58 protein-coding genes and 1 pseudogene (1 of these 59 cut by a window edge) are annotated in these 54,562 nt (G+C 71.2%); 34 read left to right on the top strand and 25 right to left on the bottom strand.

The genetic code is table 11. From position 1 onward, the window contains the following. Together ACFW9D_RS05235 and ACFW9D_RS05230 are read right to left on the bottom strand one after the other, a co-directional pair. Nucleotides 1-371, bottom strand: partial view of a hypothetical protein gene (locus ACFW9D_RS05235; protein WP_384617969.1) — the 5' portion only. Its footprint begins 1,153 nt before the window's first position; 371 of the gene's 1,524 nt are visible here — the first part of the coding sequence; it begins with the start codon at nt 369-371; its stop codon lies off the left edge, out of view. 127 nt (nt 372-498) lie between these two features. Then, nucleotides 499-1,476 carry an ArsR family transcriptional regulator gene (locus ACFW9D_RS05230; RefSeq protein ID WP_384617967.1) on the bottom strand — a complete coding sequence of 326 codons (978 nt, stop codon included), beginning with the start codon at nt 1,474-1,476 and terminating at the stop codon, nt 499-501. Between the two features lie 219 nt (nt 1,477-1,695). Here ACFW9D_RS05230 and ACFW9D_RS05225 point away from each other — a divergent pair, with 219 nt between their 5' ends. From ACFW9D_RS05225 to ACFW9D_RS05205, 5 genes are all read left to right on the top strand, one after another. After that, entirely contained in the window at nt 1,696-2,640 is a 945-nt protein-coding gene (locus ACFW9D_RS05225; protein ID WP_384617964.1) for an acetylhydrolase, read from the top strand. Between the two features lie 68 nt (nt 2,641-2,708). Further along, nucleotides 2,709-3,335 (top strand): ATP-binding protein, encoded by a 627-nt coding sequence (locus ACFW9D_RS05220; RefSeq protein WP_384617962.1) that lies wholly within the window; start codon nt 2,709-2,711, stop codon nt 3,333-3,335. A 159-nt stretch (nt 3,336-3,494) separates the two neighbouring features. Then, a complete protein-coding gene (locus ACFW9D_RS05215; protein ID WP_384617959.1) occupies nt 3,495-4,187 on the top strand; it encodes a DUF6445 family protein in 693 nt (230 codons plus the stop codon). Nucleotides 4,188-4,268: 81 nt separating this feature from the next. Next, nucleotides 4,269-4,685 (top strand): hypothetical protein, encoded by a 417-nt coding sequence (locus ACFW9D_RS05210; RefSeq protein ID WP_384617956.1) that lies wholly within the window; start codon nt 4,269-4,271, stop codon nt 4,683-4,685. Nucleotides 4,686-4,888: 203 nt separating this feature from the next. Continuing rightward, entirely contained in the window at nt 4,889-5,494 is a 606-nt protein-coding gene (locus tag ACFW9D_RS05205; protein WP_384617953.1) for a dihydrofolate reductase family protein, read from the top strand. Between the two features lie 9 nt (nt 5,495-5,503). Here ACFW9D_RS05205 and ACFW9D_RS05200 read toward each other — a convergent pair whose 3' ends face one another. Together ACFW9D_RS05200 and ACFW9D_RS05195 are read right to left on the bottom strand one after the other, a co-directional pair. Next, nucleotides 5,504-5,842: a thioredoxin family protein gene (locus ACFW9D_RS05200; RefSeq protein ID WP_384617951.1), complete on the bottom strand. Its 339-nt coding sequence runs from the start codon at nt 5,840-5,842 to the stop codon at nt 5,504-5,506. An 87-nt stretch (nt 5,843-5,929) separates the two neighbouring features. After that, the gene (locus ACFW9D_RS05195) at nt 5,930-7,069 is read right to left on the bottom strand and encodes a PucR family transcriptional regulator (protein WP_384617948.1); all 1,140 of its coding nucleotides are present in this window, start codon (nt 7,067-7,069) and stop codon (nt 5,930-5,932) included. Between the two features lie 87 nt (nt 7,070-7,156). Here ACFW9D_RS05195 and ACFW9D_RS05190 point away from each other — a divergent pair, with 87 nt between their 5' ends. Both ACFW9D_RS05190 and ACFW9D_RS05185 read left to right on the top strand, forming a co-directional pair. After that, nucleotides 7,157-8,212, top strand: a complete 1,056-nt coding sequence (locus ACFW9D_RS05190) for a ferredoxin reductase (RefSeq protein WP_384617945.1) — start codon at nt 7,157-7,159, stop codon at nt 8,210-8,212. Nucleotides 8,213-8,219: 7 nt separating this feature from the next. Next, nucleotides 8,220-9,338: a fatty acid desaturase family protein gene (locus tag ACFW9D_RS05185; protein ID WP_384617942.1), complete on the top strand. Its 1,119-nt coding sequence runs from the start codon at nt 8,220-8,222 to the stop codon at nt 9,336-9,338. Between the two features lie 37 nt (nt 9,339-9,375). On the opposite strand, the gene ACFW9D_RS05180 is transcribed toward ACFW9D_RS05185, so the two are convergent. Both ACFW9D_RS05180 and ACFW9D_RS05175 read right to left on the bottom strand, forming a co-directional pair. Continuing rightward, nucleotides 9,376-10,392, bottom strand: coding sequence for an HNH endonuclease (locus ACFW9D_RS05180; protein WP_384617939.1), 1,017 nt, complete (start codon nt 10,390-10,392; stop codon nt 9,376-9,378). Nucleotides 10,393-10,500: 108 nt separating this feature from the next. Beyond that, the gene (locus ACFW9D_RS05175; RefSeq protein ID WP_384617937.1) at nt 10,501-11,076 is read right to left on the bottom strand and encodes a TetR/AcrR family transcriptional regulator; all 576 of its coding nucleotides are present in this window, start codon (nt 11,074-11,076) and stop codon (nt 10,501-10,503) included. A 122-nt stretch (nt 11,077-11,198) separates the two neighbouring features. On the opposite strand from ACFW9D_RS05175, the gene ACFW9D_RS05170 reads away from it, so the two are divergent. From ACFW9D_RS05170 to ACFW9D_RS05155, 4 genes are all read left to right on the top strand, one after another. After that, nucleotides 11,199-11,717 (top strand): cupin domain-containing protein, encoded by a 519-nt coding sequence (locus ACFW9D_RS05170; RefSeq protein ID WP_384617935.1) that lies wholly within the window; start codon nt 11,199-11,201, stop codon nt 11,715-11,717. Between the two features lie 94 nt (nt 11,718-11,811). After that, nucleotides 11,812-12,255 (top strand): hypothetical protein, encoded by a 444-nt coding sequence (locus ACFW9D_RS05165; protein WP_384617932.1) that lies wholly within the window; start codon nt 11,812-11,814, stop codon nt 12,253-12,255. 83 nt (nt 12,256-12,338) lie between these two features. Beyond that, nucleotides 12,339-12,977, top strand: coding sequence for a nucleotidyltransferase domain-containing protein (locus tag ACFW9D_RS05160; RefSeq protein ID WP_384617929.1), 639 nt, complete (start codon nt 12,339-12,341; stop codon nt 12,975-12,977). Between the two features lie 172 nt (nt 12,978-13,149). Next, nucleotides 13,150-13,449: a hypothetical protein gene (locus ACFW9D_RS05155; protein ID WP_384617926.1), complete on the top strand. Its 300-nt coding sequence runs from the start codon at nt 13,150-13,152 to the stop codon at nt 13,447-13,449. Nucleotides 13,450-13,743: 294 nt separating this feature from the next. Here ACFW9D_RS05155 and ACFW9D_RS05150 read toward each other — a convergent pair whose 3' ends face one another. Both ACFW9D_RS05150 and ACFW9D_RS05145 read right to left on the bottom strand, forming a co-directional pair. Continuing rightward, entirely contained in the window at nt 13,744-14,034 is a 291-nt protein-coding gene (locus ACFW9D_RS05150) for a hypothetical protein (protein ID WP_384617923.1), read from the bottom strand. Nucleotides 14,035-14,076: 42 nt separating this feature from the next. Continuing rightward, nucleotides 14,077-14,526, bottom strand: a complete 450-nt coding sequence (locus ACFW9D_RS05145; protein ID WP_384617920.1) for a MarR family winged helix-turn-helix transcriptional regulator — start codon at nt 14,524-14,526, stop codon at nt 14,077-14,079. Nucleotides 14,527-14,647: 121 nt separating this feature from the next. Here ACFW9D_RS05145 and ACFW9D_RS05140 point away from each other — a divergent pair, with 121 nt between their 5' ends. After that, a complete protein-coding gene (locus ACFW9D_RS05140; RefSeq protein ID WP_384617918.1) occupies nt 14,648-15,208 on the top strand; it encodes a quercetin 2,3-dioxygenase in 561 nt (186 codons plus the stop codon). Beyond that, entirely contained in the window at nt 15,205-16,098 is an 894-nt protein-coding gene (locus ACFW9D_RS05135) for an alpha/beta fold hydrolase (protein ID WP_384617915.1), read from the top strand. The genes ACFW9D_RS05140 and ACFW9D_RS05135 overlap by 4 nt, the downstream gene beginning before the upstream one ends. Before the next feature lie 148 nt (nt 16,099-16,246). Here ACFW9D_RS05135 and ACFW9D_RS05130 read toward each other — a convergent pair whose 3' ends face one another. The 8 genes from ACFW9D_RS05130 to ACFW9D_RS05095 all read right to left on the bottom strand — a co-directional run bounded on the left by ACFW9D_RS05130 (nt 16,247) and on the right by ACFW9D_RS05095 (nt 22,360). Then, complete coding sequence (locus ACFW9D_RS05130) at nt 16,247-17,077, bottom strand: pectate lyase (protein ID WP_384617912.1); 831 nt, start codon at nt 17,075-17,077, stop codon at nt 16,247-16,249. A gap of 74 nt (nt 17,078-17,151) precedes the next feature. Beyond that, a complete protein-coding gene (locus ACFW9D_RS05125) occupies nt 17,152-17,994 on the bottom strand; it encodes a hypothetical protein (protein ID WP_384617909.1) in 843 nt (280 codons plus the stop codon). Continuing rightward, entirely contained in the window at nt 17,991-18,560 is a 570-nt protein-coding gene (locus ACFW9D_RS05120) for a SigE family RNA polymerase sigma factor (protein WP_384617906.1), read from the bottom strand. Before ACFW9D_RS05120 ends, ACFW9D_RS05125 begins: the two co-directional genes overlap by 4 nt. Nucleotides 18,561-18,695: 135 nt before the next feature. Beyond that, complete coding sequence (locus ACFW9D_RS05115; protein WP_384617903.1) at nt 18,696-19,760, bottom strand: YihY/virulence factor BrkB family protein; 1,065 nt, start codon at nt 19,758-19,760, stop codon at nt 18,696-18,698. Between the two features lie 102 nt (nt 19,761-19,862). Beyond that, a complete protein-coding gene (locus ACFW9D_RS05110) occupies nt 19,863-20,135 on the bottom strand; it encodes a hypothetical protein (protein ID WP_384617901.1) in 273 nt (90 codons plus the stop codon). 34 nt (nt 20,136-20,169) lie between these two features. Next, complete coding sequence (locus ACFW9D_RS05105; RefSeq protein ID WP_384617898.1) at nt 20,170-20,439, bottom strand: hypothetical protein; 270 nt, start codon at nt 20,437-20,439, stop codon at nt 20,170-20,172. Between the two features lie 372 nt (nt 20,440-20,811). After that, the gene (locus ACFW9D_RS05100; protein ID WP_384617895.1) at nt 20,812-21,078 is read right to left on the bottom strand and encodes a hypothetical protein; all 267 of its coding nucleotides are present in this window, start codon (nt 21,076-21,078) and stop codon (nt 20,812-20,814) included. Between the two features lie 316 nt (nt 21,079-21,394). After that, nucleotides 21,395-22,360, bottom strand: coding sequence for an ArsR/SmtB family transcription factor (locus tag ACFW9D_RS05095; RefSeq protein WP_384617893.1), 966 nt, complete (start codon nt 22,358-22,360; stop codon nt 21,395-21,397). A gap of 86 nt (nt 22,361-22,446) precedes the next feature. Between ACFW9D_RS05095 and ACFW9D_RS05090 the strand changes: the two genes are divergently transcribed. The 3 genes and pseudogenes from ACFW9D_RS05090 to ACFW9D_RS05080 form a co-directional block, all read left to right on the top strand. Further along, entirely contained in the window at nt 22,447-23,211 is a 765-nt protein-coding gene (locus ACFW9D_RS05090; protein WP_384617890.1) for an MBL fold metallo-hydrolase, read from the top strand. 24 nt (nt 23,212-23,235) lie between these two features. Further along, a complete protein-coding gene (locus ACFW9D_RS05085; RefSeq protein ID WP_384617887.1) occupies nt 23,236-23,901 on the top strand; it encodes a nitroreductase in 666 nt (221 codons plus the stop codon). 117 nt (nt 23,902-24,018) lie between these two features. Beyond that, nucleotides 24,019-25,044 (top strand): annotated as a pseudogene (locus ACFW9D_RS05080) (MFS transporter); the annotation flags it as partial. A gap of 80 nt (nt 25,045-25,124) precedes the next feature. Here the strand turns inward: ACFW9D_RS05080 and ACFW9D_RS05075 are convergent. The 3 genes from ACFW9D_RS05075 to ACFW9D_RS05065 all read right to left on the bottom strand — a co-directional run bounded on the left by ACFW9D_RS05075 (nt 25,125) and on the right by ACFW9D_RS05065 (nt 28,302). Continuing rightward, nucleotides 25,125-26,195: a helix-turn-helix transcriptional regulator gene (locus ACFW9D_RS05075; protein WP_384617884.1), complete on the bottom strand. Its 1,071-nt coding sequence runs from the start codon at nt 26,193-26,195 to the stop codon at nt 25,125-25,127. An 89-nt stretch (nt 26,196-26,284) separates the two neighbouring features. Continuing rightward, on the bottom strand, nt 26,285-27,271 hold the full coding sequence (locus tag ACFW9D_RS05070; protein WP_384617882.1) for an alpha/beta fold hydrolase: 987 nt from the start codon (nt 27,269-27,271) through the stop codon (nt 26,285-26,287). A 128-nt stretch (nt 27,272-27,399) separates the two neighbouring features. Further along, the gene (locus tag ACFW9D_RS05065; RefSeq protein ID WP_384617879.1) at nt 27,400-28,302 is read right to left on the bottom strand and encodes a LysR substrate-binding domain-containing protein; all 903 of its coding nucleotides are present in this window, start codon (nt 28,300-28,302) and stop codon (nt 27,400-27,402) included. Between the two features lie 112 nt (nt 28,303-28,414). Here ACFW9D_RS05065 and ACFW9D_RS05060 point away from each other — a divergent pair, with 112 nt between their 5' ends. The 5 genes from ACFW9D_RS05060 to ACFW9D_RS05040 all read left to right on the top strand — a co-directional run bounded on the left by ACFW9D_RS05060 (nt 28,415) and on the right by ACFW9D_RS05040 (nt 32,288). Next, nucleotides 28,415-29,611: a four-carbon acid sugar kinase family protein gene (locus ACFW9D_RS05060; protein ID WP_384617877.1), complete on the top strand. Its 1,197-nt coding sequence runs from the start codon at nt 28,415-28,417 to the stop codon at nt 29,609-29,611. Next, nucleotides 29,608-30,597 carry a 4-hydroxythreonine-4-phosphate dehydrogenase PdxA gene (gene pdxA, locus ACFW9D_RS05055; RefSeq protein ID WP_384617873.1) on the top strand — a complete coding sequence of 330 codons (990 nt, stop codon included), beginning with the start codon at nt 29,608-29,610 and terminating at the stop codon, nt 30,595-30,597. Before ACFW9D_RS05060 ends, pdxA begins: the two co-directional genes overlap by 4 nt. A 44-nt stretch (nt 30,598-30,641) precedes the next feature. Continuing rightward, a complete protein-coding gene (locus ACFW9D_RS05050) occupies nt 30,642-31,301 on the top strand; it encodes a HisA/HisF-related TIM barrel protein (protein WP_384617871.1) in 660 nt (219 codons plus the stop codon). A gap of 67 nt (nt 31,302-31,368) precedes the next feature. Continuing rightward, nucleotides 31,369-31,677 (top strand): hypothetical protein, encoded by a 309-nt coding sequence (locus ACFW9D_RS05045; protein ID WP_384617868.1) that lies wholly within the window; start codon nt 31,369-31,371, stop codon nt 31,675-31,677. Nucleotides 31,678-31,709: 32 nt separating this feature from the next. Beyond that, the gene (locus tag ACFW9D_RS05040; RefSeq protein ID WP_384617865.1) at nt 31,710-32,288 is read left to right on the top strand and encodes a DUF5655 domain-containing protein; all 579 of its coding nucleotides are present in this window, start codon (nt 31,710-31,712) and stop codon (nt 32,286-32,288) included. Nucleotides 32,289-32,341: 53 nt separating this feature from the next. Here the strand turns inward: ACFW9D_RS05040 and ACFW9D_RS05035 are convergent, their stop codons facing one another. Beyond that, nucleotides 32,342-33,172 carry a transporter substrate-binding domain-containing protein gene (locus tag ACFW9D_RS05035; RefSeq protein ID WP_384617862.1) on the bottom strand — a complete coding sequence of 277 codons (831 nt, stop codon included), beginning with the start codon at nt 33,170-33,172 and terminating at the stop codon, nt 32,342-32,344. Between the two features lie 135 nt (nt 33,173-33,307). Further along, nucleotides 33,308-33,913, bottom strand: a complete 606-nt coding sequence (locus ACFW9D_RS05030; RefSeq protein ID WP_384617859.1) for a TetR/AcrR family transcriptional regulator — start codon at nt 33,911-33,913, stop codon at nt 33,308-33,310. A 45-nt stretch (nt 33,914-33,958) separates the two neighbouring features. Here ACFW9D_RS05030 and ACFW9D_RS05025 point away from each other — a divergent pair, with 45 nt between their 5' ends. Next, nucleotides 33,959-34,873, top strand: a complete 915-nt coding sequence (locus tag ACFW9D_RS05025) for a DUF2867 domain-containing protein (RefSeq protein ID WP_384617857.1) — start codon at nt 33,959-33,961, stop codon at nt 34,871-34,873. Nucleotides 34,874-34,934: 61 nt separating this feature from the next. On the opposite strand, the gene ACFW9D_RS05020 is transcribed toward ACFW9D_RS05025, so the two are convergent. Further along, complete coding sequence (locus tag ACFW9D_RS05020; protein WP_384617854.1) at nt 34,935-36,722, bottom strand: RICIN domain-containing protein; 1,788 nt, start codon at nt 36,720-36,722, stop codon at nt 34,935-34,937. Between the two features lie 168 nt (nt 36,723-36,890). Continuing rightward, nucleotides 36,891-38,090: a PucR family transcriptional regulator gene (locus ACFW9D_RS05015; RefSeq protein WP_384617851.1), complete on the bottom strand. Its 1,200-nt coding sequence runs from the start codon at nt 38,088-38,090 to the stop codon at nt 36,891-36,893. A gap of 145 nt (nt 38,091-38,235) precedes the next feature. Here ACFW9D_RS05015 and ACFW9D_RS05010 point away from each other — a divergent pair, with 145 nt between their 5' ends. Then, nucleotides 38,236-39,723 (top strand): long-chain fatty acid--CoA ligase, encoded by a 1,488-nt coding sequence (locus ACFW9D_RS05010; RefSeq protein WP_384617848.1) that lies wholly within the window; start codon nt 38,236-38,238, stop codon nt 39,721-39,723. Nucleotides 39,724-39,777: 54 nt separating this feature from the next. On the opposite strand, the gene ACFW9D_RS05005 is transcribed toward ACFW9D_RS05010, so the two are convergent. Further along, nucleotides 39,778-41,316: an alpha/beta fold hydrolase gene (locus ACFW9D_RS05005; RefSeq protein WP_384617846.1), complete on the bottom strand. Its 1,539-nt coding sequence runs from the start codon at nt 41,314-41,316 to the stop codon at nt 39,778-39,780. 164 nt (nt 41,317-41,480) lie between these two features. Between ACFW9D_RS05005 and ACFW9D_RS05000 the strand changes: the two genes are divergently transcribed. The 10 genes from ACFW9D_RS05000 to ACFW9D_RS04955 all read left to right on the top strand — a co-directional run bounded on the left by ACFW9D_RS05000 (nt 41,481) and on the right by ACFW9D_RS04955 (nt 52,961). Next, nucleotides 41,481-42,740: an ATP-grasp domain-containing protein gene (locus ACFW9D_RS05000; protein WP_384617843.1), complete on the top strand. Its 1,260-nt coding sequence runs from the start codon at nt 41,481-41,483 to the stop codon at nt 42,738-42,740. Between the two features lie 14 nt (nt 42,741-42,754). Further along, nucleotides 42,755-43,585, top strand: a complete 831-nt coding sequence (locus ACFW9D_RS04995) for a Rossmann-like domain-containing protein (protein WP_384618069.1) — start codon at nt 42,755-42,757, stop codon at nt 43,583-43,585. 2 nt (nt 43,586-43,587) lie between these two features. Further along, nucleotides 43,588-44,694 carry a PLP-dependent cysteine synthase family protein gene (locus tag ACFW9D_RS04990; RefSeq protein ID WP_384618066.1) on the top strand — a complete coding sequence of 369 codons (1,107 nt, stop codon included), beginning with the start codon at nt 43,588-43,590 and terminating at the stop codon, nt 44,692-44,694. Next, nucleotides 44,691-45,764: a dipeptide epimerase gene (locus tag ACFW9D_RS04985; RefSeq protein ID WP_384617840.1), complete on the top strand. Its 1,074-nt coding sequence runs from the start codon at nt 44,691-44,693 to the stop codon at nt 45,762-45,764. The genes ACFW9D_RS04990 and ACFW9D_RS04985 overlap by 4 nt, the downstream gene beginning before the upstream one ends. Continuing rightward, a complete protein-coding gene (locus ACFW9D_RS04980; RefSeq protein WP_384618064.1) occupies nt 45,761-47,020 on the top strand; it encodes an MFS transporter in 1,260 nt (419 codons plus the stop codon). The genes ACFW9D_RS04985 and ACFW9D_RS04980 overlap by 4 nt, the downstream gene beginning before the upstream one ends. 83 nt (nt 47,021-47,103) lie before the next feature. Continuing rightward, nucleotides 47,104-47,946, top strand: a complete 843-nt coding sequence (locus ACFW9D_RS04975) for a class I SAM-dependent methyltransferase (protein ID WP_384618062.1) — start codon at nt 47,104-47,106, stop codon at nt 47,944-47,946. A 68-nt stretch (nt 47,947-48,014) separates the two neighbouring features. Next, nucleotides 48,015-49,622 (top strand): ABC transporter substrate-binding protein, encoded by a 1,608-nt coding sequence (locus ACFW9D_RS04970; protein ID WP_384617837.1) that lies wholly within the window; start codon nt 48,015-48,017, stop codon nt 49,620-49,622. Next, nucleotides 49,619-50,572: an ABC transporter permease gene (locus ACFW9D_RS04965; protein WP_384617834.1), complete on the top strand. Its 954-nt coding sequence runs from the start codon at nt 49,619-49,621 to the stop codon at nt 50,570-50,572. The genes ACFW9D_RS04970 and ACFW9D_RS04965 overlap by 4 nt, the downstream gene beginning before the upstream one ends. A gap of 56 nt (nt 50,573-50,628) precedes the next feature. Beyond that, nucleotides 50,629-51,444, top strand: coding sequence for an ABC transporter permease (locus ACFW9D_RS04960; protein WP_384618060.1), 816 nt, complete (start codon nt 50,629-50,631; stop codon nt 51,442-51,444). Further along, the gene (locus tag ACFW9D_RS04955) at nt 51,441-52,961 is read left to right on the top strand and encodes an ABC transporter ATP-binding protein (RefSeq protein ID WP_384617831.1); all 1,521 of its coding nucleotides are present in this window, start codon (nt 51,441-51,443) and stop codon (nt 52,959-52,961) included. Before ACFW9D_RS04960 ends, ACFW9D_RS04955 begins: the two co-directional genes overlap by 4 nt. On the opposite strand, the gene ACFW9D_RS04950 is transcribed toward ACFW9D_RS04955, so the two are convergent. After that, a complete protein-coding gene (locus ACFW9D_RS04950; protein WP_384617828.1) occupies nt 52,951-53,352 on the bottom strand; it encodes a hypothetical protein in 402 nt (133 codons plus the stop codon). The genes ACFW9D_RS04955 and ACFW9D_RS04950 overlap by 11 nt on opposite strands. A gap of 150 nt (nt 53,353-53,502) precedes the next feature. Between ACFW9D_RS04950 and ACFW9D_RS04945 the strand changes: the two genes are divergently transcribed. Further along, on the top strand, nt 53,503-54,450 hold the full coding sequence (locus tag ACFW9D_RS04945; protein ID WP_384617825.1) for an esterase/lipase family protein: 948 nt from the start codon (nt 53,503-53,505) through the stop codon (nt 54,448-54,450). The last annotated feature ends 112 nt before the right edge of the window (nt 54,451-54,562 follow it).

Genomic DNA, 54,562 nt, shown 5'->3' with positions numbered 1-54,562 from the left:
TTGCCGTCCTCGCCCGCCTCTCGTGCGGTCAGGAGGGCCAGAAGGATGGCGTCCGGCAGTGGTCGGACCCGCCGGGGGTAGCCACGGGGTCCGCCGGCGAGCCACGCGCGGACGATTCCCGACGGGTCGGTCGCCAACGGGGTGAGCCGGGCCGGGTCGACGTACGGGTTGCGGGCGAACGCGCGGCGGACGACCGGGTCCGGATGGCGCAGCGCGGCGTCGACGACGGCGTCAGGGAGGGCACGCCCTTCGCACATCCGCAGGCCGGACTCACCCGCCGCGCGATCCAGGAGGCGTATCAGTACGTCGGAGGGCGCCGCCGGATTGAAGGCGATGCCGCGCAGCCACGGCGCACGCGGAGAGTCGGACACCGCGTCATCCTGCCATCCCGGGCTCCTGAGCCGTGCCGCCGTGCGTTCGTCACGTCTTGGCGCCCGCGCGGCAGCCCACCCCGGAGCCGTGCGGGCATGGGCAGGACGACGGCTTGAGCCTGCCCGGTCAGACGCCCGCGACGAGCGTGCCGAGTGCCGTACGTCTGTGGGTGACCGAGCGGCCGGTACGGGTCGTCGTCGTCATGCCCGCCGATCGGAGTGCCGCGGCGTGCGCCGAGGCTGTCGCGTTGCTGACATCGAGGGCGCGGGCCAGGGACGTGGTGGTGTGGGGCTCGGCGAGGAGACGCAGGGCGTCGAGCCGCGTGCGGCCCAGAACGGCGGCGAGCGCCTCGGCGTCGACGTCCGGGCGCCCGGCAGTGGGCGGGAGCGCGGACGGCCCGGCGGCCGGATACGTCAGGACCACCGGACGGCCGGGGGAGTCCTGGAGCAACGGGCCCGCCGGGTGATGGAAGGTGGGCAGCAGCACGAGGCCGCGCCCCGCGAGCCGGACGTCCCGGATCTCCGTCGCCCCTGCCGCCGCCGCGCCCGGCCACACCCACACCCCGTCGTCGAGGCGACTGCCCGGAGCCAGACGGGCCAGCGCGCCGGCCACCCCGTGCTCGGCGACCGTGAGGGCGTAGCGCGTGAACTGCTCACGGTGCCGCTGCTGCACGACGGACCAGACCGGGGCGAGCACCGCCTCGTACGCGGCCTGTTGCGCGCGGTACAGCGTGCGCCAGCCCGAGCCGTCGCTCGCGTGCAGCCCGCGGATCCAGGCGGGAGCGGGCAGGCCCCCGTACACACGCTCCAGTTCGGAGCGGACGAAGCCCGAGCCGGTGGCGCGGATCTGCTCGAAACTGTCGCTCAGGCTCTCGCCGAGAACATCGAGGAAGAGGGGCGGCCGGCCTGCCGGCACCAGGTCCGCGAGCGGAGCCGCCGCGGCAGGAAGCGAGCGAAGGACCCGACCACGCCACGGCGCGAGCAACGGCCCGCCCTGCCGGTTCACGGCCGCTGCCAGGGCCGCGTGCAACTCCTGAAGCGGCGCGGGACGCGGAGCGAAGCGGATCCGTGCGATGTCCTGTGCCGTGAAGTGGATGCGCAGCACTCCACAACTCCTCGCCCCCGGCCGGCCTTTCGGCCAGAACCTGAACCTTCGCGCCCTGACGATCCCGCGTCGACGATGGCTCGCATGACGTCCCGACGCACCCTTCTGCAAGGCACCCTATTCGGGAGCGCCGCCGCCCTGCTGCCCACGGCCGCGTCCGCCACCCGTCGACCCGGGCACCCCCGCCTCCGGCTGCCCGCGCCGACAGGCCCCCACCCCGTGGGCAGGTGCACGGTCCATCTGACCGACCCCACCCGCACGGACCCATGGGTCGGCGGCGTGCGCGAGCTGATGCTGACCGTGCTGTACCCGGCCCGCTCGGTGCGCGGCTTCCCGCGCGCGCCCCAACTCACCCCGAACGAAGCCACAGTGTTCGCCGAGTACGCACCACTCGTCCATCCCGGTCTGCCGCAACAGGGAGCGGTGGACTGGGGCGCGGTCCTCACCCACAGCCACGAGGGGGCGCCACCCCTGCCCGGCAGACACCCCGCGCTGGTGTACTCACCGGGCGGCGGCGACTCCCGCACCCTGGGCACGAGCCTCGCCGAGGACCTCGCCGGCCACGGCCGCGTCGTCGTCCTGGTCGACCACCCCGGCGACGCGTCCCAGGTGGAACTGCCCACCGGAATGCGCAGGACCGTCCTCGTCGGCCCGCCGGACCCGGCCACGTTCCGCACGATGATCGACACGCGCATCGCCGACCTCCGCCTGGTCCTCGACCGGCTCCGCTTCCTGCCACTGGCCCCGGTCATCGACCACCGCCGGATCGGCATGTACGGCCACTCGGCCGGCGGTACGGCAGTGGTGTACGCGGCCCGCCCCGACGGCCGCGTCAACGCCGTCGCGAACCTCGAGGGCTACCTCGACCTGTACGGCACACCGAAGGACTTCGGCCGCCCCCTCCTGCTCTTCCGCACCGACGGCTTCGAAGGCGCCGACCGGATCGAATCCTCCTGGAAGAACCTGCCCGCCCACCGCGCCCACCTCACCGACACCAACCACTGGGCGTTCACCGACTACGGCTCGCTCGTCCCACAACTCCAGACCGCCGGGCTCGTGACAGCGGCGACACGCAAGGCACTCGTAGGCACCGCGGCCGCCGCCCCGACACTGGCTGAACTACGCCACGAGGTGGGGGCCTTCTTCGCCCGTGAACTGAGGTAGTCGGCCACCGGCCCGACCGGCTCGGGGCGCCCGTTCCCGGCCTCGGGCCGTCCCCGCATACTGCGGGGATGGACACACCAAGGGCCTCCTGGCGCAACACCACGCACGACTGGGCAAGCACCGTCGACCTCGACCATCTCGCGCACATCCGCCGGAGCCCCGCCGCCTTCGCGCCCGGCGGCACCGTGCACCTGATCCTGGAAGTCGTCGCCTACGCGGCGGACGAGGCCGAATCCGGCAAAGGCGGGCACTGCCGGATCACCCTCCTCCCCGACGGTTCCGTGGCCGTCGCCGACGACGGACGGGGCACCGACACACGCCGCGACGAGGACGGGAACCTCGTGAAGAAGCCGGTCATGGCCACGAAGGACCTCCGGTTCTTCGACCACCCCCACGCGCCGCCCCTGCCCGACACCCACGCGCGCCGGGGCATGTCCGTCGTCGCGGCACTCAGCACCTGGCTCGTCCACACCAACCGCCGCCTCGACGGCTCCTGGACCCAGCGCTACGAACACGGCGTGCCCACCACCGGCCTGCAACCGGTCCCGGACGACTCCACGACCGGGACCACCGTTCACTTCCTCCCTGACGAGCGCCTGCCCCAAGTCCATGGCCCCTTGCTCGACGAACTGGCGCGACACCTCCAGTCATGGCAACACCTCTCCCTCCAGATCGAGGACCGCCGAGGAACGTAGAAGTGCCTGGTCGGTGTTCACCGCCGACCGAAGCCTCACATCAGCTGCCCGTTTCACGGACCCGGTCTTTTCCTCCTGCTTGCCTACATGGCGATGTCTTGCCGCAGCCTTGCCGGTGCTTTGACGGGCGGCGTCCTCGCCGGGACTAGCGTTCCCGCCATGTCCCCTGTGCAGCCGAACCCCCCACGTCCCGGCACGATCCGTGCCCTCCCGTACCGCAAGCCCACCCGGGGCCGCGACTACTGGATCCTGGACGATGTCCTGCCGGACCCCGACGCGGTGCGGGCACGCATGCTCGAGCGGGACGACTGGGTCGAGGGCTACCCGCACAAGCGCGAGCCGTGGCCCGGGCTGCGCACGATGCCCGGCCTCGAACCGGCCGAGCTGGCCCATGTGGAGAGGCTCGTACGCAAGACCACCGGAGCCCAGAAGATCTGGGCCGTGGACCCCGCCGGCGGCGGGACCTTCAACCACAACTGCGTCCAGATCGTCGGCAAGGGCGAGTGCGAACCGCGCCCCCACACCGACTCCCGGAGCCTGTGCCGCTACGCGGCGGTCCTGTACCTCACCCCGAACCTGCCCAAGGACTGCGGCACCAGCTTCTACCGCCAGAGCCTGCCCGGCGGCGCGGTCGGCGGCAATCAGGTTCTCGCCCCGCACAACAACCTGGTTGACGCGCTGGGCACCCGCTACGTGCCCGAGGACTCCTTCACCGAGGACGTACGCGTCCCGCCCCGCTACAACCGTCTGTTGCTGTACTCCGCCAACCTCATCCACACCGCGACGGGTTACGCGGGCAGCACCTTGGAGGACAAGCGGATGACCGCCGTCTTCTTCTGGATGGCTCAGTAGGACCTTGGTCCGTCATCCGGAACGGGCCGGTCAGGGGACCCGGAACGTCAAGCCCACAGGCCCAGCTGCGACACTCGTTCGGTGACATGGTTCGAGCAGGTGCGGGCGGCTGAAGAGGCCGGTGACTGGGACGCCGCCATCGCGTTGGTGAGCGTCCACGCCGAGTGCTACTCCGTTGATCACACCGCTCACGACCACCATCTGTGGCACATGGACCTGCTTGCCCGGGCCGGACGGCTGGCAGAGCTCAAGGACCTGGCACGCGTGGACGTCCATGCCCGCCGGCGGCTCAACCGAGAACTTCGCGATCGCGGGCTGGAGGACAAGCTCCATGAGCGCGCAGCGGGCGGCGACCGCGACGCGCTCTACACACTCGTACGCTTGCTCTGCGGAACGGGCCGAACCGAGCGAGCGCGTGAAGCGGTCACGGAGATCGCCCCAGAGGATCAGCATGCCCAGGGGATCCTCACTGGCTCTGAGCCGTCATCGGGCCGGTGACGCGGGCGGGCTGCCGCGGCGGCGAACCCGGAGATCCGGGAGCTGTGGCCGGGCCAGGCGGACCAAGTGGGAGCAATGGGCGTGCGACACCCTCGGCTCCCAGCTGCTCATCGACGACGGGCTCTGATCAGTCACCGAGCGGCCGATGAGTTTCCGGCTCGCCGGCGGTCCAAGCTCGTGACACCTGAGGAAGGAACACCGCCATGTCGGAGCTTCTCGTCGACTTCATCACCTCCCTGGACGGCTGTGCGTCGGGGGAGGGGTGGCCCGGATTCTGGGGCCTCGAAGGCCCCGAGTACCTCGCGTGGCTGGGCGAGCAGCCCAAGGCCACCTACCTGATGGGAGCGAACACCTACCGTCTGATGTCGGGATTCGCGGCGGGGGAGGTCCCGGGTGGCCAGGACGGGCTCAGGCCCGAGGAAGAGGAGTCCGTCGACGAGCTCACCCAGGCGACCAAGGTGGTGTTCTCCTCCTCGCTGGAGGATCCCCTGAAGTGGGCCAATTCCACGCTCGTCCGTGACGACGCCGTCGAGGCCGTCCGCGCCATGAAGGCGAACGGTTCGGGGCTCCTCAGCACGATCGGCAGCCTCAGCCTGTGCCGGTCCCTGCTGCGCGCGGGGCTCGTCGACCGCTTCCGGGTCGTGATGTTCCCGGTGATCACCGGGGCCACGGGTGAGGAACGCATCTACGACGGCTATCCCGACGTCGCTCTCGAGATGACCGAGCACCGCACCTTCGACGGCCGCATCCAGCTGGTCGAGTACAAGCCCAGCGTGCTCGAGCACCCTCCGCTCGCTACCCCTGCCTGACCTCACACCTCAGAGGTGGCCGTCCAGGAGGCTCCGTACCTCGGCTACGGTCATGGGGCCCGTGGCGTGCGCCACCGCCTCTCCCGCCTTCAGCAGGACGCAGGACGGTGCCCCGGTGACCTCGTATCGCCGGGTCGCGGACGGACAGCGCGTGATGTCGGCGCGTACGGCCGTCAGGCGGCCCGCGTACGCGTCGGCGATGTCACCCACGACGAGGTCCATCTCCCGGCAGGGTTCGATCGCCTTGGGCCAGGTCCCGGTGAAGTAGGCGAGGACGGGAACCTTGCTCATCCCGAGGATGAAATCGAACTCCGCGTCCTCACGAGGCCGGTGAACCTGCTTCGCCATGCGATCTCCTGACCTCACGTTCCGTCGTTGCGGCCCCCATCATCCCTTGCACGGGGCGGTCGAATTGCGCCTCAGCCGGCCCCCGCGTCAAACGGCCCGGAGACCGACCGCCAGCGTCAGTTCGAGAACCCGCTGCGGCGATGCGAGCTCCGGGAACAGCGACCGCAGCTGCTGCATCCGGTAGCGGACCGTCTGGGGATGGACGAACAGCGCCGCCGCCACCTCGTCCCGCCGGCCCTGATGCAGCAGCCACGCCCGCAACGTCTCCTCAAGCCGCCGTGCCGTCGCGGCGGGCAGGGCCCGCAACGGGGCGAGGGCTCGGGCCCGCAGATCCGCGAACGCGTCCACGTCGGCGCTCAGCACCAGATCGGGCAGGTGCTCCTCGGTGTCGCGAATGTCGGGGGAGAGGGAGCGCGCCCGCACGGCTCGGGCGTAGGAGGCGGACACGCGCGTCCACGGCCGGGGCGGGCCGACCACCACGGAGCGTTCGGTCAGCTGCCGCATGAGACGTGATCGGTCGGCATCGGGGACGAGCAGCACGCCGGTGGCGTCCGGCAGATCGTCGAGTACGAGGGTGCTCGGGTCGAGCGTGCGATACGCGGGACGGGCCTGGGCGGCGGGCAGCAGGACCGCGGTGAGCGAGACCGGAGGCTGCCATCCGGCCTGCTGAACGGAGGCCAGCAGCACGTCCGGGCGAGCGCCGGCGAGGAGCTCGCGGGCCAGATGCTCCAGGTGGCGCTCCTGGTCCCTGCCGCGGGCGGCCAGCTCGTCCGCGTGGCCCGCCGCGCTCGCGGCGGACAGCTCGTCGATGTAGGCGAAGGTCAGCTCGGCGAACTTGGCGACCTCGCCCGCGGGCAGCCCCGCGGGGACGGCCCCCGCCGCCAGACACCGCCAGGCCACGCGGGCGCCGACACGGTAGGCGCTGAGCAGGGCGTCCATCGACCGGCCGTCGCGCACCTCGCCGCGGCCCAGCTCGTAGGCGGCGTCACCGGCGTCGCCGCCCGTGGCGTTCCCGCTCGCGAGGTCCAGGTAGTGCCCGAGCGCGGTCCGGACGGCCCGGCGGATGGTGCCGCCCATGCGGCCCGAAAGCGCGTTGGCGTAGGAAGGGACTTCGTCGATGATCGCCTGGACGATCTCGTCGGCCGTGGTCTTCAGCGCGGACCGCAGCGCGGTGACTGTCTTCTCGTCCAGGGCCAGCTCACTGGCCCTCCGGAATGCATGACTCACGTTTTTGTACCCTGCGAACAATTCTGCCGACCAGATTTACGTCCTACGGTCAGGACTTTACGCCTCGCGGCGCAGCAAGCTGGTGCCATGACGAGTGCAGCCCTCCGCAGCAGGGCGTGGAAACTGCTGGAGATGGTCACGACGCCGGTGCTGCCGTCGGACTACCTCGACCTGGTCAGCCCGCTGCGCGCGGGCGCCGACCTGCGGGGTCGCATCGAGGCCGTGCACCCCGAGACGGGTGACGCCGCGACCCTCGTGATCAGGCCGGGACGGGGCTGGCGCGGCCACACGGCCGGTCAGTACGTGCGCGTCGGGGTCGACGTCGACGGGGTGCGCCTGTGGCGCGCCTACTCCCTCACCTCCCCGACCGACCGGCAGGACGGCCGCGTCACGATCACCGTGAAGGCGATCCCGGGCGGCAAGGTCAGCAACCACCTCGTCCGCCGGGTGACACCGGGCACGCTGATCCAGCTCGACCAGGCGACCGGTGACTTCGTGCTGCCGCGGCCCAGGCCCGCCAAGGTGCTCTACCTGACGGCCGGCAGCGGCATCACGCCCGTGATGGGCATGCTGCGCGACACCGCGTTCGACGACGTCGTCATGGTCCACAGCGCGCCGCAGCCGCAGGACGTGATCTTCCGCAAGGAACTGCACGACCTCGTGGCGGAGAAGAAGCTGCGCCTCACCGAGGTGCACACCGACACGGACGGCATCCTCGACATCGCCCGTCTCGACGCCCTCGTACCGGACTGGGCCGAGCGCGAGACCTGGGCCTGCGGCCCCGCGGGCCTGCTCGACGCCGCCGAGGAGCACTGGACCGAGCACGGGGTGCGGGAGCGCCTGCACACCGAACGCTTCCGCCCCGCCATGGTCGTAGCGGGCGACGGCGGCGAGGTCACGTTCAGTGCCACCGGCAGGACCGTCGAGGCGGACGGCGCCACCCCGTTGCTGGACGTCGGCGAGGAGGCCGGAGTGCTCATGCCCTCCGGCTGCCGCATGGGCATCTGCTTCGGCTGCGTGGCGCCGCTCAAGGCGGGAGCCGTCCGCGACCTGCGCACCGGCGAGATCACCGAGGGCGAGCCGGGCGTCCTCATCCAGACCTGCGTGTCCGCGGCCGCGGGCCCCTGTGACATCGAACGGTAGGAACACCTTGACCGCTATCGACCCCACCGCCCACCTGACCGCGGAGCAGATCGAGGAGCTCGGCCGCGAGCTGGACGCGATCCGCGACGAGGTGATCGCCGGCCGCGGCGAGAAGGACGCCGCCTACATCCGCAAGGTCATCTCGGCGCAGCGCAAACTCGAGCTGGCCAGCAGGGGCGTGCTGCTGTTCTCGTTCTTCCCGCCCGCCTGGCTGATCGGTACCGCGGGACTGTCCGTGGCGAAGATCATGGACAACATGGAGATCGGGCACAACATCCTGCACGGCCAGTGGGACTGGATGCGGGACCCGAAGATCCACTCCACCACCTGGGAATGGGATCACGTCTCGCCGGCCGACCAGTGGAAGCACTCGCACAACGAGCTGCACCACACGTACACGAACGTGATGGGCAAGGACAACGACCTCGGCTACGGCATCATGCGCGTCGACGAGGACCAGAAGTGGCACCCGTTCCACCTCGGCCAGCCGCTGTGGAACTTCATCAACGCCTGCTTCTTCGAGTACGGCATCGCCGCGTACGACCTGGAGCTCGGCAAGAACCTGCACAAGCGCCGCCGCAAGAACCCGGAGTTCCGCGAGCGGGCCAAGGCCGTGGGCCGCAAGATCCGCAGGCAGGTGCTCAAGGACTACGTGATCCACCCGCTGCTGTCGGGCCCGTCGTTCCTCCCCACGCTCGCCGCCACGTTCACCGCGAACCTGGTCCGCAACCTCTGGTCCCACTCGGTGATCATGTGCGGGCACTTCCCCGAGGGCGTCCAGGTCTTCGAGCGCCGGTCGATCGACGGCGAGACGCGCGGCCAGTGGTACCTGCGCCAGATGATGGGCTCGGCCAACATCAGCGGCAGCAAGGCCATGCACTTCATGACCGGCAACCTGTCGCACCAGATCGAGCACCACCTGTTCCCCGACCTGCCGAGCAACCGGTACGCCGAGGTCGCGGTCAAGGTGCGCGCGCTGTTCGAGAAGTACGAGCTGGAGTACGTCACCGGCCCGCTGCCCAAGCAGGTCTACTCCGCGTGGCGCAAGGTCTTCCGCCTCGCCCTGCCGAACAAGACGCCCAAGGCCGACACGCCGGACCGCGAACGGGAACTCGTCGCGGCCTGAGCAGGGGCAGGGGCAGGGGCAGGGCCCGGGGCCGGATTCAGTAGACGTAGAGGCTGCTGTCCCAGTCCTCGATGGTGCATTCGCCCACCTCACCGTCTCCGGGCTCGCTCGAGAAGGCCCAGTCCAAGGTGAAGCTGAAGGTCCCCGAGGCCTCGGCCTCACCCTGTCGATCCTGCAGTCCGTCGCCGGTACGGCTGTCCTGAACGAGGGACGCGGTCAGGTAGCTCTCGAAGGATCCCTGGAAGGTGAACTCCACGGCTGGGCCGTACCGTTCGTAGTCGGCGCCGTCCACGCCCACGTCCAGGTGCGTCATGACGGGTGGGCCGGCGGTCGTGTTGGCCCAGTCGTCGACGGAGGGGAACTCCACCTGTATCCGTGCGCAGATCTGCTCCTCCAGGTCGGTCATCCGTTCGGCGAGCAGGTCTGTCAACGAGTGGCCGCACAGGTCCTCGAGGACGGAGACCGTCTCCCTGCCTCGGCTGCGGAGGTGCAGGGCAAGGGAGCGGATCGGCCTGTCATGGGGCTCGAGTTGCTCTTCGTCGAGCTCGACGACGCGGTTCTTCACGTAGTCCGCCCGGTCGGCGTCCAGGTTCGCGAGCCTCTGCACGACCTCTGGAGCGTGGTCCAGGAAGGCGTCCTTGGCCTTCTGGGAACTCAGCTCTGCCTTGAGGGCACTCTGGAGATCCCTCGCCACCCGGGTGTCAGAGCCGAAGCTCTTGCAGTCGCGGATCACCCGGTCGCGGTGTCGGCGGGCCTTCTTGAGCTGCATCAGCAGAGCCGGCGCGGCATCGAAGGTCTCGTCTCCCTTCCGCATGTTGCACGGTCGGCAGATCGGGGCGAGGTTCATGGGGTCGTCGAGGTCGAAGCTGTCGTTCAGACCGAAGAGGTCCTTGAGATCCTTGAGTGCCTGGCCGGTGAGGCTGCGGGGCACGATGTGGTCGATCTCGGCGTGAGCGACCGCGATTTCCTTCTGGCACATGTGACACAGGTAGTTCCACGCCTTCAACAGGGCCAACTTCAGCGGGGTGTTGTCGGCGCGGGGGACGTAGCGCACGGGGACTCCTCTTCTGCCTGCGGCACTGTCAGGTCGTAGGACCTTGCAGGCGGAGCGCCGGTTCCCGGGTGCCCCGGCCCGAGGCGGGGGACGGACGGGCGCGGCATCTCACCCGGCGGAACCGCCCACCCCGACGACGCCCGCCAGCGCGACCATGACCTCGACCGCTTCGCGGTCCGTGAGTGCCTGCTCCCGGCACAGCGAGCGCCAGGTGGAGAACGCCGTGGCGTGGCCGATCACCGCCCGCCGCACCGGGTCGGCGTCGCCCGGCCACGGCTCGGCCAGCACCTCGACGTACTGCCTGGCCATCGCCTCACGGGCCTGGCGGATCGACTCGGGCACGGCGTGCTGGTCGCGGATGACCAGGGCCAGCATCGCCTCGCCGGAGCGGTAGAAGCGGTAGAGGTCGGTGAGTCCGGCCGTCAGCCGCTCGACGGGGTCCTCGATCGTGCGCCACTCGTCGGGCCGGGGCGGCTTCTGGTGCGACATCCAGTGCCCCGAGCAGGCCTCGAACAGGGCCGTGTCATCCGGGAAGTGCCGGTACACGGTCATCCTCGTCACCCCGGCGCGCTCGGCGATCGCGGCGATGCTCGTCGCACCCGGGCCCGCGGTGCCGTGCAGGTGCACGGCGGCCTCGACGATGCGCTGCCGGGTCCGGTCCACGTCCTCGGCGCGTTTGCGCATCTCGTATCCACGCGATTTCGTCGAACGCTGGTGTTCACTCAAATCTTGACACCTCTGGGTCCGCGGCGGAGACTTTTTAGGAGAACACCAGTGTATCGCCAAAATGCACCGAGGTGATCAACATGACTGCATCGCCGGCACCGCCGCTCACCGTCGTCCGCCCGGGGGAGGGGCCCGAGGGTTTCCTCGGCTCCATAGGGGTCGCCTTCAAGCTGTGGGGCGCGGACACGGACGGAGCGGTCTCCGTCGTCGAGCACCCGTTCCCGGTCGGCGCCCTGGTTCCGCCGCATCTGCACACCCGGGAGGACGAGTACTCGATCGTCACCGAGGGCGAGATCGGCTTCCGGTCCGGAGACCGCGAGGTCGTCCTGGGCGCCGGCGGCTACATCACCAAGCCGCGCGGGGAGCTGCACACGATGTGGAACGCGGGGTCCGTCCCGGCCCGGATGATCGAGATCATCAGCCCCGCCGGATTCGAGCACTTCTTCCGCGAGGTGGTCGAGATGTTCGAGGACGAGCAGCCGCCGCCCCCGGACGCGCTGCCCGAGCTCGCCGCCAAGTACGGCCTCGAACTCGGCCGCCCCGACTGGCTGCCCGACGTCATCGCACGCTACGACCTGACACCACCGCCGGGCCTCTGATCGGGGCAGGGGCGGACCGCAGGCTCGGCGTGGGCATTCGGCCGGGCGTCGCGGTGATACGTTGACGCGACTTCTGGGAGGGGTTGGCGAATCCGTGGACGTTGACCTGCGCCGCGCGGTCGTGGTGACCCTGCGCGAACTCGGGCGTAGCGACGACTGGCGTGACCGGGCGGATGCCGGTCACGGCCTGGCAGGTCTCGCCGAGATGCCGGAGGCCGTGGACCCCCTGCTGGAGCTCGTGCTCGATACCGGTGACACCTACGTCACCAGACGGACCGCGGAGGCTCTGCTTCGGCGAAAGGACAAGACCGGGCTGGCGATTGTCGCGTCAGCCCTGGCGGTCGCCGACGACAACCACGCCGACTGGATCCACACCGCGGTCGTCGATGTCTTCAGCATCTTCTGGAACGACCTGGACGAGGGGCTGCGACTCAGTGAGGAGCTGTCGGGCGACGCCGACGATCGTGTAGCCCGCGGAGCCCGTCGCCTGCACGAGAGCCTGTCACACATCGATCCCGTCCTTCGCCCCGCGAAGTGAGGGTCCGGTCGCTGCCACGAGGGTGCGGATCGTCGCACTCCGTCTACGCCACGCACGTGGTCTCCTGACGCTACGTTGGATGGATGGCCAACTCCCTGCCACCCTGCGGCACCATCCTGGGCCCGGACGAACTGGAAGCCCGATGGGCGGAGGCCTGGCGACCGGAACAGGTCGCAGAACGACTGGCCGGCCTCGGCCTTCCCTGGTGCGTCGTGGCGGGATGGGCACTGGATCTGTTCCGTGGAGGGCAGTCGCGGCCCCACGGCGATCTGGAGATCGCGGTGCCGGCGGCGGGGTTCGCGCAAGTTCGGGATCTCTTCCCTGAGTGCGTGTTTGACGCGGTGGGCTCGGGGCGAATCTGGACACGCGCAGACACCGAGACACTGGCGGCCACGCATCAGACCTGGGCGCGAGATCCGGCGACCAACCAATTCCTCTTCGACGTCTTCCGAGAACCGCACGACGGCGGAACATGGATCTGCCGCCGGGACGACAGCCTTCGCTTGCCCTACGACGCGATCATCGAGTGGAACGCGGACGGCATTCCCTATCTGGTGCCGGAGCTGGTGCTGCTGTTCAAAGCGAAGTCACCGCGATCCAAGGACCAATCCGACTTCGACGAGGTTCTGCCGCTGCTGAGCCAGGATCGCCGCGATCTGCTCGGCCGCTGGCTGACCCGCATACATCCCGGACATCCCTGGTTGGCAGGGCTGACGAGATAGCCCGTTCATGCAGCAGAGGGGCGGCGGAGAGTGGTCCGGACGGCGCGATGTGGGGGAACGCGCATCGGCTGCGCAACGCGGCAGTCGATGGACGTGTTGAGCGTCCTCCGACGGCGCAGGGGCCTGCACGTGATGTCAGTGGTGTGTGGTGCGATGGCCGGACCGTATCGCCGTGACCCGCCTGGAGCCTGCCTTGTCGTCCGAGTACACGTCTCTGACCCACGCCGTCACCGAGGCCCTGGTCGATGTCCTGTGGTTCATCGAGGGCTGTGAGGACGAGCAGATGGATCCGGACGACGCGGTCAAGGTCCTGGAGGGTGTAGGGCACCTGGTCAGCAAGCTGTCGAGTGGTCAGCGGAGCGAGTTCGTCGACCTCCTGGAGACGATGGCCGACCGCGAGTCCGACCCGGCGCGGCGGGAGTTTCTGGAAGGGTTCCCGGAAGGCCTCGGACTCCTTGACGACGTGGTCTGACAGCTGCACGCGCGTCGGCTAGGTTCTCTCGTGCGCGGTCGGCTTTCGGGGGTTCCAGCTCTGAAGGGAATGGTTGCATCCCCGGCCTGTCTGGGGGTGGCTCGGAGATTCGTCCGGGGCCCAACCGACGGTCGGGCACTGTCGATGGCCAGGTGATGCCCTGTCGGTGTCGGCCGCGCATCACTTCTCCAGCCGCGAACGGCTGCCGGCTTGAGTCTCACTTGCGCTGCCGTGAATCGGGCTGAATGGATGGGGTCTTGCCGTGCCGGCCTGGGGCCGGCGGCCCCTGTGATGTCAGAGGCCGCGCAGCGCTTCGTACAGATCGCTGTAGGCGCTCCAGCAGCAGACGCTGCCATCGTCCTCCAGGTGGCCCATGTACCAGTCCTCGTCGTCCACCGGCTTCACCAGGCACAGTCCCTGGAACCCCAAGACGATCTGAGGGCGCAGCCGTTGTTCATTTCCTTCCGGTCGGTCCAGCCAGGTCACGACTCGATCTGTGGTGAGGGGCTCGGCTTTCCGATCGCCGGAGATCTCCCGGATCTCGTCCAGGGTCCATCCTGCTGGTAGTAGCTGCTCCAGGGTCATCCCGCGATGATGACAGCACCACCGGCGGAGCCGATGTGTGGCTCAACCGCGACGAGCCGGTCCCGCCGGTGGCTCGCCCCAGGGGGCTTCCAGCGCGGACCGCAGCGCCGTCATCGGGGCGGAGCCGATCCGGTCGGCCAAGGTCGTCTCGAGGTGGTCGAGGGCGTGGCGGGCGCGCTCGTGGGCGCTCTTTCCTTGAGGGGTGCGCCGGATCGGGCGCTGTCGTCCCGACGTGGGGGCGGGCGCCTGTTCCAGGAGGCCGGCGTCGACCAGGGCGCGTACGGCCTGGTGGGCGGTCTGCCGGGTGACGCCCATGCGTCGGGCCAGCTCCGAGACGGTGGTGCCGTCTTCGTCGAGCGCGGCGAAGAGCTGCACCTGGGTCGGGGTGACCGGAGGGACCCCGTCCGCCGCCAGGGCCGCGAGGAGACCTTCCTCGAACCAGCGCCGGGCGTCGTTCAGGAGTTGCGGCAGGTCACGTCGGTTCTCGGTCACATTCTTTCCTCGCATGCGGTGGGGCCGGAGGTGGGCGGCCGCTTGCCGGGCCGCAGTCTCTCGTGTCAGGGTACCTGACATGTGGAGTGTCAGGCAGGCTGACATGGAGAGGGCGGTAGTCATGACCATGGAGTTCGCGTCGCGATATCGCGGCACCTCCCACATCCCCGCCGACCCGAGCAGGCCCTACGTGATCGAGAAGGGCGAAGGCGATCGCGCCCACCTGTTCGGTGACCTGATCACCGTGTACGCGGGCGGGGAGCAGACCGAGAACGCTTTCAACTTCTTCACCGTCGAGGGCCCCAAGGGCGACATCATCCCCGCGCACCTGCACGCGGACACCTACGAGGTCTTCTACGTGACCCAGGGCGCCGTCCGGCTCTTCGTCGAGGACACCGAGGGCCGGCAGACCGAACGGCTGCTCACGCCGGGCGACTTCGGCTTCGTACCGAAGAACTGTCCGCACGCCTATCGCATCGAGCGCCACCACTCCCGGATCGTCGGCGTCGCCGCGGGTCCCGGTGGCACCTTCGAGCGGTTCTTCGAGACCCTCGGCACCGAGGCCGAAGCCCACGGGCTGCCTGCCACGCCGTACGTACCGGAGCCGGAGCGGTTCGCCTCGGTGTCGCAGCAGTTCGACGTGCGCTTTCTGCCGGGGCATGAGTGGGGGACCAGCGCATGACCTCGCGCGAGCTGCTCGACCTGATCCCCGCGCCGCATCCCGACACCGCCGCGCTGCCACCTTTCGCGCAGCGGGCGGACGGTGTGCGGATGGTTCGCGGCGTCCCCTACGGGCACGTCGACGGTGGGCGTCCGTTGGAGCTCGATCTGTGGTTGCCCGGGCCGTCCGCCGAGGGCCGGCCGGCCCCTGTCGTTCTGTTCGTTCATGGTGGGGCCTGGCGGCGGGGGCGGCGTGACGACATGGGGCTGCATACGCGCTCATGGGACCCCGGTCCCTTCGAGCGCCTCGCACGGGTCGGCTTCGCCGTGGCCTGCGTCGACTACCGGCTCAGCGGCGAGGCGACGTTCCCCGCACCCCTGGACGACCTGCGGACCGCTCTGCGTTGGCTGACGCTGCGTGGCGAAGAGCTCGGCATCGATCCGGGGCGAACTGTGGTCTGGGGGGAGTCCGCCGGAGGGCATCTCGCGTCTCTGCTCGCGCTCACCCATGACCGGCCGCGCCCCGCTGCGGCCGTCATCTGGTACGGGCCGGCCGATCTCACGGCCCCGCGGCCGCCGTTCGACCCGTCAGCGTCCGACACGATGGAGGCGCGACTGCTCGGGGACGCTCCCGTACGCGTGCCTCGCCTTGCGCGCTCGGCGAGCCCGGTGCACCAGGTCGGGGCCGGTGCGCCGCCCTTCCTGCTTCTGCACGGTGAGGACGATTCGATGGTGCACGCTGACCACAGTCGGGAGCTGGGCCGTGCGTTGCGGGAGGCCGGCGCGCCCGTGGAGCTGAGGCTGGTGCCGCACGCCGATCACGGCTGGTACGGGCTGACGGAAATGGCCGTCGAGGATCTCTTTCGGCAGTCCCTTGCATTCGCCACCCAGCACGTGCGGGGCTGTTCCTGAAGCAGTTCGTGGCGTGAGCCTTCCCGGAGGCCGGCCCGGTCGAACACGGCCGGGTGCGGGACGGCGAAGGGCCTGGTGCCGAGGTGGGTTTGTCGGCGTCAGGCCCTTGCCGCGCGTTGGGTTCCCTGTCGGGCAGCGAAGGTGGTGATCAGTTGTAGGTGAGGTCCGATGCCGTGTAGCGGCAGGATGTGCCGTCCGGCCCGCTGCCGGTTTCCTTGGGTTCGGCGCCGGTGTTGTTGCCTTGGTAGCGCACGCAGGGCTTGATCTTGCGGCTGCTGTCGCCGTGGATACGGATATTGCGCAGCGCCGCCGTGTCCCCGTAGTTGGTGTTGACACCGACGATCGACTTGCCCGGCGCGGTGATGTCCACGTCGTTCACGAGGATCGTGCGCTTGTACTGGGTCGAGCAGTTGCCGCAGGAGCGGACCAGCTTGCCGAAGTTCTCCAGGTGGAACTTGGTCACGACGAGCTTGCCGGCGCCGTTGAACTGGAAGGTCTTGTCGGCCGCGCTTCTGGCACCACCGCCGTACACGGTGTAGACCGCGGACGCGGACTTCCCCTTGAAGGTGGCGGCGTCCTCGCCGACGTCCTCCGACCAGACGTTCTGCAGGGTGCAACTGCCCTCGCAGTGCACACCGTCGGCGGCGGGGGAGCCGATGATGACGTTCTTGAGGACGGCGCCGTCCTTGAGCTTGAAGATCGGGTCCTGGCCTTCCTCCTGGCCGTCGCCGCCGAGTTCACCGGCGCCGTAGTAGCGCTTGTAGCCACCGTCGAGGGTGCCGGACACGGAGATGGTGGAGGAGACGGACTGCCGGCCCTTCGCCTCGGGCCAGTTGGAGGCGGCCCCCGCGGGGCTGAACATGCCGCTCGCGAAGAGGACGCCGCCGGTCAGTCCGAGCGCGGCGGCACCTGCGGTGATCGCGCGGCCTTTGGTGACGCGACGGCGGTGGCGTGCGGGGGGTGAGGTTTCCTTGTTCATGCCCCTTGGTTGCCGCCGAGGGCGGGAAGGTTGCCGCCCGCACCACACTTCTTCCCGGACGTACGACTCAGGGCTCAGGCGAAGTCCCCACTCGACGCGGCCTGTTGACCCGTGATCGTGCGGCCGGTGACGGAGTACGAGTCCCCGCCGGCGTCCCGCGCGCCCGTCGCGTGGTCGTACTGACCGGCGAAGACATGCTCCCCGGCAGGCACGGTCCGGCCGGGCTTCAGCACCCACTGGTAGACGAGGAAACCGTCCCGTTCGGCGACCGATGCCGTGAAGTCGTCGGCGGGCAGGGAACGCCAGTTGCCGGTGTCGGCGACGTCACCGGTCTGCGCGACGCGCAGCTCCACGGTCAGTGCGGAGAGCTCCTTCCGTGCCTTGAACGTGACGTTGCTCTGGGCCCAATACGTGTGGGAGCCCGGGTCGACGGACCCGTCCGACCACAGCTCCGCATCGGCTGCCGCGGCGGGAGGCGGCGCCGGGGACTTGGCGGGCAGTGATGGGGCGCGGTGCGGTGCCGTCGCGGAAGCGGATGCCGGGGCCTTGCGCGGAGGCGAGGCGGATGCGGATGCGGAGGGAGACGCGGGGGAGGGCGGAGCAGGGTGCGGGGTGCGCGACGCGGTGTCGTAGGGCGACGTGGTTGAAGGGGACACCGAGACGATCTGTCGGGTTCCGTCGTCCGGGTGCAGCACGGCACCCACGGCGAACCCGCCCGCGACGAGCACCCCGGCGACCCCGGCCGTCACCCCGACGACCCGTGCCCAGCCGGTGAGGGGCCGCCGCGGTGCTGCAGGCAGGCCGCGCGTGGCCCGGGCGGTGGACATGCCGCGCTCGATCCGGGCCAGCATCCGCCGGCGGTCGGGCTCGTGCGCGCCGGCGGCATCGCGCAGCCTGCGCCGCAGGTCGTCGTTCATCGCGGGCCCCCTTCCGCCATCGCACCGGCCGTCCGCATGCGCGTTGGTGTCAGGGCCGTCGCCCTGTCCTCTCCGAGCAGGCGCTTCAACTCGGCCATGCCCTTGGACGTCTGGCTCTTCACGGTACCCACCGAGATGCCGAGGGCGAGCGCGGTGTCCTTCTCCGACAGGTCGAAGGCGTGGCGGAGGACGACGCAGGCCCGCTTGCGGAACGGCAGGGCGCGCAGCGCGTCCTGGAGGTCGAGGACGGCCGGCACGTCCGGGCCGTCCGTGTGGTGGGAGCGGCCAGCCCAGAACAGGGCCACCCGACGCCGCTCGCGGATCGTGCCGCGCAGTCGGCTGCGGGCCAGATGCGCGACGACGCCGCGCGCGTACGCCACCGGGTGCGCTGTGGCCCGGACCCGGTCCCAGCGATGCCACAGGGCGAGCAGCGCATCCGCCGCGAGATCGTCCCCGGCCTCGGTCTCGCCGGTCAACAGGCGGGCAAAGCGGGCCAGTTCGGCGTGATGCCGCTCGAAGAAGGCATGGAACTCGACGGACGGATCGTCGTCCATGACCGTGGCCAACGCGGCATCCTCCCTCTCTCCGGGGCGCGACGGGGTGCCGGAGCATACCAACGTCCGCACGGTGATTCGAATGCCGTTCGGGATGTCGAACGTCGAGAGGGGCGGCCGCCGCCGTCAGGTGTGCCGCTGCACCCGTCACACGTCACCGAGGCGGCGCCGATCCTCCTCGGTCCACGTCCGGGTGTCGCGAGGCTGTGTGTAGGGCTCGGCCTCGGCCGGGTGTCCGCCGGCGACGGCCCGTTGGCGTACGGTCTCGGCGTCGAACTCCAAGCCCAGCAGGATCACCAGATTGCTGATCCACAGCCAGAGGAGGAAGACGATGACGCCGGCCATGGTGCCGTAAGTCTTGTTGTACGAGCCGACGTCGGCCACGTAGAACGCGAAGCCGGCGGAGGCGATCAGCCAGGCGACGATGGCGAGGAAGCTGCCCGGGGTGATCCACCGGAAGCCCTTCACCTCGGCGTTGGGGGTGGCCCAGTACAGGATCGCGATCATCATCGTGACGAGGACGACCAGGACCGGCCACTTGGCGATCGACCACACCGTCAGGGCGGTGTCCCCGATGCCGAGCGCCTTCCCGGCCTCCCTGGCCAGGCTGCCCGTGAAGACCACGATGAGCGCACTGATCACCGCCAGCACCATCAGCACCACCGTCACACCGATCCGCACCGGCAGGATCTTCCACACCGGGCGGCCCTCCGGTATGTCGTAGACGGCGTTCGCTGCGCGGATGAACGCCCCCACGTAGCCGGACGCCGACCACACGGCCAGCACGAGGCCGACGACAGCCATGACGGAGCCCAGGCCTGCGTTGTCCTGCAACTGCTCCACGGCTTGGGCGATGATGTCCCTGGCCGAGCCCGGCGCGAACTTCTTGATGTCGGCCAGCACCGAGTCCGTCGCGGACCGGCCCGCGATGCCCAGCAGCGACACCAGCACCAGCAGCGCCGGGAACAGCGACAGCACCCCGTAGTAGGTCAGCGCGGCCGCGCGGTCCGCCAGCTCGTCGTCCTTGAACTCCCGCAGCGAGCCTTTGAGCACGCCACGCCACGCGCGCTTGGGGAGTTTCGTCGGTGCGTCGGGGGCCCGGCGCTCCACTTCGGGGCCGGGCCCGACCCGCTCGGGGGCAGTCGGCTCGTGCTTCTGGTCCTCGTCGCTGCCGTGATGAGCGTTCCGCCCCGGCAGATGCAGCTTCACCATGGTCGCCGGGTATCCACCTCGCCCGCGCCCAATCGATCGGAGACCGTCAGGCGTCCTCCGTACGCCGCCGGGATCCCGCTGGTGGCGCGCCCGCCCACGGGCTCAGGCCGCATCGACGAGCCGGGCGGCACGCCCGGACTGATCACGTACGCCGGACGGCCGGCTGCCCGCGTCGTGGACGAGCCGCAGATGACGGTCACGGGAATGGCGAGGCGCCCGCGGTGGCCTGCCCAGGAACCTTTCCTCGATGCGGTCCATCAGGAACAGCAGCAGGCCCAGGACGGGCAGAAGCGACACGGCGACGGCGATCACGGCGACATCCCTCCGCTCGGCAACGTCGACCGGGTTCCCCTCCGCTCCTCGCTCAGCAGCCATGAAGTGTGAAGGTCTGGTGAGTGCGGGGCCCCGCTCAGGTACGGACGGCACCTGTTGAGGGGTGGGAGGTGCCGGTGGAGGCGGGATCGTCGAGCGACACGTCGATCACGTCGACGAGCCGGCGCAGCTTGTGCTGCGCGCGCGGGGCGTCCGGCCGCGGCAGGCGGACGACGGCGGTGGCCGAGAGCGGGGACGAGGTGGCGTACGCGAGGTCGAGCACGTGGTGGTTGTTGAGGGTGGACGCGAGACGTGCGAGCGTCCCGTGGCCGGGGCGCAGCGTGACGGTGAGGCGGGCGTGTTCCATGGGTGGTGGTCCTTGTCCGAGGGGGCCGTGGTGGGGCCGTTGTGGGGCCGGGAAACGAAAAAGACCCCTCGCGAGGCGCGAGAGGTCTGCGTGCGGGCGCTGAGCCGGGGAGGGTTACTCCCGAGGGCTCGATGCCGGCACGCTGCCGCTGATAATCAGCTGCTGCTGCATGCGGGGCATGGTGCCAGATCTTCGCCGCATCCTGGAAGGTCATCTCATACTGCGGACGAGGAGGTGTGACGCCGCTTCAGGCTCCGCGGGTGTCCCTCAGCCTGTTCCCGGGCCCGGTGGGGGCCTTGAGGCACAAGAACACGGCGGCTCGACCTCGCCAAGGCCGAGCCGAGAGCTGGGGAGCTGGGCTTGCCGGCGAGGTCAGGGGGCGAGGGGGAATGAGGGCAGGGAGTGCCGTATCGCTGTGCGCAGGTCTCTGCTGAGCCTTCCGGTTCTTTCCCAGTCCACGAGGAGTTGGGCCACGTGGGCCACCTTGATGCCGGTTCGCGCTGCGGCCGCGCACAGGACGTCGGTGGCATCAGGGATGCTCATCCGACCCACTGCGGCGAGGACCGACGCGCCCTGCTCGATGATCGTCGGGGCGCCCGGCAACTGGTCTCGAGCGGTGGGTTCCAGGAACTCGGCCATGAGGCCTCCAGGGGCAGAAGAGTGTCAGGCACGTCGAGGGACACCGCCCGTGCTCGCGGTGAGCATGAGGATGCGCTCCTTGAGGAAACGGTGCGCGAAGGGCGGACTGCTGCTCGTGCGCCGATGCCTTTGCTCCAAAGCCCGGCCTTTCGATGTGTACCCATGGTTGGCCGGTGGCCATCCTGCGGTTCCCGCCCTTGCAGACAGCGATGACCGATTCCCGGGTGCAGCGTTCAGGTGTGCGGTGGCACGGTCGTCGACCATGACCTGCGAAACGTCCGCGACGGCGGAATTTCCCGGTGGCGACGTGACCGGTTCATGCCGCCAGACGGTCGCCGAGCGGGCTGCGCAGGTACAGCACGAGGTGCCCGTGCCGGGCCCGGGTGACCAGTCCCGCCCGGCGCAGGACCCCCAGATGCTGGCTCACCGTGCCGGGGCTGAGCTCCAACCGGTGGGCCAGGTCGGTGGTGCTCGCCGGCTCCGCGAGCTGGGTCAGGAGCAGGGCCCGGGTGCTGCCGAGCAGATCGGCCAGGGCCTTCGGCGGGGCCACGGCGTGCGGGTGCCAGACCGTGGCGCGGCCCCGCGCGGGGTACGCGATCCTGGGCGCCAGCGCGGGGTTGAGGAGTGTGCTGGCACGGTCGCAGAACAGAGACGGGGTGAACGTCACGCCGCGGCCGTCCACCGCCAGGTCACGCCGTTCGTCGCGGAGCGTGTCCACGGTGAGCGTGCCTGCCTGCCAGCGCAGGCCCGGGTGGATGTCGGGGAACAGCGCCGCGGCGCCGCCGTCGGCCAGCCGCCGCGCCCGGTGCAGGATGTCGGACCGCAGAACCGCCTGCATGCGCGGCCAGTGCGGCGCGACCACGAGCGCCCAGTAGGCGTACAGGGCGTCGGCGATGCGCGCGAGCAGGGCCGGGGGATCCCGGTACGCCTCGACGAGTCCGGCGCACAGCTCCGTACCACTGGCGGCCTGGAGCAGTTCGGCCGTCACACGCTCGGCGGGCGTGGCCCGCAGTGCCGCGAACTCGCCGTCGACATCGGGAGTCGGGCCGCCGGGATGAGGGGTCAGGAAGTCGGCGATGCGCCGGCGCGGCCCGACCAGGGACCGCAGCAGGGGCCAGTCGAGTCGCCGCAGCAGCGGGGCGCCCTGGCGCAGCAAGGGCCGATGCTCGGCATACCGGACCGGGTTCTGCCACGCGCGCAGGCTCAACACGGTCTCCTGCAGCGGGGAACACGCGAAGCGGACCGAGGCGAGGTCGTCCAGGTCGAGCCGCAGCAGCAACATTCGGCCCAGACTAAATGTCTCGCACCGCGGCCGGTTCGCCGGGTGGGATCACCACCATGACCACCGCTCCGGCCGGGAGAAGGCCGATGACTCTGACGCAGGCTCACAGCTGGTACGAGCTGGAGGAGCTGGACGACGGCCTCGTGCGCATCACCGAGCCGCACGTCGACAAACTGGTGCGGGCCAACCTCTGGTGGCTGCGCGGAACGGACCGCGACCTCGTCGTGGACGCGGGCCTGGGCGTCGCCTCCCTGCGCCGCCACATCCCGAAGATGTTCGAGCGGGACCCTCTGGTCGTCCTCACCCACGCACACCTGGACCACGTCGGCGGAGCACACGAGTTCACGGAACGCGCGGCCCACAAGGCCGCCCAAGAGTTGCTGGCACAGGGCGTGCCGTCCAGCCTTCACGGTCCCGAGCTCTACAGGAAACTCGGTGTGGAGGCAGGGGGAGAAGACCTGCCGGCGCTGCTGATCGACGCGCTTCCCCACCCCGGCTACGACCCGACTGCCTACCGCGTGGAGCCACTCACGGTGCACCGTGTTCTCGAGGACGGGGACACCATCGACCTCGGCGGGCGCGCCCTGACCGTCCTGCACCTGCCCGGACACACCCCCGGCTGCATCGCCCTGCTCGAAGAACGCACCGGGGCGCTGTTCACCGGCGACGTCGTCTACAACGGCCACCTCATCGACGACCTCCCCGAATCCGCCCCGTCGGACTACCGGCGCAGCCTCGCGCGCCTTGCCGAACTGGACCTGTCGACCGCCCACCCGGGCCACGGCCGGAGCTTCTCCGGGCCCCGACTGCGGGAACTCGCCCACCAGTACCTGAGCGGGCCCTCCGCATAGGGACGTAGAGAGGAAGGGAACCACGTGGATGTGTACGAAGCCGTGGACGGTCGCCGGGCCGTGCGGGCGTTCAGCGACGAACCGGTGCCCCGAGACGTTCTCGAACGCGTGCTGACCGCGGCGGCGCGCACTCCGTCGAGCGGCAATCTCCAGCCGTGGCGTGCCTATGTCGTTGCCGGCGAGCCGCTGGCCGAGTTGAAGAGACGCGCGGCGGCCAGGGCCGTGGCGGGAGACCCGGGCGACGAGCGCGAGTACCCGATGTACCCGCCCGAACTGACCTCCCCGTACGCGGACCGCTTCTCCGCCGCTGCCGCCCAGAGGTACCGGGCCCTGGGCATCGAGCGGGACGACCCCGACCGACCCGCGAAGATCGCCGCCCTGAACTGCGGCGCGTTCGGGGCGCCGGTCGTGCTGTTCTGCTACCTCGACCGGACCATGGGCCCGGGACAGTGGGCGGACGCGGGGATGTACGTACAGACGGTGATGCTGTTGCTGAGGGCGGAAGGCCTGCACAGCTGCCCCCAGGTGATGTGGACCATGTACCGCGAGACCGTCGGTGAGGTGGTCGGGGCCGACGACGGACTCGTGCTGTTCTGCGGCGTCTCGGTGGGCTTCGAGAAGGAGGGCGTGGCACGGCTGCGCACCGGGCGGGCGGATCTGGCGGAGACGGTGAGTTTCGTCGGAATGTGACGAGTTGGCGGCCGGGACGCGCAGGTCAGCGGGCCGGGGCGAGAAACGCGGGCCGTGCGGGAACATGTGCGAGCTTCACTGACAGGAGATGTCAGTGAAGCTCCGGACACTGGTGCGATGCTCCTCAGTCACCCCTCCCAACGGGCCGAACGGCTGCTCGTGCCCGCTGCCTTCGCGACCGCTCTCGGCAACAACGTCCAACTCATCGCGGGCGCACTGCTCCTGATCAGGGAGCAGCGGACCATGATGGCCGTCGGCTGGCTCTTCATCGCCGTCGCCGGGCCGCAGGCGCTGCTCTCGCCGCTCTTCGGACGGCTGGCCGACCGCTTCGACCGGCGGGCGCTGTGGATCGGCTGCGATGTCACCAGTGCGGCGCTGGCCCTCGGGCTGCCGCTGTGGCTGGTGTGCGGGGGCTCCCCGGGGCCCGGTGTCTACGGCGCCAATCTGACGCTCGCCGTGGTCGGCGCCCTGTTCTTTCCGGCGAGTTCCGCGCTGATCAAGGAAAGGGTCGCGGCGGACCGGCTGCGACGGTTCAACGCCCGCTACGAGATGGGGACCCAGGCGGGGATGCTGCTGTCGGCGACGATCGGCGGGCTGTCCGTACAGGCCTTCGGCGCCCTGCCGCTGCTGGTGTTCAACGCCGGGACCTTCGTCGTGTCGGCGCTCTGCGTCGCCGCGGTGGGGCGTCGCCCGAACCGGGTGCCGACGGCCACCCCGGACGGCGGGCCGGCACCGGTCCCGACCGGGCCACGGGTGCCGCTGCGGATGCGTCACTTCATCCTGCTCTACGCCCAGGGGAGCGTGGTCGTCACGGTCTTCAACGCCCTGCTGCCCACCGCCGTCATCGGCGAACTCCACCTGGGGGCCGGGACGTTCGGCGCCGTCGACGCCCTGGGGAGTTTTGGCTTCCTGGCGGCGACCGGTGCCTACCGGATCGTCGGCAGGCACTGGCCCGACCTTCGCGTCGCCGTCGTGGGCTTCCTGCTCTGCGATGCCGGCCTGCTGTTGCAGAGCCAGTTCGGGATCGCCGGCTATCTGATCGGCGTACCCCTGGGCGCGTTCGTCTTCGGGCAGGCCCGGATCGCCTCGCGGACCATGCTGATGACCTCGGCCGACGACGCCTCGGTGGGCAGAGTCTTCGGGCTGGCGAACGGCGGCGGTCTGGCGGCCACGGTCGGGGTGATGTTCCTGGTCGCGACGGTCACCGACCACACCGACACGCGCTACGGCTTCGCGGTACTCGCCGCGCTCTCTCTGCTGGCCACGCTGTCCGCGGGACTGCTGCTGAGGTCACCGGCCGCGCACCGGCCCGAGGTGTCCGCCGGGCGGTACCGGTCGAGCATCGCCGCCGCTGTCGCCGCGAGCGCGCGGCGCAGTTCCTCGGGGGCCAGCACCTCGATGTCCGGCCCCAGCGACAGCAGCGTCGGCAGCGCAGACTCGACCGATTCCACCGGTACGGTCGCGGTCACCCAGCCGTCGGCCTCCGGCGGTCCCGCCGACGCCTCGACGGCGCGGACCAGCGCCGCGTCCAGTCGGTCCGGCAGCGCGGACAGCAGCGCCGGAGCGATCCGGACGGAAGCCTGAAGGCGCAGTCTGCGGGCGTCGTAGGCGTGGAGGTAGTCCTGCCAGTGAGCGGCCAGATCGAAGCCGTCGGGGCGCTCGAAGCCGTCCTCTCCGACGTCCAGGCGGAGGATCGACGACACCCGGTAGGTGCGCACCGCGTCGTGCGTCGCCGCCACGAGGTACCAGACGCCCGCCTTGAGGACCAGGCCGTAGGGGTCGAGCTCGCGCTCGACTTCCTGCGGCTCGGCCCAGCGGCGGTAGCGCACCCGGATGCGCCGCTGGTTCCACACGGCGTGGGCGAGCGCCACGAGAGCGGGCGGGGAGTCCTGCTCCCGGTACCAGCCGAGCGCGTCGAGGTGGAAGCGTTCACGGACCCGGCCGGACCGGTCCCGGAGCGGGGCCGGCAGCGCCGCGGTCAGCTTCAGCTGCGCCGCCGCCAGCACCTCGCCCAGTCCCAGATCGTCCGCCGCGCCGGGCAGCCCGGCCAGGAACAGGGACTCGGCCTCTTCGGCGTGCAGCCCGGTGAGCCGGGTCCGGTAACCGCCGAGCAGCTCGTATCCGCCGTGATGCCCGGAGTCCCCGTAGACCGGGATGCCCGCGCCGCTCAGTGAGTCGATGTCCCGGTAGACGGTCCGGACCGAGACCCCCAGCTCCTCGGCGAGCTCACCGGCCGTGAGCCGCCCCCGGTTCTGCAACAGCAGAAGGAGGGAGAGGAGCCGGGCCGCGCGCATGAAGCCATCATCCCAGGCTGTGTCCGGCCTGGTCCGGCGGCCGGCTGCCCGTCTGCGCGAACGAGCCCGCGGAACCCGGACGGCCCGGCTCAGTGCTCGAGGGTGGCGAGCCAGTCGGTCAGGAGGCGGTTGACCTCGTCGGGGCGCTCCTGCTGGATCCAGTGGCCGCAGCCGTCCAGGAGATGGGACGCGGACAGTGCGGGGAGAGTGGCGGGGAAGGCGTCGATGGCATCGGACATCCAGGTGGTGGAGGCGTCCAGGGTGCCGCCGATGAACAGGGACGGCTGCTTGATCGCCGCTCCGCTGTGGGGGGCGAGGTCTTCCCAGTCCCGGTCCATGTTGCGGTAGCGGTTGAGTGCGCCGGTGAGGCCCGTGCGTTCGAACTCCGCGGCATAGACGTCGAGTTCCTCCTCGCTCAGCCACGCGGGGAGCGGACCGTCGGGGAAGCGGTCGCGCAACTGCCCGCCCGGGGCGACGAAGTGCGGGTCGGGTTCGCCCTCGGCCGGCATGGTGTCGGCGGACAGGGCCGCGTAGAAGCCCGCGAGCCAGCCCCGCACATCGGGCTCGATCTCCGACTCGGCGCGGCCGGGCTCCTGGAAGTAGGAGACGTAGAACTCCTGGTCGGGGCCGCCGATGTGGTCGAAGACGTCCGTGGGACGGGGGCCGCCGGGCGGTGCGTACGGCACGCTCAGCAGGCCGGCCGCGCGGAAGACCTCGGGGTGGAGCAGGGCGGACGCGGCGGCGATGTTGGAGCCCCAGTCGTGGCCGACGACCACCGCGGACTCCTCGCCGAGGGCGCGTACGACGGCGACGTTGTCGGCCACCAGGTCGAGCATGCGGTAGGCGCCGGTCGCGGCCGGCTTGGAGGAGCGGCCGTAGCCGCGTACGTCGATGGCCACGGCACGGAAGCCGGCCGCGGCGAGGGCCGGGAGCTGGCGGCGCCAGGAGTACCAGGACTCGGGGAAGCCGTGGACCAGCAGGACCAGCGGGCCGGTGCCCTGCTCGGCCAGATGCAGGCGACCCGCGGGGGCCTCGACGATGCGGTGGCGGAGTGCTGAGGTCGGCTCGGATCGCATGGGCGACTTCTCCTCGGTTCGCGGCTGGTCGGCGGCTACCCATCGATCATGGGGCGCGGCGGCGGCGCGGCGCGATCAGTGTTGCCGTTCCGGCAAATTCACGGGGTGCGGGTCCGGCAGCTGAGGGGTCACGCCGGTTCGGAGTCGGTCTCGAGCCGGCTGGTCCGGGCCAGCAACCATGCCGTCAGGGCGCGGACGCGTCCGTCTTCTTCGGGTGAACGACGGCTGAGGAGGTGGTAGCTGGTGCCGTCGGGGACGAATCCGAAGGGTGCGACGAGCTGCCCTCGCTCCAGGTCGTCGTGGGCGACGGCGTACGGGGCGATGGCGACCCCGACGCCGGCCGTGGCGGCCTGGAGAGTCAGGTAGAAGTGCTCCAGGGTCTGCTGGGAGGCGGGCTCTGTCCGCCTGCCGGTGATACGCCGCCAGTCGTCCCAGGCCTGTGGCCGTGTGCCGGTGTGCAGCAGGGGTATCTGTGCCGCGCCGTCCGGGCCGGTCAGCAGGGGTGCGAGATCGGGACGGCACACGGGTCCGATGCGTTCTGCGAACAGGCGCGTCCGGGGCGTCTGCTCGGGGAACGGGAAGTCGTCCCGGCGGATCGCGAGGTCGATGCCGTCCCGCTCGAAGAAGACAGGGCCGCCGCCCGCGGACAGGTGCAGGGCGACGTCCGGCACGTTCACGGCCAGATCGGGGAGCCGGGGGATGAGCCATCGCATCAGGAGCGTGGGCTCGCAGGAGAGGGTGAGCGGGCCGATGGGCGTGGGGTGGGCGATCTGCCGGGCCGCCGCGTCGATCTGATCGAGCGCGTCCCGGACGACGGCCGCCAACTGGCGGGCCTCAGAGGTCGGACGCAGGGCGCGGGTCTGCCGTTCGAACAGCGAGGTCCCCAGGGCCCGTTCGAGATTCTGGATCTGCCGGCTCACCGCGCCGTGCGTGACATGCAGTTCCCGCGCCGCCGCGGTCATGCTCGCGTGCCGGACGGTCGCCTCGAAGGGCAGCAGCGTGTTCAGAGGAGGAAGGGCGGCCCAGCGCATGCGTGAACTCTACTCACAGGTGTTGTGAGAACGAATCGTTTGTCCTGCGCTTTCGGCCTGCACGACTATTGATCCGTTCACAGAGAAGAGTTGCCGAGGGAGAGGGCGGGGCATGACATTCCGCAACGCCGCGCGGCAGGGCATCGCCATCCTGGCGGATGACCTCACCAGCGCCGGGGACGGCGCCGCGCCGTTCCGCCAGGCAGGGCACGACGCACGGATCCTGCTGTCCGCCCCGGCGAGCGTGCCGCGGCACGCCGCGGGGGTGAGCGCGGTCGACCTGGGGAGCCGGGTGCTGGACGAGGCGGCCGCCGTGTCGCGTACGGAGCGGGCGGCCCGCCTGTTCGACGGCTCCGAGCTGCTCTTCAAGACGGTGGACTCCACCCTGCGCGGCCATGTCGCGGCAGAGGTCCGGGCTGCCTGGGTGGGATCGCGGAGGCGGGCCGTCGTGCTCGCACCGGCCTTCCCCGCGGAGGGCAGAGTGACGGTGAAGGGCGTCCAGTACGTACGGGGCGTGCCGGTGCACGAGAGCGACTACGCCCGCGACCCCGTCCATCCCGTGCGGTGCTCGGACCTCGCCACCCTGTTCCCGCAGGCCGCTCTCGCGCAGCCCGAGCGGGCGGACGAGCTGCCCGAACTGATCGGGAACGGTGGCCTGATCGTCTGCTCCGCCGCCGAGGACCGCGACCTCGACCGTGTGGTGGCAGCGGTGCCGCGACTCGACGACGTGCTGTGGGTCGGCTCCCCGGGCCTGGCCGCCGCCCTGGCCCGAAGGTGTGCACGCACCACCGGAAGCGGCCCTGCGCCACTTCCCGACCCGGCCCGGCGTCCACTCGTCGTGGTCGGCAGCACCAACCCGGCCACCCGCAGACAGCTCGCCGCCCTCCGCACCAGGGACGACGTCCAGGGAGTCACCGTAGGTACCGATCCGGACCCGGCCGTTCAAGCGCTACGAAGCCTGACAGCACCCGTCCTCACCCTGCAGACACCCGATGAACGCCACTCGCCGCAGACCGCCCGCCTGCTCGCCCGCGCTCAGGCGGCGGTCGTCCAGGCCCTCGCCGAAGACCACACCGTCGACGCACTCGTCGTCACCGGGGGAGAAACGGCCACCACCGTCCTCCACCCCCTCGGCGCCACCGGCATCGACCTCGTCGACGAACCCGAACCCGGCGTCGTCCGCGGGTCCCTGACCGGCCGACTGCCCCTGCCCGTGCTGATCAAAGCGGGCGGCTTCGGTGACGACGCCCTGCTCCTGCGGCTCTCCCACCTCGTCCGACACCGCCTCGCACCAGGAGAACACGCATGACCCCGATCGCCATCACCATGGGCGACCCCTGCGGAATCGGCCCCGAGATCACCCTCAAAGCCTGTGCGGATCCCCGCACCACCGTGCCCGTCGTCGTCATCGGCGACACGGACGTCCTCGCCCGCGCCGACAAACTCGCCGGCACCGGCCTCGCACTGCGCCCCATCGCGTCCGTCGGCCAGGCGCAGTTCACCCCCGGCACCGTGAACGTCCTCGCCGAGGACGGTCTCCCCGCAGACCTCCCCTGGGGCACCCTCGACGCCCGCGCCGGAGCGGCCTCCTTCCAGTACGTCCGCCGCGGAATCCGACTCGCCCTGGCCCACCGGATACGGGCGCTGGTCACCGCGCCGATCAACAAGGAAGCCCTGCGCCTGGCCGGCGTCCGCCACCCCGGACACACCGAGATCCTCGCCGACCTGTCCGGCACCACGGACTACGCGATGATGATGGCCACCGACGAACTGCGGATCGTCCTCGTCACCGTGCACCAGCCGCTGCGCACCGCGATCGACTCGATCACCACAGGCCGCGTGCTCGACATCATCCGCCTCACCCACCGCACCCTCCGGCGCGGCGGACTGCCCACCCCGCGCATCGCCGTCGCCGGGCTCAACCCGCACGCGGGGGAGAACGGCCTCTTCGGCCGCGAGGACCTGGACATCATCACGCCGGCCATCGAGACCGCGCAGAGCGAAGGCATCCAGGCCAGCGGCCCCTGGCCCGCAGACACCGTCTTCATGCGCGCCCGCGCCGGAGCCTTCGACGCCGTGGTCGCCCAGTACCACGACCAGGGCCTCATCCCCGTCAAGTACCTCGGGATCGAGCACGGCGTCAACATCACCATCGGCCTGCCCTTCGTCCGCACCAGCGTGGACCACGGCACCGCCTTCGACATCGCCGGCCTCGGCACGGCCGACCACACCAGCCTGCTCGCCGCCCTGACCCACGCCGACCGCCTGTCCGCGGAGGCACCGGCCCACACCTGACCCACCGACCCGCAGCAGCCCGGAACAGAGGACCGAAGGACCCCATGGACTTCATCTTCATGCTCACCCGCGACGACCGCACCGTCACCGACTGCCTCGACGTCCTCGACACCATCGAGGACCTCGGCATCACCCACATCGGCTTCAAGGACGTCGGCGCCGACCCCGGCACCCTCGCCCGACTCCACACCCGCATCAAGGACATGGGCGCCACCACCTACCTCGAAGTCGTCAGCACCCACCGGGACCAGGCGCTCGCCTCCGTACGCGCGGCCGCCGACCTCGGCGTCGACTGGCTGATGGGCGGCACCTGGATCGAGGAGACCCTCGCCCTCCTGCACGGCACGTCCATCGGCTACCTGCCCTTCGCCGGCGAACCCCTCGGGCACCCCACCCGCCTCGCCGGCACTCCGGACCGCATCGCCCGCGACTGCCGACGAGCCGAAGCAGCGGGTTGCGCGGGCGTCGACCTCCTCGCGTACCGCGCCACCGACGCCGACCCGCTCGACCTGGTCCGCGCCGCCCGCGCCGCCACCACCGGCCGCCTGGTCGTCGCCGGATCCATCACCGGCGCCGACCAGATCCACGCACTCGCGGAGGCCGGAGCCGACGCCTTCACCATCGGCTCCGCCGCCTTCGACGGCTCCCTCCAGCCCCACGCCGGCACCCTCCGCTCCCAACTGGCACCAGTGGTAGGCCTGTAGCCCGGACCGCGGTTCGACGCACGGACCGTCCTTGCTCGTATCACCCACGGCAGCCGATCATTCGGGGATGAGACCCGAAGTTCAGGCCTTCGTCGCCGACGGCCCCCTGCCCGGCTGGGACACGGACGACGACGAACTCGTCGACCGCCGCGGCCGCCAGATCGACGCCATCTCCGCACCGGTCACCGCCGACGAGGCGCATGCGCTGGCCGACTGCTTCGGCCCCGACGACTGCTACGGCGTCGCCTGGTCGCTGCTCCACCTGATCGAGACCGGCCCGGGACCGCTGCCGCCCGTGACACGCCCGGGACCCGACGCCGACGTCTGGCACGTCACGCTCTGGAACCGCTGGGGAGACCCGGGATCCACGAGCTGATCACCGCCCCGCGCAGCCCTACGCTGGGGTCCATGGTCGAGAAGCCGCAGGTCAAATCCTGGCGGGAGATGCGCGCATGGCAGATCGGGCTGCTGGAGCGAGCGACGGGTGAGTCGCTGCCGGTGTGGACGGACCGGATCCGCGCGCGGGCGGCCGGGAGCGAGGCGGAGCTGCGGGAGTGGCTCGAGCGGCAGGGCGTGCGCGGGTACGCGCAGATGCTGCTGGTGCACGAGACGTTCGGCTACCCGGACTTCCTCCTCAAGGGCGCGGACGAGCTGATCGACGGGCAGTACGCGGACCGCCCCGGGCTGCGGCCCGTCCTCGACGCGGTGCTGCTGCGCGCCGCGGAACTGCCGGACGTGACCGTGCAGGCGCGCAAGACGTTCGTGGCGCTCGTCGGGCCGCGGCGCACCTTCGCCCGCGTGCGCCCGACCACGCGTGGCCGGGTCGACGTCGGGCTGAGGCTGCCGGGGGAGGAGCCGGGCGGGCGTCTCGCGGTGGCGAAGGGATTCGGCGACGAGATGGCGTTGCGGGTCGCCCTCCAGGAGGCCGGTGAGGTGGACGAGGAGTTCGCGGCGATCCTGCGCCGCGCCTACGACGCGAACCTCTGAGCGCGACTCCCCGTCCGGTGTTCCCTCCCGGTGCCGGCTCACGCCGGCAGGTGTCAGGCCCCGCTCCGGCCCATCCACTCCTCCTCGTAGGCCGCGTACGTGCCGTCGTGCGTGGCGAGATGCACGAACTGGTCCACGTACTCCCTGAACGGGTCGTCGCCGCGCGGCAGCGCGTACGCCTTCTCGGAGAAGGTGAAGGGCTGTTCCGGGTGGAGGGAGCACAGCTCGGGGTGGATCTTGGACTGGTAGAGCGTCTCGCTCGCGTCGGTCATCATCACGTCGGCGCGGCCCTCGATGATCTCCTGGAAGATCGTCGTGTTCTCGGGATGCAGCTTGATGGTGGCCTGATGGATGTTCGCCCGGGTGAACTGCTCGTTCGTGCCACCGGGGTTCACGATGACGGTCGTACCGGCCTTGTCGATGTCATTCAGTGTGCCGGCACCGAACTTCTCCTTGTCGGCGCAGCGCACGACGGGTGTCTTGCCGTCCTGCCGGGTCGGTTCGCTGAAGTACACCTGGCGGGCGCGGGGCAGGGTGATGGAGACGCCGCCGACCGCGATGTCGCAGCGACCCGCGGCCACGTCCTTGGTGACGTTCGCCCAAGTGGTGGCCACGTAGCGGGTCTTGGCGTCGAGGCTCTTCGCGAGGTTCTCGGCCATCTTGATGTCGACGCCGCTGTAGGTGCCGTCAGCGGGGTCGAGGTGGGTGAAGGGCCGGTAGTCGCCGGTGGTGCACACCTTGAGGACGCCGGTCCGGGGGACGGAATCCAGGAGAGTGCCGTGCGGGTGGCCGCCGCCGCGGGCGGTGGTCCCGGGTGACGCGGGCGCGGCGGCGGTGAGGGAGAGGACGCAGGCCAGGGCGGACAGGCAGGCGGCGCGCTTCATCAGGGCGGCTCCTTCGCGGGTGCCCGGGCGACTGCCTTGCCCGGGCGTCTACGGCATGACGGGCTTGATCACCTTCGCAGACCGTGTGCTTCGGCAACACTCCCCGCGACGTCGGTATCGGCTCGCCCGTCGGAGTCATGGCTCCTGACGGGCCATCAGTACCTCGAGAGCGTCGTCGAGATAGGCGGTGAACTCGCCGTGCTCCTGCGGGGGCAGCACCGAGGGCGCCGCGTGGGCGAGTTGGGCGTGGCCGAGGTAGGTGGTGTACGCCAGCAGTCCGCGGCGGCGGGCTTCCGGTTCGGGGAAGCCGAGGTCGCCGAAGAGTTGGGCGAGGTAGTCCACTCTGCGCTCGGTCACCCGGCGCAGGGCGGCCGCGACCTGGGGTTGGGTCGCGGTGGCGAGCAGAGCGACTTCGAGCGGGTTGGTCGTGGCCGAGGTGATGGCTTCGGAGAAGAGCAGACGGATCCGCTGCCGGGGGTCCGGTTCCGCCTCGACCTCGCTGATGGTGCCCTCGGTGTTGATCTGTTCCCAGCGCTCGAGCGCTGCCTCGATGAGTGCGGCGCGGTTGGCGAAGTGCCAGTAGAAGCTGCCCTTCGTGGTGCCGAGCCGGGCCGCCAGGGGCTCCACGGCGACGGCCGCGATGCCGCCCTCGCCGATCGCGGAGAGTGCCGCGTCCGCCCAGTCCTGTGCGGTCAGCCGCGCTTTGCCGTCCTGCCGTCGCTGCCGTTGCGTCATCTCCATACGCTACCGTATGGTTGACCATACGCAAGCGTATGGAGGTAGACGATGACCGCGGTACGCAACGTCCACGAGCGCGTGATCGACGCCCCCGCGGCAGCCGTCGGGGCTCTCCTCGACCGCCTCTCCGCCACGGACGACCCGATCTTCCCGACACCGGCCTGGCCGCGGATGCGCCTCGACCGCCCGCTCGCGGTGGGCGCGGACGGCGGGCACGGCCGGATCCGTTACCACGTCACGGCGTACGAACCCGGGTCCCGCGTCCGGTTCGACACCCCGCCGGGGGGCGGTCTCGACGGATACCACGAGCTGACCGTCGCACCGCTCGGCGCCGAACGCTGCCGCGTGCGCCATGTCCTGGAGTGCGAAGTGCGCGGCGCCGGTATCCTCCAATGGGGCCTGGTCATCAGGCACCTGCACGACACGATGATCGAGGAGATCTTCGACAACATCGAGCGGGCCGCGGCCGGCGGCGTCGCCCGCCCCGTGCGCTGGTCGCCCTGGGTACGGCTGCTGCACCGACTCACCTGGGCCCGCCCCCGAGCCGTCGGGACACCGGCGGAGGCCCGGCTGATCCGCTCCTCCGTCGACCGCCCCGACTACGTGGACGCGTACCGGGTGGACCTCCTTCCGGGGCTGCCGCGCGACCCGGCGGCCTGGACCGGCGTCCTGCGCGACGCCTTCCCCGTCCTCGCCCGAGCCGACGGCGAACTCCTCATGGACGTGAACACGGCAGGCCTGACGGCCCGCGCCTCGATCCTCGTCGATGACCGGCACGTCACCCTCAACACGGCCGTGAAGACCGACAGCCCGCGCGCACGCGCCTATTGGGGTGTGGTGAAGCTCGTGCACCCCGTCATGGCCCGCACCATGCTCCGGCGGACCCATCGCGCATTGGCCCTCGCAGCACCCAGCGCGGGGGAACGCGCACAGGCGCAGTCTCCGGCGCCCGAGCGGTCATAGAGTCCGGCACACCGACAACGGTGCCCCTCCCGGCGGGGAGAAGCACCGTCGCGGGCTCGCCCTAGCGGCTGAGGGTCAGCGTCTGCTCGCCCGGGGTCCGGGTGCCGCCGGTGCCGCCGGAGGCGTCCCAGTAGCGCGGCGGCGTGGTCTCGGCCGCGCGGGCGGTGGCGGCGGACAGGCCCAGGACCAGGCCGCTGTACCGGTTGACCAGTCGATACGTTCCCGTGGACGTACCGTCGGCCGTGGTGTTCCGCAGCACGAACCACTGCTGGCCGACCGAAGGCACGCCTTGCTTGGCCGCTGTCACCGAGGGGGCGGCGCCCCAGGCTCGGCCCGCCGTGGACCGCGAGTCCACGCCCAGCAGGTTGCGGGAGGCGTCGTTCGTGATGCGGTACGAGCCGTCGCCGTTCGCGGTGAACGTCCACGACGCACGGTCCCCGCCGCTGCCGGCCGGCACGGAGGTCGCGGCGGAACCACCGGACACCTGGGCCAGCACGCGACCGTTCGCGCCGGCGATGCGATAGCCGGCGCCCTCGTCCACGGGGGCAGCGGGCCGGTCGGTGTCGATGCGCAGGTTCACGTACTCGGAGTACGAGTCGTTCGAGCAGCCGTAGGAGCAGTAGGCGCGGAAGTCACGGCCGACGATGCGGGTGCTGGTCTTGTTCGCGCTGTCCAGGAACCAGCGGTACCAGGAGGCGGTCGTGTAGCCGCCGGTGTCGCCGAGCAGCCGCCACTTCTGCGTCGACAGGTCGTCGGTGGCGTAGATCTGCTGAGGTGCGTTGCCGGACTGGTCGACGCCCTGAGGCTCGCCGATGTACAGGCCCAGGTGGGCGTTGTAGGTGATGTCCATGACGAACAGCGGCGAGGTGGGCGGCATGGCTCCGGCCGCGACCTGCTGGTTCGCCGTGCCGGGCGTCGCCGGGTCGTACTCCTGCGCGGCGGGGGTGTACCCGGTGGGGTGTGCCGCGTCGACCGGGACCATGTTGCTCTCCAGGCCGCCGTCGCCCGGCTGGGACCAGGAGCCGTCGTACCACTTCTGCCAGGAACCGGGCGCCATCTTCGCGGAGATGGGAGCGCGGGCGACATGCCCGTGGAAGACCCGCCAGCCGCCGTTCTTGTCGACGATCCGCGAGCCGTAGAAGACGTAGAAGTAGCCGGACGCCGTGTCCGTGAACAGGCGTGGGTCGCCGTCGCCGTAGTGGTACGTCTGCTGCGGGAACGCGGAGGTGTCACCGCGGACCGTGCTGTACGGCGAGGTGATCACGTGGTCCTTGATGGTCCAGGTGCGGCCCTGGTCCTTCGACACGGCGTAGTCGATGCCGTCGAAGTGCGAGCTGTCCCCGAAGGGCTGCGGGGTGAACTCGTTGTGCACCAGCCCGTACCAGTCGCCCGTGTCCGGGTCGACCCACACTCCGGCCAGGTCGCAGTAGTTCTTCTGCGCGTAGGAGGATCCTGCCGGGGCGAAGCTGGACTCGCGCCCGGTGGGGCTGTTGTTGCAGCGTGCGGTCGTGTCGTCGTTGCGGTCGGTGGGATCGGACGGATCGGCCGACTTGCCGAGCGACTTGTTCAGGGACGCCGTGTCGAGGTCGGCACCGGAGTAGAAGTTCCACTTGCGGGGGTCGGTCGCACCGTAGAGGGCGTGCGAGGACTGGAAGTAGAAGGTGCCGTCCTTGTCGATGTACGTACCGGCCGGAGTGTCGTCGGGGTGCGACCAGCGCCCCTTGGCGCCGACCGTCACCGTGTACGTGGCGCTGTCGGCGGTCGCGGTCGGGACGAGCGCGGCGAGGCCGCTCACGGCCACGGCGGCCGCGACGAGGGTCCGCAGTCGTCTTCTGCTGGGGAGTGGCACGCGTTCTCCTTCGGTCCGGTGGACATCGGCCGACCGGTCTCGCGGGGTCGTGGGTCGACGTCCGAAGGATCTGCCGGTCGGTGAGCGGTGCCCATGGACGAACGCGGGTCACTGGTTGGACTTTGCGGATCCCGCACGGTCGCCGCGCGATGAAATCCACCGGCTGGTTCAGCCGGCGTCGGCCTGTGCAGGAGAACGCCGCTCGGCCTTCGCCGCGGAGCTGCGTACGGCGAGGAGTGCCACGCTGACGTCGGCCGCGGTCCGGGGGGCGGAGAGGGAGCGGCCCGTCAACTCCTCGATGCGGCGCAGGCGGTAGCGGACCGTGTTGGGGTGGACGAAGAGGCTCTGAGCGGCGTCCCCGGCCGAACCGCCGGCGGCGAACCAGTGCTCCAGCGTCCGCAGCAGGCGCGAGGACTCCGCCGCGGGCAGCCCGAGCACCGGTCCCAGAACCGCCCGCATCAGGTGCGTGGCCTCCGTGGGCGCGGCGGCGACGACCATCGCCAGTGGATCGTCGTCGTACCGCACCACCCCGGCGCTCGCGCCCTGAGCCGACAGAGCCAGGCGGGCGAAGCGCAGCGCCTGCGGCACCTCCGCGAGCGACGCGAAGAGCGGACTGAAACCCACGCGCGCGCCCGACCGGCGCAGGACACGCAGGCACGTCTTCTCGGACGACGCGGCCGGCAGGGCGATCAGGCCGAGGTACTGGTCGGGCAACGACTCCCAGACCGACGGCAGTTTCGCCCGGAACAATGCCGCTTCCGTGTCGGCGAGACCCTCGCCCGTCGAAGTGACAGCCTCCGCGACGACCACCGCGTACGGTCCGTGCTCCGGCAGCCCCAGCTCGCGCGCCGCCTCCCAGAGCGTGCGGTCGGTGGTGACGCCCGCGAACAGGGACGTCACCACCGCGGAGCGCCTCGCCTGCATGCGCGAGGTCAGCTCGGTGGACGCCTCGCGGTACGCCGACGCCACCGCCTCCGCGAGCAGACCGAACAGGGACCAGAAGCGCGCGGACTCGGAGACCAGGTGGTCGTCGGTGACCTCCGGGTGACTGCGCGCCTCCGCGAGAAGCTCCGTCCACAGCAGCTCGGTGCCGATCCGGTACGCGTGCAGGGTGTCCGCCAGCGGCACGCCCTGTTCGGCGCGGGCCCGACCGGTCTGCCGGGCCGAACTCACGTCGAGGGTGCCGCCCTGCCACAGGTGGTTGAGGACGAGATCCGCGTTCGCGGCGCACGAGCGGGACAGCGACTGCCGGGTGATCAGGGAGTCGTCGTTGTAGGACGCCACGTCCGAGCGGATCCGCAGGGCCATGCGCTCGCCCAGTTCCGGGAGCCGCGACCGGAGAGCGGCGGCCACACCTGAAAGCAACATCTCTGCAGCTTAATGCCCCAGGATTGTTCTGGGAGACAAGGGAGAGGGACGGATGCTGTCCGCGGGGCCATAGGGGGTGACCCGGATCCGACTGCAAGATGTCGGCGATGTAAACATCTTGCGTTCCATGTGACGGAGGCGGGTCATGGCCAATCTGGCAGCGTTCCTCGAGGAGACGGCTCAGCGGCATCCCCAGCGCTCCGCGCTGCGCCTGGGCGAGCAGGTCATCACGTACCGGGAACTGAACGAGCGCAGTGCCCGTGCCGCCGCCCTCCTCAGGGCCGAAGGCGTCCGGCCGGGGGACCGGGTCGCCCTCATGCTGCCCAACGTTCCCGAGTTCGTCGTCCTCTACTACGGAGCCCTGCGCGCGGGCGCGGTCGTGGTCCCGATGAACCCCCTGCTCAAGACCCGCGAGGTGGAGTTCCACCTCAACGACTCGGGTGCCGTGCGGCTCTTCGAATGGCACCAGGCGCCGGGCGAGGGCGCGCAGGGCGCGGCCGCTGCCGGCGTGCGGCACACGACCGTGGAACCCGCGTCGTTCACCGCGGCACTGGCCCCGCACGAGCCGCTGTGGGACGTGGCGGAGGCCGAGGGCGAGGACATGGCCGTCCTGCTGTACACCTCCGGGACGACCGGGCGCCCCAAGGGTGCCGTCCTCACGCACGCCGGACTGCGGCACAACACCGAGGTCAACGGCATGCACATCCAGCACCTCGTACCGGAGGACGTGGTGGTCGGCTGCCTGCCGCTGTTCCACATCTTCGGGCAGGTCTGCACGATGAGCGCGGCTGTCCGCAGCGGCGCCTCCCTCGTCCTGATCCCCCGGTTCGACCCCCAGGCCGTCCTGGACGCCATCGCCCGCGAGCGGGCCACGGTGTTCGAGGGGGTGCCGACCATGTACGCCGCGCTCCTGCAGAGCCCGTCCGGCGCCGACGTCTCGACCCTGCGCATGTGCATCTCCGGCGGAGCGTCCCTGCCCGTGGAGATCCTCCAGCGCTTCGAGAAGCGCTTCGGCTGTCAGGTGCTCGAAGGCTTCGGCATGTCCGAGACCAGCCCCGTGGTCACGTTCAACCACCCCGACCGGCCGCGCAAGGCCGGCTCCATCGGCACCCCCATCCGGGACGTGGAAGTACGGCTCGTGGACGCCGCGGGCGACGACGTGCCCACGGGAGAGATCGGCGAGCTCGCGGTCCGGGGGCCCAACGTGATGAAGGGCTACTGGAACCGCCCGCAGGAGACCGAGGCCGCGATCCCCGACGGCTGGCTCCGCAGCGGCGACCTCGCCCGCGCGGACGAGGACGGATATCTGTACATCGTCGACCGCAAGAAGGACATGATCATCCGCGGCGGCTACAACGTCTACCCGCGCGAGGTCGAGGAAGTGCTCCACGAGCACCCCGCCGTGGCCATGGCGGCGGTGCTCGGTGTGCCGCACGCCGAACTCGGTGAGGAGGTCACCGCGGTGGTCGTGCTGCGCCCCGACGCGCACGCCGAGCCGGACGAGTTGAGGGAGTACGTCAAGGAGCGCGTGGCTGCCTACAAGTACCCGCGCCAGGTCTGGATCGTGGACCAGCTTCCGCTGGGGCCCAGCGGCAAGATCCTCAAGCGGGAGATCGCCGTACCGCTGGGCTGACCGCGCGTCCGACGAGCAGGAAGCCGCCCGGGGGCCAATGTCAGGGAGCCGACGTCAGGGAGTCGGCAGTCCCGGGCCGGTGCAGTGCACGTCCGTCCGCGGCGCCGTCCCGCCGATCAGGTACGCGGCGGTGGCCCGGTCCACGCACGCGTTGCCGCGGCTCGCGAACACGCCGTGCGAGTAGTCCTCATGGAGGGTGATCAGGCGGGAGCCCGGCAGCCGGTGCCGTAGTTGACGTGCTCCTTCGATCGGTGTGACGGGGTCGTGCTCGGAGGCGACCAGGAGGACGGGCGGCGCTGCCGGGCTGCCGAGCGGGGTGCGCCGGTGGGGCCTGTGGTGCCAATAGGCGCAAGCGGCGGCCTCCCAGCCGGTCAGGACCGGCTGCGGGTCCTCGCGACGGATGCGGTGCAGGTCCGCGATGACGCGGGACGGTGTGGGGCCGGGGCCGTCCGCGCACTTCACCGAGCGGTTGGCGGCTTCGAAGGTACGTGAGCCGGGGTTGCCGAAGGGTTCCGCGGGGCGCAGCCCGGCCACGCCGCCGTCCCGCAGGTAAGCGCGGACGCCGTCCGCCAGCGGGGCCCAGCGCTCGGTGCGTCCCAGGGCCCGATACACGGCTCGGTCGAACTCGGCGGGCCCGAAGCCGTCCTGGGGCCGGGCGGCGAGCCCGCGGCGGGTCCGCTCGTAGGCGGAACGGACCGCGGCCGCGTCGCCTCCGAGGCCGAAGCGGTTCTCGTGCCGGGCGGCCCAGGCGAAGAACACCTCGCGCTGACGCAGGAGTTCACGACTCTGCCGCCCGTCGAAATCGTGCCAGTCCCACGGGCCGACGACGCTGTCGAGCACCATGCGGTCGACGCGGTGCGGGAACCGGGCGGCGTACGCGGCGCCGAGGTAGCTGCCGTAGGAGACCCCGAGGAAGCTGGTCCGCGGCTCGCCGAGCGCGGCGCGGACGGCGTCCATGTCGCGGACGGTCGCCGCGGTCGAAAGGTGCGGCAGGGCGTCCGCCACGCCGATGGCGCAGTCGTCGGCCATGCGGTCGAGGGAGGCGAGATACGTCTTCTCCGCGGCCTTGCCGACGGGCACGGGGTCGGCGCCCGGACTGTCGAAGAGCCCGCCCGTCGCGCCGCAGTCGGCGGGGGCGCTGTGCCCGCTGCCGCGCGGGTCGAAGCCGATGACGTCGTACGCGCGCCGCACGCTCTCGGGAAGCTTGGCCCGCTTGGTGACCGCGTAGGGGAGTCCCGAGCCGCCCGGCCCGCCGGGGTTGACCAGCAGGATGCCGCGCCGTTCCCCGGCCGTACCGGAGGCGGGCACCCGCGAGACGGCTATGCCTATCCGTTTGCCGCCGCCCGGATCGTCCCGGTCGAGCGGTACGTCGAGCGTGCCGCATTCGACGCGGTCGGGCGCCGGCGGCGTGGGCACCGACTCCGGGCAGGCGCCGAAGCGGATCGTGGTCGAGGGGTGAGCTCCGGTGTGCGTCTCGGCGGTATCGGTGCGTGGCGCGGGAGCTGCCCGGGTGGGCGTGGAGAAGGTGGCGAGGGTGGCGGCTGTGGCGGTGAGCGCGCACAGGACGCGGCGGGATCGAGCGGCAGGAGTCACGGGAGTCGCGTTCCAGGAGGCGGGGTGCCGGCGCGGAGTCGCACCAGCGAGATGACAATGAAAACGATTGTCGATAAGGTCCCTCTCGGTCAAGCCGGTGCGCGGGCCGAACGCCACCACCGGCGAGGCCGAGCTGTTCAACCACGCCGAAAAAGGGGGCTGTTGTGGCACAACTTCTGATGGTCGAGAGCTGGGTCGGGTCCATGAGCAGACTGCTGCCACGGGCCGTGCGAGAGGCAGGCCACGAGTTCACCTTCCTCACCCGCGACCTGCACCACTACCTGCGCTCCGCACCCGAGGGCACCGCCCATCCGCTGCTCGGGGCGCGCCACGTGCTCACTGCCGAGACCAACGAGACCGACGCGCTCCTGACCTTCGTCGAGCGGGCCCACGCGGCGCTGCGGTTCGACGGCGTGATCACCTCGTGCGACTACTACCTGCCGACGGCCGCACGGATCGCCGACCGTCTCGGCCTGCCCGGGCCCACCGCCGAGGCCGTCGAGACGGCCTGCCGCAAGGACGCCACGCGTCGCGCGCTCGCCGCATCGGGAGTGCCCGGACCACGCTTCGCCCGGTGCGCGAACCTGGCCGAGGCCGCCGAAGCGGCCCGGGGGATCGGCTATCCACTGGTGCTCAAGCCCGTGGACCTGTGCGCCGGCATGTTCGTGCGCCGCGTCGACGACGAGACCGCGCTCACAGCCGCCTACCGGGCGCTCGCCGACTTCCCCGTCAATGCCCGCGGGCAGCGCCGGAACCCCGCCGTCCTGCTCGAAGAATTCCTCCAAGGGCCCGAGGTCAGCGTCGAGACCGTGTCGTACGCCGGGAGCGCGCGGGTCGTCGGCGTCACCGACAAGAGCGTGGGCGGGGCTCCCGCCTTCATCGAGACCGGCCACATGTTCCCCGCCGCGCTCCCGGCGGCGGACATCGAAGCCGCCGTGGACACGGCCGTACGGGCCGTCAAGGCACTCGGCCTCGACGAGGTCGTGGCCCACACCGAGATCAAGCTGACCGCCGACGGGCCGCGCGTGGTGGAGGTCAACCCCCGGCCCGCGGGCAACCGCATCACCGAGCTCGTCCGCCACGTCACCGGCATCGACCTCGCCGCCGCGGCGGTGGACGTGGCCCTGGGACGGCAACCGGATCTGAGCCGCCGGCCCACCGGCCTGAGCAGCGCCGCCATCGGCTTCCTCGTACCCGACCGCGCCGGAACGCTCACGGCGATCGACGGGTCCGACCAAGTGCGGTCGGCGGACGGACTGTTGGAGCTCCAACTCGCCGAGCCCGGCAAGGCCGTGAAGGTCGCGGGCAGCAACAACGAGTACCTCGGCCACGTCATGGCCGGTGACGCGGACGGGCCCGGCGCCCGCGACCGCGTCGAGACCCTGCTCACCGCACTCCGTCCCCGCGTGGAGGCCGTCCGATGACCATCCTCACGGACATGGGCGAGCCGGCCGTGCGGGCCGTCGCCTCCTCGTACGACGACCTCGTCCGGGCCGTCCTGGCCGGGGAGTTCGGCCCCGACCCGCGGGGTGAGCGGATCTCGGTGGCGTTCACCACGCGGCAGGCGGTACGGCACGAAGGACGCAGCGGCGGCTACCGCAACGAGGTCCTCAGCCTGCGTCTCGGCGAGGCCGTCGGCTCCTGCGCGGTCGAGCCCGGGGAACTGCCGGACGGCGCCGTCGAGGAGTGCGTCGGCGCGGACATCGCCGGGCTCCTCGGCCATGAGCGGCTTCCGGTGCGGGTGGCGGCGCTGGACGCGTATCTGATGCGCGCACGCCCGCACGCGCCGGAGCAAGGAGCGCGGCCCTTCCCCCTGCCGGCCGGTACGTCGATCGAGAAGTCGCGGGTACGGGCCCGGGCGGTCGTGGACCTGATCGACACGGAGCCCGGGGCCACCGTGCTCGTCGTCGGCGTCGTCAACTCCCTGCTCGAGGCACTACGGGCGCGCGGACTGAGGTACGTGCCCTGCGACCTCAAGGGCGGCACGACCGAGTGGGGCGAGCCCGTCCGCACGGACGCCCTCGCCGAGCTGGACGCCTGCGACCTCGTGCTCGCCTCCGGAATGACCCTCGGCAACGGCACCTTCGAGCCGCTGCGGGAGCACGCCCTGCGCCACGACAAGCCACTGGTGATGTTCGCGCAGACTGGCAGCGCGGTGCTGCCCCGGCTCATCGGCGCCGGAGTCAGCGCGGTCTGCGCCGAGCCGTACCCCTTCTTCTGGCTCGACGGCGGCCCGGGGACCCTTCACCGCTACGGAGCCGCGCGGTGACCCTGACCACCACCGCCACCCGACACCGCCCGCGCGCCAACCGGGAACTGCTCCGCCTGCTCGGCGGCACCCCGATCGCCCGCGTCACCGTCGACCTGCCCTGCCCGCAGCCCGGCTTCTGGGCCAAGCTCGAAGGACTCGGCGCCGGCGGCATGAAGGCGAGGGCCGCCGTCTCCATGCTGCTCGGCGCCCGGGAGCGCGGCGAACTGCGCCCCGGCGCCCCGGTCGTGGAATCGACCTCGGGCACACTCGGCATCGGCCTGGCCTTCGCCGGTCAGGCCCTCGGCCACCCCGTCGTCCTGGTCGGTGACAGCGAACTGGAGCCGTCCATGCGGCAGTTGCTGCGCTCCCACGGTGCCCGTCTCGAACTCGTCGACCGCCCGGCCGTGCACGGCGGCTGGCAGGCCGCACGCCTGGCCCGGCTGCGCGAGCTGCTGGCGGAACTTCCGGACGCGTACTGGCCCGACCAGTACAACAACCCCGACAACACCGCCGGATACGCGACGCTCGCCGCCGAACTGGCCGCCCAGCTCGATCATCTGGACGTCCTGGTGTGCAGTGTCGGCACCGGCGGGCACAGCGCGGGCATCATCGGCCCGCTGCGGCGGCACTGGCCGCACCTGCGGCTCATCGGCGTCGACGCCACCGGCTCGACGATCTTCGGGCAGCCCGCGCGGCCCCGTCTGATGCGCGGCCTGGGCAGCAGCATCCATCCGCGCAACGTCGCCTACGACGCCTTCGACGAGGTCCACTGGGTGGGCCCCGCCGAGTCCGCCGACGCGTGCCGCCGCCTCGCCGCCGGAGCCTTCGTCAGCGGCGGCTGGAGCACCGGCGCCGCCGCCCTCGTCGCTGCGTGGGCCGCCCGCGTCCACCCGGGAGCCGTGGTCGCCACCGTCTTCCCCGACGGGCCGCACCGCTACCTGAACAGCGTGTACGACGACGACTTCGCCGCCGCCCACGGCATCGACCGGGCCACCGTCGCCTCCCGCCCCGTGGAGATCCCGCACCCCCGGGCCGTGGAGGCCACCGGCTGGGCCCGGTGCCGGACCGTCACCGACCCCCTCCGCACCCCGCACCCCCTTCCCACCCCCACGGAAGAGCACCAGTGAAGACCAGCCTGCGCACCACACGTCTCCAGCTGACCGAACCCCTGCGCATATCCCGATCCACCATGACAGCCCGCGACGCCGTGTGGCTGACCGTCGAACACGACGGACAGCACGGTTACGGCGAGGCCGTCAGCAGCGTCTACTACGGCCTCGACGCCGCGGCCCTGGAACGGCTCCTGGACGTGGAATCGGAATGGCTGGGCGGCTTCGCCGACCCCGAGAGCGCCCTGGAAGTCCTGAGGGACGCCGGGCGGCCGGGCGTGCCACCGAGCGTGACGGCGGCCGTGGAGTCCGCGCTGCTCGACCTGGTCGGCCGGCGAGCGGATCGTCCCGTCCACCGACTCCTCGGCCCCGGAGCCCCACCGGAACCACCCTCCGCCCCGACCGCACGCACCATCGGCATCACCTCGCCCCAGCACGCCGCAGCCCAGGCCGCCACGCTGTCCCGATCCGGATTCTCCCTGCTCAAGATCAAGGCCGGCGCATCGGATCCGGCCGACGACCTGACGCGCGTAAGGGCCGTGCGAGCCGCCGCACCCCAGGCCCGCCTCCTTCTCGACCCCAACGGCGCGTGGAGCTTCACCACAGCACTCCCGCTCCTGGGACAGTACGCCGAGCTGGGCGTCGAAGCCGTCGAGCAGCCGCTGCCGCCCGGCACACCGGACGACCTCGCCCGGCTCGCCGAAAAGTCCCCACTCCCGATCATCGCCGACGAGGACGCCGTCGACTTCGAGGACGCCCGACGCCTCGCCGGGCGTGTCCACGGCATCAACGTCAAGCTCGCCAAGTGCGGGGGAGTGACCGCGGCCCTGCGCATCGCCGAGCTGATCGCGGAGTCCGACACCGCCCTGATGCTCGGCTGCCTGACGGCGAGCACCCTCGGCATCGCCCCCGCCGTCCACCTCGCCGACCGCGCCCGCTGGGTCGACCTCGACGGGCACCTGCTGCTCGCCGACGACCCGTGGACCGGCATCGGCGGCGCCGACGGGACCGTACGAGCAGGTCGAGAACCAGGACTCGGCGTGCGCCCACGCCGGCGCGACGAGCCGCGGCGGGCCGAACCGTGCTGAACACCTGGCGCGCCCTGCGCGGCTTCCCGCTCGCCATCCGGCTGCTCCTGGTCAACCAGCTCGGCGTCAACACCGGCTTCTACCTCCTCGTCCCCTACCTCGCCCTGCACCTGAGCGACGACCTCGGGCTCTCGGCGGCGGTCGTCGGCATCGTCCTCGGCGTACGCAACCTCAGCCAGCAGGGCCTCTTCCTCATCGGAGGCTCGGCCTCGGACCGGCTCGGCGCGCGCGGCGTCATCATCGCCGGATGCGGCCTGCGCACCATCGGCTTCGGCCTGTTCGCGCTCGGCGACGGCCTTCCGGTGCTCCTGGCCGCCTCCGTGCTCAGCGGGCTCGCCGGCGCCCTGTTCAACCCGGCCGTCCGCGCCTACCTCGCCCTGGAAGCGGGGGAGCGCAAGGCCGAGGCGTTCGCCCTCTTCAACGTCTTCGCCACCACAGGAGCCCTGATCGGACCGCTGCTCGGCAGCGCCCTGCTCCTGGTCGACTTCCGCACCTCCGCGCTCACCGCCGCCGGGATCTTCGCCGTCCTCACCCTCGCCCAGGCGCTCGTGCTCCCGGCCCGCAAGGTCGCGCCCAGCGGCAACACCGTCGTCGCGGACTGGCGCGAAGCCGTCGCGAACCGCGGGTTCATGGCCTTCGCCCTGGCCATGGTCGGCCTGTTCACCATGGAGAACCAGCTCTATCTGCTGCTCCCGGACGGTGCCCGGCGCGCGACCGGCTGGGACGGCGCGGCGGGGATCGTCTTCCTCGTCGGCACCCTCACCAACCTCGCGCTTCAGCTGCGCGTCACCCGCGCGTTGAACCGGCGCGGCAGCAGGGCGCGCTGGATCAGTGCCGGGCTCGCCCTGATGGGGCTGTCCTTCGTACCCCCCATGGCGGTGACCCTGTACGACGGCGCGGCCGGCGGACTCACGGACGCGGCACTGCGCGCCGTGCCCGTCCTGGCCGGAGCCCTGCTGCTCTACCTGGGCGTGATGATCGCCCAGCCGTTCGTGATGGAACTGATCCCCGACTTCGGACGACCCGAGCTCACCGGCACCTACTTCGGCCTGTTCTACGTGGTGTCGGGCATCGCCGCCGCCGTCGGAAACACGGTGATCGGCTGGGCCATGGACGCCGGCGCGCACGCCGGTCCGCCCTGGCTGCCGTGGGCGTGCTGCCTGACCATCGGCCTCACCTCGGCGGGCGGCGTGGTCTGGCTGCACCGGCGCCACGTCCTGCCCGCACCGCCCGCACCCGTACCGGCGACAGCATGAGCGAGCCACGCATGACCACGACCTCCGAGATACGCGAGCCGACCCCGGTCTCCGACATATGTGAGTCCGGCACGGCCTCCGAAATGCGCGAGCCTGCCACGACCTCTGACACCGCCGAGCCCGCCACGGCCTGCGGGACCGCCGCGAACCTCCTCACCGACAACCCCGAGCTGTACGAGGCCCGCTTCCCCGACCCCGACCGGCTCGCCGGGCGCTGGGCGGAGGACACGCTGCGCAGCCACGGGGCGGGGCAGCGCGTCCTCGACCTCGGCTGCGGCACCGGCCGGGACGCCGCCCATCTGCAGCGTGCGGGCCGCACCGTCACCGGCGCCGACCTCTCCGAGGCCATGCTGACGTACGCCCGCACCCACCACCCCGGACCCGACTACCTCGCCGCGGACCTCCGCGAATTCGCTCTGGCAGACCGGGAGTTCGACGCCGTGGTCTGCCTGGACAGCGCCCTCCTCTACTGCTACACCAACGCCGAACTCGACGGCTTCCTGCGCTCCGTCCGACGCTGTCTCGCCGCAGGCGGGCTGCTCGTCGCGGAGATGCGCAACGGCGCGTTCTTCCTGGGCCGCACCGATCTCCTCAATGCCCCGCGCGTCGACGCCTTCACCTGGCGGGGCACCGCCTACCGCTCCACGACGACCCTGTCCGTGGACCGCACCGCGCAACTCCTGCGCCGCACCCGGGTGTGGACCGCCCACGACGGGTCCGCACCGGTCGAACAGCGTTCCGCCTGGCGGCTGCTCTTCCCGCAGGAACTGCGCCACGTGCTCGCCCGCCACGGCTTCGAGGTGCTGGCCCTGTACGACGGCCCGGGCCCGCGCACCGATCCTCCCTGGCGCGAAGGCGCGGCGCCGGGCGCGGCCACGGACGCCGACCGGCTCCACCTCGTCGCCCGCCTCCTGCCCACCGACTGAACTCCCGGCGGGGCCCCCACCGCGCCCCGCGCCACGACTTCTACCGTCCGCACAGCAGGGAATCCACCATGAACGACATACGCCCCACCGGCCTGCCCCGCACCGACGCGCGCTTCCCCGGACTGCGCCGCCGCGGCTTCCTCGCCGCCACCTCCGGCGCCGTCGGCCTCGGCGCGCTCGCCCTCGCCGGATGCAGTTCCTCCGGCTCCACCGACACCGCTGCCAAGGGCGGCGGAAAGCCGCAGCGCGGCGGACGGCTGCGGGCCGCCTTCGCCGGCGGCGGGGCCAGTGAGACCCTCGACCCGCACGCGAGCAACCTCTTCGCCGACGTCGCCCGCGCCAAGGCCCTCTTCGACAAGCTCGCCGACTACGGCGCCGACCTCTCCGCCCAGCCACGCCTCGCCTCCGGCTGGGAGGCCGGCGCGGGCCTGGACCGCTGGAAGGTGACCCTGCGCAAGGCCACGTTCCACGACGGCAAGCCGGTCACCGCCCAGGACGTGCTCTACAGCTACCGCCGCATCACCGACCCGAAGAGGGCGTTCCGTGCGAAGGCGGATCTGGAACCCGTCGACCTCGAGGCGAGCCGGGCCTTGGACGAGCGGACCGTCGAGTTCGTCCTCAAGCGGCCCACCGCCGGATTCCCCAACGTGCTCGCCGCGTTCGGCGCGTACATCGTCCCCGAGGGCGCCGAACGGTTCGACCGGAAGCCGGTCGGCAGCGGCCCGTTCCGCTTCGTCTCGTTCGCGCCCGGCAAGTCCGCCGTCTTCCGGCGCAACACCGACTACTGGGACGGCGCCCCGCACCTCGACGAGCTGGAGATCGTCGTCGCCAACGAGGAGTCCGCACGCGTCAACGCGCTCCTCGGCGGCCAGGTCGAGTACGCCCACGAGCTGAACCCCACCACCGGCCGCGCCCACGAGGGCAAGGGACAGATCGAGATCCTGCGGCTGCGCAACAGCGGCATGCAGGCGTTCGCCATGAAGACCGACCGCAAGCCCTTCGACGACCGGCGGATCCGCGAGGCGTTCTTCCTCATCGCCGACCGCGAGGAGCTCGTGCAGGGCGCCCTGTCCGGTGCGGGGGAGATCGGCAACGACCTGTTCGGCAAGGGGTACGAGTACTACGCCGACGGACTGCCGCAGCGCGAACAGGACCTCGACCGCGCCAGGTCCCTGCTCAAGAAGGCCGGCGCCGAAGACCTCACGGTCACCCTCGACACCTCACCGGTCGCCGCCGGATTCCCCGAAGCCGCCTCCATCTTCCGCGACCAGGCCGCCAAGGCCGGCGTCACCATCAAGGTCAGGACCGGCAGCAAGGACAGCTACTGGACGGACATCCTCGACAGCGGCACCCTCTGCTCCTACCGCTCCGGCGCCATGCCCATCGAGACCCACCTCTCCCAGCGCCTGCTCACCGCCTCCACCACCAACGCCACCCACTGGCGGCACAAGGACTTCGACGCCCTCTACCGGCAGGCCCAGTCCACCAAGGACACCGGGCAGCGCACGGCCGTCTACCAGCGCATGCAGCGCCGTCTGTACGCCGAGGGCGGCTTCCTGATCTGGGGCTTCGCCGACTGGATCATCGGCACCGCCCGCACCGTCCGCGGAGTGGAGACGGACGCGCCCGCGAACTCCCTGGACTGGGCCCGCTTCGACAAGGTGTGGCTCGCGTGAGCGGACTCACCGCCTGGACCGCCCGGCGGCTGCTGCTCGGTGCGGCGCAGACGGCGGCCGTCGTGCTGCTCGTCTTCGCCCTCACCGAGGCGCTGCCGGGCGACGCCGCCGTCGCACTCGCCGGGGACCAGCCGGACCCGGCGCGGATCGCCGTCATCCGGGAGTCGATGGGCCTGGACCGGCCCGCCGTGGAACGCCTGGCCGACTGGACGTCCGGCCTGCTCCACGGCGATCTCGGCACCTCACTCGCCTCCGGCCGCCCCGTCAGCACGTACATTGCGGACGGCTTCGGGCCGACGCTGCTGCTCGCCACGCTCACCGTCCTGCTGCTCGTGCCGCTCAGCGTCGGCCTCGGCGTGCTCGCCGCCCGCCACGAGGGCAGGCTCGCGGACCGGCTCGTCAGCTCCGTGACCCTGGGGCTCTACGCCGTACCGGAGTTCGCCTGCGGAGTGCTCCTGATCACGGTGTTCGCCATCCGCCTCCAGTGGCTGCCACCGACCGCCGTCGGCTACGGCACCGACCTGATCGCCCACCCCGCCGCCCTCGTCCTGCCCGTCCTCGTCCTGCTCTCCCGCCCGGTGTGCACCCTCGCCCGACTGGTGCGCGCCGGAATGATCGACGCCCTCGCCGCGCCGTACGCGGCCCAGGCCCGCCGCTACGGCATCTCCGGCGCCCGTATCCGCTACGCCCACGCCCTGCCCAACGCCGTCACCCCCGCCACTCAGCAACTCGCCCGGACCATCGACTGGTTGCTGAGCGGAGTCATCGTCGTGGAGGCGCTCTTCGTGATCCCCGGACTCGGCACCGTACTCATCAACGCCGTCGCCGAGCGGGACATCCCCGTCGTGCAGGGCCTCGCCGTCGTCTTCGGCGTCCTCACCGTCGTCCTCAACACGGGCGCCGACCTGGTCGCCCGCCGCTTCGCACCACGAGGGGAGGTCGCCGCGTGAAGACCCTCACCGGTGGCGACCGCGGCAAGGCCGGAGCGAAGCCCGATGACGACGTGATGCGGCGTTCGCGTCCGCGCCACGTCCTCGGCGCCCTCCTCGTCGGCGTCCCCCTCGTCCTGGCCCTGCTCGGACCCCTGTTCGCGGGTGAACCGGGGCCGCGTGCCGCGTCCTTCACCACAGGCGGCGGACACTGGCTGGGCACCGACTTCGTCGGCCGGGAGGTCTGGCGGGAGGTACTGCTCGGCGGTCGGTCCGCCGTCCTCGTCGCCCTCACCGCGACGGCCCTGGCCTACCTGGTGGCGCTGCCCCTCGGTCTCGTCAGCGCACTCACCCACCGCACCTGGCTGGAGGAGCTGCTCATGCGGCCTCTCGACGTGCTGCTGGCGGTGCCCTCGCTGCTCATGGTGCTGCTCGTCGCCGCCGTCCTCACCCCCGGGGCCGTGGGCCTCGCGCTCCTCGTGGCGCTCGTCAACATCCCGGACGCGGCCCGCATCGTCCGCGCCGCCGCGGCGGAGGCCGCGTCCCGGCCGGCCGTCGAGGCCCTGCGTCTGCAGGGCGAGACGTGGTGGCGCACCGCCGTCGGCTACGTCGGCCGCTCGACCACCCGCGTCCTCGCCGCCGACGCGGGCGTCCGCTTCACGGGTGTGCTCTACCTCGTGGCCACCGCCGCGTTCCTCGGCGTCGGCGTCGAACCGGACGCGTCCGACTGGGCGGTGATGGTCGACCGCAACCGCACCGGCCTGTTCGTACAACCCTGGGCCGTGGTGGTGCCCGCCCTGCTCATCGTCGCCCTGACCATGGGCGGAAACCTGCTCGTCGACTCCGTCCTGGAGCACAGGAAGAGGTCCCGGATGAAGAGGCGCCCCGCATGAACGCGAAGACGGAGACCGTCGCCGAGATCAGGGACCTGTGCGTCGACATCGACGGGCGCAGGATCGTGGACGGGGTGAGTCTTCGGGTGCGGCCGGGCACGGTCACCGCCCTCGTCGGCGCGTCCGGAAGCGGAAAGACGACCACCGGGCTCGCCCTGCTCGGTGAGTACCCGGACGGTGCCCGCGTGAGCGGCGAGGTGCGCGCCCCCGAGGGCTTGGTCGGCTACGTCCCCCAGCATCCCGGAGCCGTCCTCAACCCGGCCCGCCGCATCGACGCCCTGCTCACGGACATCGCCCGCGCCCAGTCCCGACACCTTCCGAGGCGCGAGCGCCGCGCGGCCGCCGAGGAGCGCGTCCTCAAGGCGTTGGCTGACGCCCAACTACCAGATGCGGACGCCCTCTTGAAGCGATATCCACACCAACTCTCGGGCGGGCAGCAACAGCGTGTCGTGCTCGCCCAGGCGTTGCTGCTCGGCGCGAGGGTCGTCGTCGCGGACGAACCCACCACCGGCCTCGACCCGCTGACGAAGCACCATGTGGCCGACCGACTGAGGTCGGTGGCCCGGCAGGGCATCGCCGTGGTCCTGCTCAGTCACGACCTGGACGTCGTACGCGCCCTCGCCGACGAGATCCTCGTCCTGCGCGACGGCCAAGTGGTGGAATCGGGACCGGCGGAGCGCATCTGGCTCGCGCCCCGCCACCCCTACACGCGGGAACTCCTTGCGCAGGGCACGGAGTTCGCTCCCGAGGAACGCCATGATCCGGGCGGCACGGTCCTGCACCTCACCCACCCCGGCCTCCAGGCCCGACACGGCCGCTCCGTGGTGCTCCGCGTGCCGGAACTCACCCTGCGGGCGGGGGAGTGCCTGGCCGTCGTCGGCCGGTCCGGCAGCGGCAAGACCACACTCGGCCGCTGCCTGGCCGGACTCCACCGCGACCACGACGGCACCCTCACCCTGGACGGCTCCCCGCTCCCGCGCAGCCTGCGCACCCGTACGCGGGAGCAACTGGCCGCAGTGCAGTACGTCTTCCAAGACGCGAAGGCCGCCTTCGACGAACACCGCACGGTTCTCGACCAGGTGGCCCGCACGGCCGTCCGGCTCCGTGCCCTCACCGAGGCGGACGCCCACGCCGAAGCGCTGACGACGTTGACCGGTCTCGGGCTCACCGAGGAACTCGTACGCCGCAGGCCCGGCCGCCTCTCCGGCGGCGAACTGCAACGCGCCGCCCTCGCCAGGGCCCTGCTCGCCCGGCCACGGGTCCTGGTGTGCGACGAGATCACCTCGGGCCTGGACGCCGTCACCCGCCGCGCGCTCCTCGACCGGCTGGCGAGCCTCCTGCACGACCGGAACGAGGACCTGTCCCTGGTCCTGATCACCCATGACCTCGACACCGTGTCGCTGGCCACCCGGATCGTCGTACTGGACGACGGTGAGCCGGCCGAACAAGGCACCGCGCAACAGGTGTTGGCAGCCCTCGATCGACGAGGCGAGCGGAGCGGGGCGGTCACCACATGACCTGATGGAACTCCATCGTGCCGAAGGTCGCGACGTCCATCACGTAGCTCCACAAGGCGAACCGCCGCTGATCGGTGCGGCGGTAGGTCTTGCCGAACCCGTTGTCGAGGATCTCGGTCCAGCCGTCGCCCTGCCCGTAGTGCGCGAACAATCGATCGTTGCGGCGTGACGCGTCCTCTGCGGACTCCGCCGGCGTCTGGTAGATCACCGCGTGCAGCCGGTCGTGCCAGAAAGTGAGGAGCAGCCGGCCGCCGTCGACCACATAGGTGTCCACGACCGCGTCGGGAGCCTTTTCGTGAGGGCGCGACGACTCGAGTTCGCCGGGGACCCGCACTTCGTCGGCGGCACACAGCAATTCCAGCAGCGGCAGGTCATCCATCGGGCGGTCCATGAGGGGCCACCCTAGTAGTCCTCGACGAGTTCGATTCGGCCATCTCGCTCGTACCGGTGACGAACCGATCACCCCTGTTGGATACTGCCACTATCCAATCGATGGAGATGCTTCTCTACAGGGGGACTCGTGAAGCGAACCGGCATTCCCATGCCCAGATACGTCAGCGCCGTCTGTGCCGCCGCCGCGGCGACGGTCTTGGCCACCGCCACCTCGGCGGCGGCGGAGACCGGCCCGGAACAGGACAACTTCCTTCCTGTCATGGTCCATTCCATCCTCCACCTCGACATCGATCCGCCCGGTGCCAACGACTGGAACTGCCGGCCCAACGCCGCCCACCCGCGTCCGGTCGTCCTGATCCACGGCACCTACGAGAACCGCTACAACAACTGGGCCCGGATGTCCCCCGAGTTGAAGGCTCAGGGCTACTGCGTCTACGCCCTCGACTTCGGCGACACCGACGACGCCGCGGTGGCTCTCGCCCCCACCGTCAAGGGTTACGGAGACATCAAGGAGTCCTCCAAGGAGCTTGCCGCCTTTGTGGACAAGGTGCTCGCTGCCAGCGGCTCCGGGCAGGTCGACCTGGTCGGCCACTCCCAGGGCGGCACCCTGGCCCGCTGGTACCTCAAGGCCGACGGCGGCGCGAACCCGGCCGACCCGTCGAAGAACAAGGTCAGGAAGGTCGTCCAGCTCGGCGCGACCAACCACGGCACCACCATGAGCGGCATCTCGACCCTCGCCGACAAGCTCGGGATTCTCGAACCCGGGCAGGTGTCCGTCGGCAAGGCCGGCGTCCAGCAGTACGAGAAGTCCGACTTCATCAAGGAGCTCAACGCCGACGGTGACACCGTCCCCGGGGTCGACTACACCGTGATCGCCACGAAGTACGACGAGATCACCACCCCCTGGCAGAGCACGTTCATGACGGCGGGCCCCGGAGCGACGGTGCAGAACGTCACCTTGCAGGAGGGCTGCCCGATCGACCTCTCCGCCCACCTCAGCATGTCGTACAGCCCGCGCGCGATCGGACTCGTCGAACGGGCCCTGGACCCCGCGGCCCCGGCGGCCCCCTGTGTGCTGAGGGCGCCGGCCTTCTGATTCCAGCCCCCCAAGTCCGCTCGGCAGAGGCTGTTTCGTGGGCGAGGCCGCGTCCCGGCCCGCGTGTCCACATCACCCCCGGCCGGGACCCGGGCGCGGACGACCGCCACCA

The sequence above is a fragment of the Streptomyces sp. NPDC059524 genome, assembly GCF_042749255.1.
Lineage (GTDB): Bacteria > Actinomycetota > Actinomycetes > Streptomycetales > Streptomycetaceae > Streptomyces > Streptomyces xanthii.
Note: the sequence above shows the minus strand (reverse complement) of the source record. Positions and strands in the feature narration are given on the sequence as shown.

What these genes read in the sequence shown, in the direction of transcription:
- ACFW9D_RS05220 (WP_384617962.1), top strand. Translation starts at nt 2,709, where the DNA reads ATGGACACACCAAGGGCCTCCTGGCGCAACACCACGCACGACTGGGCA.
- ACFW9D_RS05215 (WP_384617959.1), top strand. Translation starts at nt 3,495, where the DNA reads ATGTCCCCTGTGCAGCCGAACCCCCCACGTCCCGGCACGATCCGTGCC.
- ACFW9D_RS05205 (WP_384617953.1), top strand. Translation starts at nt 4,889, where the DNA reads ATGTCGGAGCTTCTCGTCGACTTCATCACCTCCCTGGACGGCTGTGCG.
- ACFW9D_RS05200 (WP_384617951.1), bottom strand. Translation starts at nt 5,842, where the DNA reads ATGGCGAAGCAGGTTCACCGGCCTCGTGAGGACGCGGAGTTCGATTTC.
- ACFW9D_RS05190 (WP_384617945.1), top strand. Translation starts at nt 7,157, where the DNA reads ATGACGAGTGCAGCCCTCCGCAGCAGGGCGTGGAAACTGCTGGAGATG.
- ACFW9D_RS05175 (WP_384617937.1), bottom strand. Translation starts at nt 11,076, where the DNA reads ATGCGCAAACGCGCCGAGGACGTGGACCGGACCCGGCAGCGCATCGTC.
- ACFW9D_RS05170 (WP_384617935.1), top strand. Translation starts at nt 11,199, where the DNA reads ATGACTGCATCGCCGGCACCGCCGCTCACCGTCGTCCGCCCGGGGGAG.
- ACFW9D_RS05160 (WP_384617929.1), top strand. Translation starts at nt 12,339, where the DNA reads ATGGCCAACTCCCTGCCACCCTGCGGCACCATCCTGGGCCCGGACGAA.
- ACFW9D_RS05150 (WP_384617923.1), bottom strand. Translation starts at nt 14,034, where the DNA reads ATGACCCTGGAGCAGCTACTACCAGCAGGATGGACCCTGGACGAGATC.
- ACFW9D_RS05140 (WP_384617918.1), top strand. Translation starts at nt 14,648, where the DNA reads ATGACCATGGAGTTCGCGTCGCGATATCGCGGCACCTCCCACATCCCC.
- ACFW9D_RS05135 (WP_384617915.1), top strand. Translation starts at nt 15,205, where the DNA reads ATGACCTCGCGCGAGCTGCTCGACCTGATCCCCGCGCCGCATCCCGAC.
- ACFW9D_RS05130 (WP_384617912.1), bottom strand. Translation starts at nt 17,077, where the DNA reads ATGAACAAGGAAACCTCACCCCCCGCACGCCACCGCCGTCGCGTCACC.
- ACFW9D_RS05125 (WP_384617909.1), bottom strand. Translation starts at nt 17,994, where the DNA reads ATGAACGACGACCTGCGGCGCAGGCTGCGCGATGCCGCCGGCGCGCAC.
- ACFW9D_RS05115 (WP_384617903.1), bottom strand. Translation starts at nt 19,760, where the DNA reads ATGGTGAAGCTGCATCTGCCGGGGCGGAACGCTCATCACGGCAGCGAC.
- ACFW9D_RS05110 (WP_384617901.1), bottom strand. Translation starts at nt 20,135, where the DNA reads ATGGCTGCTGAGCGAGGAGCGGAGGGGAACCCGGTCGACGTTGCCGAG.
- ACFW9D_RS05105 (WP_384617898.1), bottom strand. Translation starts at nt 20,439, where the DNA reads ATGGAACACGCCCGCCTCACCGTCACGCTGCGCCCCGGCCACGGGACG.
- ACFW9D_RS05100 (WP_384617895.1), bottom strand. Translation starts at nt 21,078, where the DNA reads ATGGCCGAGTTCCTGGAACCCACCGCTCGAGACCAGTTGCCGGGCGCC.
- ACFW9D_RS05095 (WP_384617893.1), bottom strand. Translation starts at nt 22,360, where the DNA reads ATGTTGCTGCTGCGGCTCGACCTGGACGACCTCGCCTCGGTCCGCTTC.
- ACFW9D_RS05090 (WP_384617890.1), top strand. Translation starts at nt 22,447, where the DNA reads ATGACTCTGACGCAGGCTCACAGCTGGTACGAGCTGGAGGAGCTGGAC.
- ACFW9D_RS05075 (WP_384617884.1), bottom strand. Translation starts at nt 26,195, where the DNA reads ATGCGCGCGGCCCGGCTCCTCTCCCTCCTTCTGCTGTTGCAGAACCGG.
- ACFW9D_RS05070 (WP_384617882.1), bottom strand. Translation starts at nt 27,271, where the DNA reads ATGCGATCCGAGCCGACCTCAGCACTCCGCCACCGCATCGTCGAGGCC.
- ACFW9D_RS05065 (WP_384617879.1), bottom strand. Translation starts at nt 28,302, where the DNA reads ATGCGCTGGGCCGCCCTTCCTCCTCTGAACACGCTGCTGCCCTTCGAG.
- ACFW9D_RS05060 (WP_384617877.1), top strand. Translation starts at nt 28,415, where the DNA reads ATGACATTCCGCAACGCCGCGCGGCAGGGCATCGCCATCCTGGCGGAT.
- pdxA (WP_384617873.1), top strand. Translation starts at nt 29,608, where the DNA reads ATGACCCCGATCGCCATCACCATGGGCGACCCCTGCGGAATCGGCCCC.
- ACFW9D_RS05050 (WP_384617871.1), top strand. Translation starts at nt 30,642, where the DNA reads ATGGACTTCATCTTCATGCTCACCCGCGACGACCGCACCGTCACCGAC.
- ACFW9D_RS05045 (WP_384617868.1), top strand. Translation starts at nt 31,369, where the DNA reads ATGAGACCCGAAGTTCAGGCCTTCGTCGCCGACGGCCCCCTGCCCGGC.
- ACFW9D_RS05040 (WP_384617865.1), top strand. Translation starts at nt 31,710, where the DNA reads ATGGTCGAGAAGCCGCAGGTCAAATCCTGGCGGGAGATGCGCGCATGG.
- ACFW9D_RS05035 (WP_384617862.1), bottom strand. Translation starts at nt 33,172, where the DNA reads ATGAAGCGCGCCGCCTGCCTGTCCGCCCTGGCCTGCGTCCTCTCCCTC.
- ACFW9D_RS05030 (WP_384617859.1), bottom strand. Translation starts at nt 33,913, where the DNA reads ATGGAGATGACGCAACGGCAGCGACGGCAGGACGGCAAAGCGCGGCTG.
- ACFW9D_RS05025 (WP_384617857.1), top strand. Translation starts at nt 33,959, where the DNA reads ATGACCGCGGTACGCAACGTCCACGAGCGCGTGATCGACGCCCCCGCG.
- ACFW9D_RS05015 (WP_384617851.1), bottom strand. Translation starts at nt 38,090, where the DNA reads ATGTTGCTTTCAGGTGTGGCCGCCGCTCTCCGGTCGCGGCTCCCGGAA.
- ACFW9D_RS05010 (WP_384617848.1), top strand. Translation starts at nt 38,236, where the DNA reads ATGGCCAATCTGGCAGCGTTCCTCGAGGAGACGGCTCAGCGGCATCCC.
- ACFW9D_RS04995 (WP_384618069.1), top strand. Translation starts at nt 42,755, where the DNA reads ATGGGCGAGCCGGCCGTGCGGGCCGTCGCCTCCTCGTACGACGACCTC.
- ACFW9D_RS04975 (WP_384618062.1), top strand. Translation starts at nt 47,104, where the DNA reads ATGCGCGAGCCTGCCACGACCTCTGACACCGCCGAGCCCGCCACGGCC.
- ACFW9D_RS04970 (WP_384617837.1), top strand. Translation starts at nt 48,015, where the DNA reads ATGAACGACATACGCCCCACCGGCCTGCCCCGCACCGACGCGCGCTTC.
- ACFW9D_RS04960 (WP_384618060.1), top strand. Translation starts at nt 50,629, where the DNA reads ATGCGGCGTTCGCGTCCGCGCCACGTCCTCGGCGCCCTCCTCGTCGGC.
- ACFW9D_RS04955 (WP_384617831.1), top strand. Translation starts at nt 51,441, where the DNA reads ATGAACGCGAAGACGGAGACCGTCGCCGAGATCAGGGACCTGTGCGTC.
- ACFW9D_RS04950 (WP_384617828.1), bottom strand. Translation starts at nt 53,352, where the DNA reads ATGGACCGCCCGATGGATGACCTGCCGCTGCTGGAATTGCTGTGTGCC.
- ACFW9D_RS04945 (WP_384617825.1), top strand. Translation starts at nt 53,503, where the DNA reads ATGCCCAGATACGTCAGCGCCGTCTGTGCCGCCGCCGCGGCGACGGTC.